This is a genomic window from Acidimicrobiia bacterium (assembly GCA_040902765.1).
GTDB lineage: Bacteria > Actinomycetota > Acidimicrobiia > Spongiisociales > UBA11373 > DATKBG01.
On record JBBDWO010000011.1, the window covers coordinates 57,672 to 115,342 of the forward strand.

General features: G+C 68.4%; 54 protein-coding genes (1 of these 54 only partly in view). 20 read left to right on the top strand and 34 right to left on the bottom strand.

Annotated features, from left to right (window positions below):
- Positions 1–485, top strand: the 3' portion of a protein-coding gene (lexA, locus tag WEA29_03715) for a transcriptional repressor LexA (GenBank protein ID MEX2322858.1). It extends 145 nt beyond the left edge of the window; the window shows 485 of its 630 coding nt (coding positions 146–630); its start codon lies beyond the left edge, outside the window; the stop codon is at positions 483–485.
- 3 nt (positions 486–488) lie between these two features.
- Here the strand turns inward: lexA and dapF are convergent, their stop codons facing one another.
- The 8 genes from dapF to WEA29_03755 form a co-directional block, all read right to left on the bottom strand.
- Entirely contained in the window at positions 489–1,244 is a 756-nt protein-coding gene (dapF, locus tag WEA29_03720; protein MEX2322859.1) for a diaminopimelate epimerase, read from the bottom strand.
- The gene (gene miaA, locus WEA29_03725; GenBank protein ID MEX2322860.1) at positions 1,232–2,152 is read right to left on the bottom strand and encodes a tRNA (adenosine(37)-N6)-dimethylallyltransferase MiaA; all 921 of its coding nucleotides are present in this window, start codon (positions 2,150–2,152) and stop codon (positions 1,232–1,234) included. The genes dapF and miaA overlap by 13 nt, the downstream gene beginning before the upstream one ends.
- Complete coding sequence (miaB, locus tag WEA29_03730; protein ID MEX2322861.1) at positions 2,149–3,537, bottom strand: tRNA (N6-isopentenyl adenosine(37)-C2)-methylthiotransferase MiaB; 1,389 nt, start codon at positions 3,535–3,537, stop codon at positions 2,149–2,151. The genes miaA and miaB overlap by 4 nt, the downstream gene beginning before the upstream one ends.
- Entirely contained in the window at positions 3,534–5,066 is a 1,533-nt protein-coding gene (rny, locus tag WEA29_03735; GenBank protein MEX2322862.1) for a ribonuclease Y, read from the bottom strand. The genes miaB and rny overlap by 4 nt, the downstream gene beginning before the upstream one ends.
- A 100-nt stretch (positions 5,067–5,166) precedes the next feature.
- A complete protein-coding gene (recA, locus tag WEA29_03740; protein ID MEX2322863.1) occupies positions 5,167–6,228 on the bottom strand; it encodes a recombinase RecA in 1,062 nt (353 codons plus the stop codon).
- Positions 6,229–6,445: 217 nt separating this feature from the next.
- Positions 6,446–6,991 carry an RNA 2',3'-cyclic phosphodiesterase gene (gene thpR / locus WEA29_03745; GenBank protein MEX2322864.1) on the bottom strand — a complete coding sequence of 182 codons (546 nt, stop codon included), beginning with the start codon at positions 6,989–6,991 and terminating at the stop codon, positions 6,446–6,448.
- Positions 6,988–8,232, bottom strand: coding sequence for a competence/damage-inducible protein A (locus WEA29_03750; protein MEX2322865.1), 1,245 nt, complete (start codon positions 8,230–8,232; stop codon positions 6,988–6,990). The genes thpR and WEA29_03750 overlap by 4 nt, the downstream gene beginning before the upstream one ends.
- Positions 8,229–8,744, bottom strand: coding sequence for a flavin reductase family protein (locus WEA29_03755; protein MEX2322866.1), 516 nt, complete (start codon positions 8,742–8,744; stop codon positions 8,229–8,231). Before WEA29_03755 ends, WEA29_03750 begins: the two co-directional genes overlap by 4 nt.
- A gap of 176 nt (positions 8,745–8,920) precedes the next feature.
- Between WEA29_03755 and WEA29_03760 the strand changes: the two genes are divergently transcribed.
- A complete protein-coding gene (locus WEA29_03760; protein MEX2322867.1) occupies positions 8,921–9,685 on the top strand; it encodes an inositol monophosphatase family protein in 765 nt (254 codons plus the stop codon).
- Here WEA29_03760 and WEA29_03765 read toward each other — a convergent pair.
- From WEA29_03765 to dapA, 6 genes are all read right to left on the bottom strand, one after another.
- Positions 9,682–10,845: a dihydrolipoamide acetyltransferase family protein gene (locus tag WEA29_03765; GenBank protein MEX2322868.1), complete on the bottom strand. Its 1,164-nt coding sequence runs from the start codon at positions 10,843–10,845 to the stop codon at positions 9,682–9,684. The genes WEA29_03760 and WEA29_03765 overlap by 4 nt on opposite strands.
- Entirely contained in the window at positions 10,845–11,819 is a 975-nt protein-coding gene (locus WEA29_03770; protein ID MEX2322869.1) for an alpha-ketoacid dehydrogenase subunit beta, read from the bottom strand. Before WEA29_03770 ends, WEA29_03765 begins: the two co-directional genes overlap by 1 nt.
- Entirely contained in the window at positions 11,812–12,849 is a 1,038-nt protein-coding gene (gene pdhA / locus WEA29_03775) for a pyruvate dehydrogenase (acetyl-transferring) E1 component subunit alpha (protein MEX2322870.1), read from the bottom strand. Before pdhA ends, WEA29_03770 begins: the two co-directional genes overlap by 8 nt.
- A 101-nt stretch (positions 12,850–12,950) precedes the next feature.
- On the bottom strand, positions 12,951–15,215 hold the full coding sequence (locus tag WEA29_03780) for a DNA translocase FtsK (protein ID MEX2322871.1): 2,265 nt from the start codon (positions 15,213–15,215) through the stop codon (positions 12,951–12,953).
- Positions 15,216–15,396: 181 nt separating this feature from the next.
- A complete protein-coding gene (locus WEA29_03785) occupies positions 15,397–17,025 on the bottom strand; it encodes a ribonuclease J (GenBank protein ID MEX2322872.1) in 1,629 nt (542 codons plus the stop codon).
- Positions 17,022–17,912 carry a 4-hydroxy-tetrahydrodipicolinate synthase gene (dapA, locus tag WEA29_03790; protein ID MEX2322873.1) on the bottom strand — a complete coding sequence of 297 codons (891 nt, stop codon included), beginning with the start codon at positions 17,910–17,912 and terminating at the stop codon, positions 17,022–17,024. Before dapA ends, WEA29_03785 begins: the two co-directional genes overlap by 4 nt.
- Before the next feature lie 189 nt (positions 17,913–18,101).
- Here dapA and trxA point away from each other — a divergent pair, with 189 nt between their 5' ends.
- Positions 18,102–18,935, top strand: a complete 834-nt coding sequence (trxA, locus tag WEA29_03795) for a thioredoxin (GenBank protein MEX2322874.1) — start codon at positions 18,102–18,104, stop codon at positions 18,933–18,935.
- Between the two features lie 68 nt (positions 18,936–19,003).
- Here the strand turns inward: trxA and dapB are convergent, their stop codons facing one another.
- The 7 genes from dapB to WEA29_03830 form a co-directional block, all read right to left on the bottom strand.
- On the bottom strand, positions 19,004–19,705 hold the full coding sequence (gene dapB, locus WEA29_03800; protein ID MEX2322875.1) for a 4-hydroxy-tetrahydrodipicolinate reductase: 702 nt from the start codon (positions 19,703–19,705) through the stop codon (positions 19,004–19,006).
- Positions 19,702–20,952 carry a pitrilysin family protein gene (locus WEA29_03805; GenBank protein ID MEX2322876.1) on the bottom strand — a complete coding sequence of 417 codons (1,251 nt, stop codon included), beginning with the start codon at positions 20,950–20,952 and terminating at the stop codon, positions 19,702–19,704. The genes dapB and WEA29_03805 overlap by 4 nt, the downstream gene beginning before the upstream one ends.
- Before the next feature lie 146 nt (positions 20,953–21,098).
- Positions 21,099–21,827 (bottom strand): ABC transporter ATP-binding protein, encoded by a 729-nt coding sequence (locus tag WEA29_03810; GenBank protein ID MEX2322877.1) that lies wholly within the window; start codon positions 21,825–21,827, stop codon positions 21,099–21,101.
- Positions 21,824–22,624, bottom strand: a complete 801-nt coding sequence (locus WEA29_03815) for an ABC transporter ATP-binding protein (GenBank protein MEX2322878.1) — start codon at positions 22,622–22,624, stop codon at positions 21,824–21,826. Before WEA29_03815 ends, WEA29_03810 begins: the two co-directional genes overlap by 4 nt.
- Positions 22,621–24,624 (bottom strand): hypothetical protein, encoded by a 2,004-nt coding sequence (locus WEA29_03820; protein MEX2322879.1) that lies wholly within the window; start codon positions 24,622–24,624, stop codon positions 22,621–22,623. Before WEA29_03820 ends, WEA29_03815 begins: the two co-directional genes overlap by 4 nt.
- Positions 24,621–25,946 (bottom strand): branched-chain amino acid ABC transporter permease, encoded by a 1,326-nt coding sequence (locus tag WEA29_03825; GenBank protein ID MEX2322880.1) that lies wholly within the window; start codon positions 25,944–25,946, stop codon positions 24,621–24,623. The genes WEA29_03820 and WEA29_03825 overlap by 4 nt, the downstream gene beginning before the upstream one ends.
- A 107-nt stretch (positions 25,947–26,053) precedes the next feature.
- Positions 26,054–27,361: a branched-chain amino acid ABC transporter substrate-binding protein gene (locus WEA29_03830; protein ID MEX2322881.1), complete on the bottom strand. Its 1,308-nt coding sequence runs from the start codon at positions 27,359–27,361 to the stop codon at positions 26,054–26,056.
- A gap of 146 nt (positions 27,362–27,507) precedes the next feature.
- Between WEA29_03830 and WEA29_03835 the strand changes: the two genes are divergently transcribed.
- The 6 genes from WEA29_03835 (at position 27,508) to WEA29_03860 (ending at position 33,853) form a co-directional block, all read left to right on the top strand.
- Positions 27,508–29,601, top strand: coding sequence for a hypothetical protein (locus tag WEA29_03835; protein ID MEX2322882.1), 2,094 nt, complete (start codon positions 27,508–27,510; stop codon positions 29,599–29,601).
- 100 nt (positions 29,602–29,701) lie between these two features.
- Positions 29,702–30,691, top strand: a complete 990-nt coding sequence (locus WEA29_03840) for an AAA family ATPase (protein MEX2322883.1) — start codon at positions 29,702–29,704, stop codon at positions 30,689–30,691.
- A gap of 9 nt (positions 30,692–30,700) precedes the next feature.
- A complete protein-coding gene (locus tag WEA29_03845; protein MEX2322884.1) occupies positions 30,701–31,771 on the top strand; it encodes a TIGR00730 family Rossman fold protein in 1,071 nt (356 codons plus the stop codon).
- 125 nt (positions 31,772–31,896) lie between these two features.
- Positions 31,897–32,631 carry a maleylpyruvate isomerase family mycothiol-dependent enzyme gene (locus WEA29_03850; protein MEX2322885.1) on the top strand — a complete coding sequence of 245 codons (735 nt, stop codon included), beginning with the start codon at positions 31,897–31,899 and terminating at the stop codon, positions 32,629–32,631.
- Positions 32,628–33,395 (top strand): BtpA/SgcQ family protein, encoded by a 768-nt coding sequence (locus WEA29_03855; protein MEX2322886.1) that lies wholly within the window; start codon positions 32,628–32,630, stop codon positions 33,393–33,395. The genes WEA29_03850 and WEA29_03855 overlap by 4 nt, the downstream gene beginning before the upstream one ends.
- A 35-nt stretch (positions 33,396–33,430) precedes the next feature.
- Entirely contained in the window at positions 33,431–33,853 is a 423-nt protein-coding gene (locus WEA29_03860; protein ID MEX2322887.1) for a PPC domain-containing DNA-binding protein, read from the top strand.
- A gap of 76 nt (positions 33,854–33,929) precedes the next feature.
- Here WEA29_03860 and WEA29_03865 read toward each other — a convergent pair whose 3' ends face one another.
- The 4 genes from WEA29_03865 to WEA29_03880 are packed head-to-tail and all read right to left on the bottom strand — an operon-like array spanning position 33,930 to position 36,864.
- Positions 33,930–34,409, bottom strand: coding sequence for a hypothetical protein (locus tag WEA29_03865; protein MEX2322888.1), 480 nt, complete (start codon positions 34,407–34,409; stop codon positions 33,930–33,932).
- Positions 34,406–34,690: a DUF971 domain-containing protein gene (locus WEA29_03870; protein ID MEX2322889.1), complete on the bottom strand. Its 285-nt coding sequence runs from the start codon at positions 34,688–34,690 to the stop codon at positions 34,406–34,408. Before WEA29_03870 ends, WEA29_03865 begins: the two co-directional genes overlap by 4 nt.
- A 3-nt stretch (positions 34,691–34,693) precedes the next feature.
- A complete protein-coding gene (locus WEA29_03875) occupies positions 34,694–36,409 on the bottom strand; it encodes a DUF5671 domain-containing protein (protein MEX2322890.1) in 1,716 nt (571 codons plus the stop codon).
- Positions 36,409–36,864: a hypothetical protein gene (locus tag WEA29_03880; GenBank protein MEX2322891.1), complete on the bottom strand. Its 456-nt coding sequence runs from the start codon at positions 36,862–36,864 to the stop codon at positions 36,409–36,411. The genes WEA29_03875 and WEA29_03880 overlap by 1 nt, the downstream gene beginning before the upstream one ends.
- Positions 36,865–36,941: 77 nt before the next feature.
- Between WEA29_03880 and WEA29_03885 the strand changes: the two genes are divergently transcribed.
- A complete protein-coding gene (locus WEA29_03885) occupies positions 36,942–37,436 on the top strand; it encodes a universal stress protein (protein MEX2322892.1) in 495 nt (164 codons plus the stop codon).
- 22 nt (positions 37,437–37,458) lie between these two features.
- On the opposite strand, the gene WEA29_03890 is transcribed toward WEA29_03885, so the two are convergent.
- Genes WEA29_03890 through WEA29_03905 form a run of 4 tightly spaced genes read right to left on the bottom strand, consistent with a single transcriptional unit; the run spans position 37,459 to position 42,047 of the window.
- Entirely contained in the window at positions 37,459–38,175 is a 717-nt protein-coding gene (locus WEA29_03890) for a glutamine amidotransferase (GenBank protein MEX2322893.1), read from the bottom strand.
- Positions 38,172–39,452, bottom strand: coding sequence for a MurT ligase domain-containing protein (locus tag WEA29_03895; GenBank protein ID MEX2322894.1), 1,281 nt, complete (start codon positions 39,450–39,452; stop codon positions 38,172–38,174). The genes WEA29_03890 and WEA29_03895 overlap by 4 nt, the downstream gene beginning before the upstream one ends.
- Positions 39,453–39,462: 10 nt before the next feature.
- Positions 39,463–41,355 carry an ABC transporter ATP-binding protein gene (locus tag WEA29_03900; GenBank protein ID MEX2322895.1) on the bottom strand — a complete coding sequence of 631 codons (1,893 nt, stop codon included), beginning with the start codon at positions 41,353–41,355 and terminating at the stop codon, positions 39,463–39,465.
- A gap of 14 nt (positions 41,356–41,369) precedes the next feature.
- Positions 41,370–42,047, bottom strand: coding sequence for a hypothetical protein (locus tag WEA29_03905; GenBank protein MEX2322896.1), 678 nt, complete (start codon positions 42,045–42,047; stop codon positions 41,370–41,372).
- A gap of 52 nt (positions 42,048–42,099) precedes the next feature.
- On the opposite strand from WEA29_03905, the gene WEA29_03910 reads away from it, so the two are divergent.
- A complete protein-coding gene (locus WEA29_03910; protein MEX2322897.1) occupies positions 42,100–42,843 on the top strand; it encodes a lipoate--protein ligase family protein in 744 nt (247 codons plus the stop codon).
- On the top strand, positions 42,843–43,271 hold the full coding sequence (aroQ, locus tag WEA29_03915; GenBank protein ID MEX2322898.1) for a type II 3-dehydroquinate dehydratase: 429 nt from the start codon (positions 42,843–42,845) through the stop codon (positions 43,269–43,271). Before WEA29_03910 ends, aroQ begins: the two co-directional genes overlap by 1 nt.
- Positions 43,272–43,383: 112 nt before the next feature.
- Here aroQ and WEA29_03920 read toward each other — a convergent pair whose 3' ends face one another.
- A complete protein-coding gene (locus WEA29_03920; GenBank protein ID MEX2322899.1) occupies positions 43,384–45,183 on the bottom strand; it encodes an SLC13 family permease in 1,800 nt (599 codons plus the stop codon).
- Between the two features lie 71 nt (positions 45,184–45,254).
- Here WEA29_03920 and WEA29_03925 point away from each other — a divergent pair, with 71 nt between their 5' ends.
- Both WEA29_03925 and WEA29_03930 read left to right on the top strand, forming a co-directional pair.
- Positions 45,255–45,722, top strand: a complete 468-nt coding sequence (locus WEA29_03925) for a histidine phosphatase family protein (GenBank protein ID MEX2322900.1) — start codon at positions 45,255–45,257, stop codon at positions 45,720–45,722.
- Entirely contained in the window at positions 45,719–46,852 is a 1,134-nt protein-coding gene (locus WEA29_03930) for an MFS transporter (protein MEX2322901.1), read from the top strand. The genes WEA29_03925 and WEA29_03930 overlap by 4 nt, the downstream gene beginning before the upstream one ends.
- Before the next feature lie 36 nt (positions 46,853–46,888).
- Here the strand turns inward: WEA29_03930 and WEA29_03935 are convergent, their stop codons facing one another.
- Positions 46,889–47,830, bottom strand: a complete 942-nt coding sequence (locus tag WEA29_03935) for a nucleoside hydrolase (protein ID MEX2322902.1) — start codon at positions 47,828–47,830, stop codon at positions 46,889–46,891.
- 131 nt (positions 47,831–47,961) lie between these two features.
- Here WEA29_03935 and WEA29_03940 point away from each other — a divergent pair, with 131 nt between their 5' ends.
- The 4 genes from WEA29_03940 (at position 47,962) to WEA29_03955 (ending at position 51,975) form a co-directional block, all read left to right on the top strand.
- The gene (locus WEA29_03940; GenBank protein MEX2322903.1) at positions 47,962–48,969 is read left to right on the top strand and encodes a proline racemase family protein; all 1,008 of its coding nucleotides are present in this window, start codon (positions 47,962–47,964) and stop codon (positions 48,967–48,969) included.
- A gap of 59 nt (positions 48,970–49,028) precedes the next feature.
- On the top strand, positions 49,029–49,403 hold the full coding sequence (locus tag WEA29_03945; GenBank protein MEX2322904.1) for a hypothetical protein: 375 nt from the start codon (positions 49,029–49,031) through the stop codon (positions 49,401–49,403).
- Between the two features lie 68 nt (positions 49,404–49,471).
- Positions 49,472–50,524 (top strand): mechanosensitive ion channel family protein, encoded by a 1,053-nt coding sequence (locus tag WEA29_03950; protein ID MEX2322905.1) that lies wholly within the window; start codon positions 49,472–49,474, stop codon positions 50,522–50,524.
- On the top strand, positions 50,521–51,975 hold the full coding sequence (locus WEA29_03955) for an HAD-IG family 5'-nucleotidase (protein ID MEX2322906.1): 1,455 nt from the start codon (positions 50,521–50,523) through the stop codon (positions 51,973–51,975). The genes WEA29_03950 and WEA29_03955 overlap by 4 nt, the downstream gene beginning before the upstream one ends.
- 3 nt (positions 51,976–51,978) lie before the next feature.
- On the opposite strand, the gene WEA29_03960 is transcribed toward WEA29_03955, so the two are convergent.
- Together WEA29_03960 and WEA29_03965 are read right to left on the bottom strand one after the other, a co-directional pair.
- On the bottom strand, positions 51,979–52,164 hold the full coding sequence (locus WEA29_03960) for a hypothetical protein (protein ID MEX2322907.1): 186 nt from the start codon (positions 52,162–52,164) through the stop codon (positions 51,979–51,981).
- Positions 52,165–52,378: 214 nt separating this feature from the next.
- A complete protein-coding gene (locus WEA29_03965) occupies positions 52,379–53,692 on the bottom strand; it encodes an aspartate aminotransferase family protein (protein ID MEX2322908.1) in 1,314 nt (437 codons plus the stop codon).
- Between the two features lie 82 nt (positions 53,693–53,774).
- Between WEA29_03965 and WEA29_03970 the strand changes: the two genes are divergently transcribed.
- Both WEA29_03970 and WEA29_03975 read left to right on the top strand, forming a co-directional pair.
- Complete coding sequence (locus WEA29_03970; protein MEX2322909.1) at positions 53,775–55,205, top strand: aldehyde dehydrogenase family protein; 1,431 nt, start codon at positions 53,775–53,777, stop codon at positions 55,203–55,205.
- Positions 55,206–55,266: 61 nt separating this feature from the next.
- Positions 55,267–56,484: an aminotransferase class III-fold pyridoxal phosphate-dependent enzyme gene (locus tag WEA29_03975; protein ID MEX2322910.1), complete on the top strand. Its 1,218-nt coding sequence runs from the start codon at positions 55,267–55,269 to the stop codon at positions 56,482–56,484.
- A gap of 91 nt (positions 56,485–56,575) precedes the next feature.
- On the opposite strand, the gene WEA29_03980 is transcribed toward WEA29_03975, so the two are convergent.
- Positions 56,576–57,661: a spermidine/putrescine ABC transporter substrate-binding protein gene (locus WEA29_03980; protein MEX2322911.1), complete on the bottom strand. Its 1,086-nt coding sequence runs from the start codon at positions 57,659–57,661 to the stop codon at positions 56,576–56,578.
- Positions 57,662–57,671 lie beyond the last annotated feature (10 nt).

Consider the following 57,671-nt stretch of genomic DNA (forward strand, 5'->3'; position numbering starts at 1 on the left):
TGTCCTCACTCGTCGAAGGCGGGTATATCCGCCGCGACCCCTCGAAGCCCCGTGCCATCGAAGTGGTCGATTCCGGGGCCACCGGAACCGAACTGCGCAGGGCACCCGTTCGCGACGTCCCCCTGGTAGGTCGAATCGCCGCCGGTTCTCCGATCCTCGCCGAAGAGGACATCGAGGAGATCTTCCCGCTCCCGACCGAACTGGTGGGCAACGACCCGGTATTCATGCTGCGGGTGCGTGGCGACTCGATGATCGGCGCCGGCATCTTCGACGGCGACTTCGTCGTCGTTCGCCGACAGCCCGAGGCTCGCAACGGCGAGATCGTCGCCGCGCTGATCGACGGTGAGGAGGCGACGGTGAAGCGCTTCCGCCGCGAGGCGGACCGCGTGGTGCTCCTTTCGGAGAATCCGGCCTACGAGCCGATCGTGCTCCACGGCGGTGTCGAGATCATCGGCAAGGTCGTCGCCGTCCTGCGGTCCATCTGAGACTCAGGCGGGCAGGGTCCCGCGGAACACCGCCACGGCGGGACCGTCGATCCAGGCGACCCCGTCGATGATTTCCACACCGAGCGTGCCACCGGGTAGGTGGATGAGCACTCGAGACCCCGTCAACCCGAGCGCATGGGCGGCTGCCGTCGCCGCCGCGGCGCCGGTGCCGCAGGCGAGCGTCTCGCCGACACCGCGCTCCCACACCCGCAGGTGGATCTCCTCCGCCGAGGCGATCGTGGCGAACTCGACGTTGGTTCGCTGAGGAAACGCCGGATCCGTTTCCACGAGGGGACCCGAGACCTCGATCGGCACCGAGTAGGTGTCGTCGACGAACGCCACCGCGTGGGGGTTGCCCACGGACACCACCGCAAAGTCGTACCCGGCGATCGTCGGGCCGCCCTCACCAACCAAGGCCGGGCCCAACTCGGCCCGAACCCCTTCCTCTCCGACACTCACCGAACGGGGACCGATCGGCGTGTGCACGGTGAACTCGGACCCATCCACCATCCCCGAATCCACGGCATGTTTCGCCACACAGCGCAGGCCGTTCCCGCACATCTCGGCCGCAGAGCCATCGGCGTTCCAGTAGCCCATCTCCACGGCAGTCCGGTCCATGGGGGTCACCACGAGAACTCCGTCGGCGCCGATCCCGCGGCGCCGATCACACCAGCTGGCCACCTGGTCCGGCGAGGGCGTGAACGGGCCGTCCACCACCACGAAGTCGTTACCGAGGCCCTCCATCTTCACGAATTCCATCCGGCCTCCTCGAGGTGGCGTCCCGCCGCATCGGCCAGAGCGCGTGGATCATCATCCCACTTGGCCCACCAGATCCGAGGGTCGCGACGCAGGAAGGTTCGCTGACGGCGGGCGAGTGAGGTCGTCGCGCCGAGAATCCGCTCCCGAGCGGTGTCCATGGGCCACTCGCCTTCGACCACCCGCAGCAGTTCCCGGTAGCCCACCGCCTGACGGGCCGTCGGACCGATCCGGTCGCTGAGGCCGACCACCTCCTCGAACCAGCCGGCCGTCAACATCCGGCCGAGCCGCCGCTCCACCCTTCCGGGCAGCGCATCTCCCGGATCCACCCCCACGGCGACGAAAGGCACCCTCGGTCGGTACTCGCGCAGCGCGACTGCTTCGGAGCCCGAAGCGCGCTCCGACGGGGTCTCTCCCGTCACCTCGAAGATCTCGACGGCTCTCGCCACGCGGCGGGGGTTGTCCAGGTCGACGACCTCGCCGGCCCTGGGGTCTGCCGCCAGCAGCCGATCCTGTGCCTCCTGAGCCGACAGAGCCTCGACGGCCGCACGAACCGTGTCGTCGTGGCCGGGGAACGTCATCGGGTCGACCAGCGCTCGGAAGTGGAGCCCACTCCCGCCGCAGATGATCGCCGGGCGCCCTCGTGATTCCAGGTCGTCGAGCACGGCGACACCGGCCGTCTGGAACTCGGCGACGGTGAAGCGCTCCTCCGGCTCAACCAGATCGATCAGATGATGCGTGACCCGGCTCTGCTCCGCCACCGATGGCTTGGCGGTACCGATGTCCAGGCCGCGATAGACCTGCATGCTGTCGACCGAGATGATGTCCGCACCGGTCCGCTCGGCAAGGTCGAGGGCGATCTCCGACTTCGCCGATGCAGTCGGGCCGACGATCGCCGCGAGGAGGGTCAGACGGCCAGCCTCCCGACGAGGTGACTGGGGGCAGCCTCGTCGACCGCCACGTCGACGAAAGACCCGGGATCGAAGACACCGGGGGCATGGACCACCTTGTTGGTTCGCGTCCGCGCCGTCACGACTGTCGGGTCCTTGCGCGACGGGCCTTCGACCAGTCCCTCCACCACGGTCCCGACCAGCGTCTCGTTTTTCTCCAGCGATATCCGCTGCTGGAGCGTCGCCAGGCGTGAGAACCGCTCCGACGCCACAGCCGGGTCGACCTGGTCGGGCATCTCCGCCGCCCGGGTTCCCGGCCGCGGCGAGTAGATGAACATGTAGGCGCCGTCGAACCGGGCCGCAGCAACCAGGTCGAGGGTGGCCTGGAAGTCGTCCTCCGTCTCTCCGGGGAACCCCACGATGATGTCGGTGGAGGTTGCCAGCCCGGGGATGATCTCCTCCGCCATGCGAAGCTTGGCCAGGAACCGCTCGGGGGTGTATCCCCGCTGCATCGCTCGCAGGATCGAGGTGCTTCCGCTCTGCAGCGGCAGGTGGAGCTGTTCGCACACAGCGGGCGTGTCGGCGATCGCCTCGACGACGTCGGCTTTGATGTCCTTGGGATGCGGGCTGGTGAACCGGACCCGGCGGATGCCGTCCACGGCGCCGACCCGACGCAACAGGTCGGCGAAGATGGGCCGGCGCTTACCGTCGACCAGCAGGCTGCGCCCGTATGAGTTGACGTTCTGGCCGAGCAGGGTGACCTCCACCACCCCGGACCGAGCGAGGTCAGTGACCTCGCGCACGATGTCAGCGGGACGACGTGAGATCTCCCGACCCCGGACCGACGGGACGATGCAGAAGGTACAGGCGTTGTCGCAGCCGATCGTGATCGTGACCCATGCCGAGTGGGTGGTCTCGCGCCGCGTCGGCAGCGTGGAGGGCACATCGTCGATGGACGCGGTCTCGTCCCAGATCTCGGTGACCGGCCCCCACTCCTCGGCGCGGTCCAGGAGGTCGACCACCCGATGGAGGTTGTGGGTACCGAACACGACGTCGACCCACGGCGCCTTCGTCTGGACGATGTCTCGGTCCTTCTGGGCAAGGCATCCGCCCACCAGGATCCGCATGTCGGGCCGCTCGTCCTTGATCGCCTTCAGTTGTCCCAGGTTCCCGTAGAGACGGTTGTCGGCGTTCTCACGGATGCAGCAGGTGTTGATCATCACCACATCGGCATCACCGACGTCGTCCGCCCGAACCATGCCGTCGGCCTCGAACAGACCCGAGATCCGTTCCGAGTCGTGCTCATTCATCTGGCAGCCGAAGGTCCGAACCAGATACCGTCGCCCCGATCTCGTGGGCACCCGACGCTCTCTCACCGTCGGCGTGCCCAGCTCGACGAGGGTCATCGAGCCACGTCGGTCGCCCGCAGCTCCCGGATCACCGTCACCTGGATCTGACCGGGATAGTTGAGATCCTCCTGGACCCGACGCGAGATGCGGCGGGCGAGATCGTGGGCACCGAGGTCGTCGACCACGCCAGGATCGACCACCACCCGCACCTCGCGGCCCGCCTGCATGGCGAATGCCTTCTCCACGCCCGCAAAGCTGGTTGCTATCGCCTCCAGCTTTTCCAGGCGGCGAACGTACGACTCGACGGCCTCGCGCCGTGCCCCGGGACGCGCTGCCGATACCGCGTCGGCGGCCTGAACGATGATGGCGGTGAGGGTGCGCGGCTCCACCTCGTTGTGATGGGCTTCGATGCCGTGGACCACCCCGGCCTCCTCACCGAAGCGTCGGGCGATCTCGGCGCCGACCATGGCGTGGGATCCGCTTAGCTCGTGGCTCACCGCCTTGCCGATGTCGTGCAGGAAGGCGGCTCGGCGGGCCTCCTCCGGGTCGACGCCGAGCTCCGAGGCCAGCATGTGCGCCACCTTGGCGCTCTCGACGAGGTGATGCAGGACCGGCTGCCCGTAGGAGAGGCGGTACTTCAGCCGACCCAGCAGGGTCACCAGTTCTGGGTGGACCCGTGACACGCCCACCTCGAGCGTCGCCCACTCACCGGCGTCCTTGACGCTCTGCTCCACTTCGGAGGCGGCCTTCTCATACGCGTCCTCGATGGAGGCGGGGTGAATTCGACCGTCGGCGATCAGCCGTTCCAGTGCGATACGGGCGATCTCGCGACGCACCGGGTCGAACGCCGACAGGGAAACCGCCTCGGGGGTGTCATCGACGATGATGTTGACCCCGGTAACCGCCTCGAAGGCGCGGATGTTACGGCCGTCGCGCCCGATGATGCGACCCTTCATGTCGTCACTCGGGAGCGCAACAGTGGCCACGGTCGCCTCGACCACTACTTCGGAGGCAAGGCGCTGGATGGTGGTGGTGAGGATGCGGCGGGCCCGCCGCTCGGCCTCCTCCCGGGCCTTGATCTCCAAGTCGCGAACCAGGACCATCGCCTCGCGATTGGCCTCGTCCTCCACCCGGCGCAGCAGCTCCTCCTTGGCGGTGCGGGCGTCGAAGCCGGCCACCGCCTCGAGCGCCTCGCGGGCCTGGTCGCGCATCGCATCCACGGCCTCTTCGGAGCCCAGGAGCGTGCGCTCCCGGTCGACCAGCGAGCCCTCGCGCTGGGCGAGGTTCGAGGCTCGCTGCTCCAGCGTCGCCTCCCGCTGCATCATCCGCGCCTCTTGCGACTCGACCTCCAGGCGCCGATTGGCGAGACCCGCCTCCTCGTGCTCCCGGTAGGCCTCAGCCCGGGCACGCGCCTCACCCTCCGACCGGTCGAGCACTCGCTGCGCTTCGACGCGTGCCTCGGCCACGAGCACTTCGGCGTGCCGGCCCGCCTTGGCGATGCCCCGACGCAGGATCCGTCTGCCCAGGACGAAGCCGACCGCGATGGCTGGCAGCGCAGTGAGCGCAACCACCAGAGCCGTCTTCATGATCTGGCTCCTTCCCGGGGGCAGGTGTTGGGGAGTGTGATGAGGTCCGATCGGAACACCGACCGGACCTCATCGTACCGCTAGAGCCTGGATGTGAGTGTCAGTCCTCGTCGGTGGTCCCGTCGACCCGCTCGATCGACCCGGCCATCTCGGCCTCCGGCTCCTCGTCGTCTGCTGACTCTTCCACTGCTTTGGGCCGATCTCCGTTGAGGCCAACGGCAGCGAGTACCCGCGCCTGCAGCTGCATGGCGACCTCCGGATTCTCCCGCAGGAATCGCTTGGCGTTCTCCCGACCCTGGCCGAGCTGGTCGTCGTCGTAGGTGTACCAGGCGCCGCTCTTGCGCACCACGTCCTGCTCGACCGCCACGTCGAGGAGGCTGCCCTCCCGGGAGATCCCTTCCCCGAACATGATGTCGAACTCGGCGTTGCGGAAGGGCGCCGCCACCTTGTTCTTGACCACCTTGGCCACGACCCGGGTCCCGATCGACTCCTGACCCTCCTTGATGGTCTGGATGCGCCGAACCTCGATCCGCACCGACGAGTAGAACTTGAGGGCGCGACCACCCGGGGTCGTCTCGGGCGAGCCGAATATGACACCGATCTTCTCCCGGATCTGATTGATGAAGATCGCCGTCGTGTGGGAGCGATTGATGGCCCCGGCGAGCTTGCGGAGCGCCTGGGACATCAGGCGTGCCTGCAGACCCATGTGGCTGTCTCCCATCTCGCCCTCGATCTCCGCGCGAGGCACCAGGGCGGCGACCGAGTCGATGACGACCACATCGAGCGCTCCGGAGCGGATCAGCATCTCGGTGATCTCGAGAGCCTGTTCGCCGGTATCCGGCTGCGAGATGAGGAGCTCGTCCACGTCGACACCGAGCGCCTGGGCGTATGCCGGGTCGAGGGCGTGCTCGGCGTCGATGAAGGCGGCGATCCCGCCATTGCGCTGCGCCTCGGCGATGATGTGCAGGGCGAGGGTCGTCTTGCCGCCGCTCTCCACGCCGTAGATCTCCACGATGCGCCCGCGCGGGACACCGCCGATGCCGAGCGCCAGGTCGAGGGCCAGGGCACCCGTCGGGATCGCCTCGATGTGCTGGGCGTGATCCGAGCCGAGCTTCATGATGGCGCCCTTGCCGAACTGCTTCTCGATCTGCGACATCGCCATGTCGAGCGACTTGTCCCGTTCCACTGTGGGCTCCTTTGCCGGGTTTGGTGTCTGTGCGGAGAACCTACGACCCGGGTACGACAGGATTCCGGAGAATTACATGCATGATATCTGGGTCGAAGACCACATGCTAGGCGAACAGGTGTTCGATACGCAAGAACCAACGCTCAACGCTCAACGCCCAACGCCAGACCGATCCGGTATTGCGTGTTGGGCATCATCCCAGCGGGAACTCCTCCACCTCGCGGTACCTGGCCCCGCCCCGTCGCAGCCGGGTCTCGTACAGCACCACCCGGTCGACCTCCCATCGGACGTCGATCGCCGCGGCACCACCGATGACCCAACTCACCGACTCGCTGGGACGAAGCCGGGCCACGGTCAGATGCGGTCGATACGGGCGGTCCTGCGGTTCGAGCCCCGCAGCGACGAGCGCCTCGTCGGCCCTCTCCGCCAGGAGGGTGGCCCGTTCCGCGCCCTCCAGCATGCCCACCCAGAGCACCTGGGCGGCGCTCGCCTTCGGGAAGGCGCCGAGACCGCCCAACCTGATCGTGAACCGCGGCCCCAGGTCGGTGCCGTCCATCGCGGCCATGACCCTGTCGACCGTCGGATCATCGACCTCGCCGAGGAACCGCAACGTGAGGTGCCACTCCTGCGGCCGCACGGGCCGCCCCGGGATGCCGTCGGGGAGGGCCCGGCGGATCGCCGACGCCAGCGCGTGGCGCGCCTCATCGGCCAGAGGGACCCCCAGGAACACCCGCCTCACGCATCCCCCTGCGTCAGGGCGAGCCGCACCTGATGCAGGGCGGCGGTGGTGGCATAAGTCCGGACCCGCTCGCGGTCGCCGGGGAGCACCAGCTCGCGGGTTCGCGATGCCTCCGGGGTGCGCACCGCGATGACCACTGAGCCCGGTTCGCGGCCGAGCGGGTCCGGACCGGCGACGCCGGTCACCGCCACCGCCACCTCGACACCGAGCCTTTCCACGGCTCCGTCGGCCATCGCCAGGGCCACTTCGGCACTCACCTGACCGTGCTCGGTAATCAGGCGAGCCGGCACTCCCAGAGCCGACTCCTTGACCGATGGGGTGTAGGCGACGATCGCCCCGGCGAACACCTCGGACGACCCCGGCACCGCCGTCAGGGCGGCGGCGATCAGCCCCCCGGTCATGGATTCGGCGCTGGCCATGAGCCACCCGCGACGGCGACACTCATCGAGCACGATTCTCTCGATGGTCTCCTCGTCCGCGCCGAAGACGAGAGCGCCGAGCCGACCTCTGACCTCCGCCTCCATCGGTTCGATTGCGGCGCAGGCGGCCGCGGCGTCGGCGGCGCGCGCCGTGAGGCGGAGCTTGATCTCACCGCCACTCGCCAGGAAGGCCAGGGTCGGGTTGGTCGAGCCCGAGTAGATGTCGGCGAGCAGCTCGGCGACCCGGGACTCGGACTCACCCCAGGTGCGCAGGAGTCGGCTGACGATCACCCCCCGCTCGCCCGGGTCCTCGTCGACCAGGGTCGGGAGCACGAACTCGTCGAGCATGGGCTCCATCTCCTGCGGAACCCCCGGCAATGCGAAGACCAGGCACGAGCCGATCCGCATCCGCAGCCCCGGTGCGGTGCCCTTCCGGTTCGGCAGCATCTCGGCGCCGTCGGGGTACTGAGCTTGGCGCAGGTTGCTCGCCGGCATCTGTCTCCCCCGCCGCGCCCACAGGTCACGTAGCGCGTCCTCCTGCTCCTCCGAGCGACGCATCTCGACCCCGGCGGCGGCACAAAGCGCCTCCCGGGTGAGGTCGTCCTGAGTGGGACCGAGGCCGCCGGTGACGATGAGGGCGTCGGCTCGTGCGGCCGCCTCGCCGATCGCCTCGATGAGCCGTTCCAGATTGTCGCCGACCACGGCCTGGCGGTAGTGGTCCAAGCCGAAATCGGCGAGCCGTGCCCCGATGTGGGCACCGTTGGAGTTGATGATCTGCCCGAGGAGCAACTCGGTCCCGACGGCGAGGACTTCGACGTTCACCCGCGGTCTCCGCCGATATAGCGCCCCCGGAAGTACTGGAGCGGATCGGTCAGATCGTGGATCGTGACCTCGTCGATGGCGCCTTCCACCAGGACGAGGGGCGGGGCGGTTCGGCTGCCGACGAAGCGACACGCCGCACGGGTCGCGATGCCCTCGATCACCGGGCCGTGGTCACCGTCGACCACGGGGACTCCCTTGAACAGGCCGCCAGGACTGGGGCGATATCCGGTGAACCGGTCGGACAACTCGCGGTGGCTTTGCTCGAGCACGTGCACCACGAAGGTCCCAGTGTCGACCATGCGATCCCACAGGTCGGTCAGCTCGCCGAGCAGGAAGAACAGGAGCGGTTCGTCGCCTTCGACGACGACGAGCGACGAGATGGTCAGCCCGGTCCTGGCCTCGGCGGGCCCCGAGGTGACGATGGTCACCGGCGCGGCGAGCCTCCCGCGGAAACGCCGGATCGGATCGCGCTCCTCCTCGGCGTCGACGAACGGGTTGTCGTCGTGAATCACGGCGGTGAAGGTACACCACCCGGGAGGACGGCTCACAGCTCACAGCTCACAGCCAGAACGTCTTGAGCCTGTGGTCAGGGGTTTCCCATCGCCAAGCAACCGACGGCCGATGCTCATGCTGGAGACCGGCAGCCGGAAGCGGGAAGCTCACGTAACAGCTCATAACATGGCTCATCATGGCCACGAGCCCCGATCTGACCACTGCGCTGCGCGCCGCCGATGCCGCCGATGCCGTCACCCTCCCCCGGTTCCGCACCCCCAACCTCGCCGTCGGCACCAAGGCCGACGCGACCGTGGTCACCGAGGCCGACCGTCGCGCCGAACAGGTCATCCGTGAGGTGATCAGTCGTGAGGCCCCTAACGACGCCATCCTGGGCGAGGAGTACGGCTCGGCCGGTGGAGGTTGGCGGCGCTGGATCGTCGATCCGATCGACGCCACCGTCAACTTCGTGCGCGGGGTGCCCGTGTGGGGCTCGCTGATCGCCCTCGAGGTCGACGGGGTGGTGACCTGTGGGGTGGTGTCGGCGCCGGCACTGGGCATGCGGTGGTGGGCGCACCGCGGCGACGGCGCCTGGTGCAACGGCCGGCGGATCTCGGTGTCGGAGGTCACCGACCTCGGCGAAGCACAGCTGTCGCTGAACTCCCTGGACGGACTCCCTCCCGCTCGCCTCGACGCGGCCCTGGCGCTGTCGAGACAGTGCTCCCGCACCCGAGGGTTCGGCGACTTCTGGGCGTTCATGCTGCTCGCCGAGGGCGGAGTGGACATCGTCGTCGAACCGGTCGCCGCGGTATGGGACCTGGCGCCGCTGACGGTGATAGTCGAAGAGGCAGGGGGCCGGTTCACCAGCCTCGACGGCAGACCCGGGATCGACCACGGCCATGCCCTGGCGACCAACGGGCACCTGCATCCCGCCGCACTGGCAGCCCTCGCATCCTCCTAGCCGCGGGACTCGATCGCCTCGACGATGGACCCGAGGAACCGACGGCCCAGCGCCCCGTCGATGAGCCGGTGATCGTATGACAGCGACAGCGGCAGCTGCCGGCGCAGGGTGATCGCCCCGTCGCTCTCCACCGGGACGGGTTCGGCGCGCCCCACCGACAGGATGGCCGTGGTCCCATACGGAATGATCGGCGTGCCATAACCGCCGCCGACGGCCCCGATGTTCGAAACGGTGAACGTGGCGCCGCGGAGTTCGGCGGGAGTGGCCCGGCGCTGGCGTGCCGCCTCGGCGAGACGCAGTACCTCGTCGGCGATCTCGCCGACCGTTCGGTCATCGGCCTCACGGACCACGGCCACCATCAGCCCATCCGGGGTGTCCACGGCAAAGCCGATGTCGTAGTGGCGCCGGTACAGCACGTACTCGCCGTCGAGTGAGGCGTTGAACTCCGGAAACTCGCGCAACAGCGGCACCAGCGAGGAAATCAAGAGGGCCTCGAGGGGCAACACCCGACCAGCGGCGAGTCGTGAGCGTTCGGCGAGCAATCCGGTGGCGTTCGCCGCCGCATAGGTGGTGACGTGCGGGATCTCCTGCCACGACCGGGTCAGGTTGCGGGCGATCGCCAGCCGGGTCGCCGACAGGCGCACCCGATCGACGAGACCTCCTCCGGCCATCGCCTGCTCGACGTCTTCGCGGGTGATACGGCCGCCCGGTCCGGTCCCCTCCACGGTGTCGAGGTCGACGCCCAACTCGAAGGCCAGGCGGCGCACCAGCGGCAGGGCGAGGATGCCCTCGGTCCTAGCCTCCCCCACCGTCTCCGACGCCTCCTCGAGCGTCCCGACGATCGGCGCTGCGGGACGGGGGGTCGCCGATGCTGGCTCGGGTTGGGCCGGAGATGCCTCCTCCGCAGGCGACCACGACTCACCCGGCTCGCCGATGACCACCAGCAGCGCCTCGACGGCGAGGGTGACCCCCTCGGGTGCCCCGTGGTGGAGGACGACGCCGGCGCGCGGGGATGGGATCTCCACCACCGCCTTGTCGGTCTCCACCTCGACGAGTGGCTCGTCGAGGCCGACGGTGCCCCCCACCGGGACCCGCCACGACACGATGGTCGCCTCGGCCAGACCTTCGCCGATGTCGGGGAGGTGAAACTCGAACGCCATCAGGCCTCCAGGGTCTGTCGAGCGGCGGCGGCAATCCGATCCGGGCTCGGGATGTAGTGATGTTCGGTGCGCTTGAGCGGCACCACGGTATCGAAGCCGGTGACACGCTCCACCGGCGCCAGCAACGAGTACAGGGCCCGTTCCTGCACCAGGGCGGCCACCTCGGAGGCCACCGACAGCGTGCGGTGTCCCTCGACGGCGACCACGACCCGGCCGGTCTTGCGGGCGGAGTCGAGCACGGTGTCGGCGTCCAGGGGCGACAGCGTGCGCAGGTCGATCACCTCGGCAGACACCCCCTCGGCCCCAAGCAACTCAGCGGCGCGTCGGGCGTCGCGCAGCACCGCACCGTACGACACGATGGTCACGTCAGTACCCTCCCGGACGACGGCGGCAACCCCGATCGGCACCGTGTAGCGACCCTCGGGAACGTCCTGCTTCAGCGCCCGGTACACCCGGATCGGTTCGAGGAACACCACCGGGTCTGGATCATCGATCGCGGCCAGGAGCAGACCCTTGGCATCCCGCGGCGTCGCCGGCACCACCACCTTGACCCCCGGGGTGTGCACGAAGATCGCCTCGTTCGACTCGCTGTGGTGCTCGGCGGCCCCGATACCGCCGCCGTAGGGGATGCGAATCACCATCGGGGCGCTGAACCGGTGGTTCGACCGGTTGCGGATCCTCCCGACGTGGCTGACGATCTGGTCGAAGGCGGGATAGGCAAAGCCGAGGAACTGAATCTCGGCGACCGGCCTGAGCCCGGCTACCGCCATCCCGAAGGCGGCACCGACGATTCCCGACTCGGCCACCGGTGTGTCGATCACCCGATCGGATCCGTGCCTGGCGGCGAGTCCGTCGGTGACCCGAAAGACACCGCCGGTGGTCCCGACGTCCTCGCCGATCACCACCACCCGTTCATCGGCGAGGGCGAGGTCGAGGGCGTCGTTGAGCGCCTGGGCCATGGTCATCTCAGGCATGGTCGTCCCCGGGGACGAAGCGCCGCTGATCGGCGAGGGGCCGGGTCGGTTCGGCGAAGGCCCGGCCGAGATGGCCATCGGGCTCGAAGGCGGCGAGATCCTCGGCAGCGGCCACGGCGGCTTCGATCTCGGCGGAGGCGTCGACCTCGAGATCGCTCTCCCAGGCCTCCGACCACTCGCCGGTCTGCTGGAGGTAGGCCCGCAAGCGGTCGATCGGATCGCGGGTTCGCCATGCGTCCACCTCGTCATCGGCGCGATACCGGCCGGCATCGTCGGCGGTGGTGTGGGGACCGACTCGGTAGGTCAGTGCCTCGATGAGGGTCGGGCCGCCACCTGATCGCGCCCGCTCCACCGCCTCGGTGGTGACCGCAAGCATGGCCAGGGCGTCGTTGCCGTCCACCAGCACGCCAGGCATCCCGTAGGCGACCGCCTTGACCGCGATCGTCTCCGACCGAGTCTGGTCGGCTCGGCTCATCGAGATCGCCCACCCGTTGTTCTGACACAGGAACACCGTCGGTGTGGAGAACACGGCGGCGAAGTTCATCGCCTCGTGGAAGTCACCTTCGGAGGTGGCACCATCTCCGAAGTAGGTGAGGGCGATGCGGTCGCTCCCCATCAGGCGCTCCGCCCACGACAGGCCGACGGCGTGGATCATGTGGGCGCCGACGGTGATCGACGGCGGCAGCACGTTCACCCCCTCGGGCGGCGATCCACCGCGCTCGTCGCCCATGCGGCCGAGGAACAGCTGCTCCCACCCGTAGCCCTGATGCCACATGGCGGCGGCGTCGCGGTAGGTGCCCACCATCCAGTCGTCGGCCCGCAAAGCCGCCGCACTACCGATCTGGGCGGCCTCCTGGCCCTCGAATTGGGCGTAGGTGGCGAGCCGACCCTGACGCTGCAGCGCCGATGCCTTCCGGTCGTAGGTGCGAGCCACGATCATGGCAGCGAACAAGTCGCGAGCCCGGTCGGTTCCGACAGGAGGGTCGGCGAGCAGCGACCCGTCCTCGGCGAGATATCGGATGACATCCATGAGCGCCCGGAAGCGTACCGGGAAGGTTGCCCGTTACCTGTTACCCGTTACCCCGCGCGTGACCGAAGCCCTGATCCGGTAACGGGAAACCGGCAACCCGCTTACGCGCCGACCCAGTTGCCGGCGAGGATCTCGTCGAGCTCCTCCGGTGTCACCAGCACGACGCGGGCCTTGGAGCCCTCGCTCGGGCCGACGACGCCCATCCGTTCCAGGGTGTCCATGACGCGCCCGGCGCGGGCAAACCCGATCCGCAGCTTGCGCTGCAGCATCGACGTCGACCCCAGCTGGGAGAGCACGACCAGCTCGATCGCCTGGCGCATCAGGTCGCCGTCCTCGCCCTCGAAGTCACCGCGATCCCCCTGGACACCGCCGGCGGGCGACTCGAACACCTCGGACTCGTATTCCGCCTCACGCTGACTTCGCACCCACTCGACGATGGCGTGCACCTCTTCCTCCGACACCCAGGCTCCCTGGATACGCCGAGGATGCGGGTCGCGTGAGGTGACCACGATCATGTCGCCGAGGCCGATGAGCTTCTCGGCGCCGGAGTGGTCGAGGATCACCCGGCTGTCGGCCTGCGACGCCACCGAGAAGGCAAACCGCGACGGCACATTGGCCTTGATGACTCCGGTGATCACGTCCACCGACGGCCGCTGGGTGGCAATGACCAGGTGGATGCCGACGGCGCGGGCCATCTGGGCGATGCGGACCACCGCGTCCTCCACGGCGTGGCCCGCCACCATCATGAGATCGTTGAGCTCGTCGACCACGACCACGATGTACGGGAAGCGGTCGAAGTCCTCCGGATCGAGGCCGTCGGCGTCCCAGCGATCGTGGTAGCCGAGGATGTCACGCACGCCGGCTGCGGCTAGGAGGTCATAGCGCCGGTCCATCTCGCGCACCGCCCATTGCAGGGCGTCGACGGCCTTCTTGGGGTTGGTGATCACCTGGGTCATCAGGTGCGGCACCTCGTTGTACTGGCCGAGCTCGACCCGCTTCGGGTCCACCAGGATCAGCCGCACCTCTTCGGGGGTGGTCCTCGCCAGGATCGAGGTGACGATGGCGTTGATGCACGAGGACTTTCCGGCACCGGTGGACCCGGCGATGAGCACATGGGGCAGCTCCGACAGGTTGATCAGCTGGGGAGCGCCGGAGATGTCCATGCCGAGGGCGACTTCGAGCGGGTGCGACGCCACCGCCGCCTCTGGGCTCCGCAAGATGTCGCCGAGAGTCACCAGCTGGCGGCGCACGTTCGGGACCTCGACGCCGATGGCGCTCCTGCCGGGAATCGGAGCGATGATGCGAACGTCCGGGGTGGCGAGGGCGTAGGCGATGTCGTGGGACAGGCTGGTGACCCGCGACACCTTCACGCCGGGGGAGAGTTCGATCTCGTAGCGGGTGACGGTGGGGCCGGGCACGATCCGGGTGAGCTGGGCGTCGACGCCGTGCTGGATGAGCGTCTCCTCGAGTTCGGCGGCGGTCTCGTCGAGGGCCCTCTTGCTCTGGCCGGCACCACCCCCGAGGGACAGCAGATCGAGCGGCGGGAGCTGATAGGCGCCGCCCGATGCCCGACGCGGCGCCGGTGCCGGCCGCTGCTGGGGACCGGGGCGGCTGGGCTCGGGTCGGGCCGCCGAGGCCGGCGCGTCGGCCGCCGGTGCCGCCGGAGCACCGCGGGGCCGGGGCGGGGCAGTGTGCCGCACCTGGACCACGGGCGCCGGGCGACGACGACGGACCCGCCGCCACAGGACCCTGACCCGTACGGCGGCCTCGCGAGCGGCGTCGCGCATGGTCGCCCCGACGACCAGGGTGACCCCAAAAGCGAGGAACGACAACAGCACCACGAGCGCCCCCCAGAATCCGATGAAGCGCCACAGGGGGAAGGCGATTAGTGAACCGACCGCCCCGCCGCGGGCGACCACTGCGTCGATCGGCCCGGACAGGGGCAGAGCGCCGGTCATCAGATGGAACATCCCGAGGGTGGTGACGAAGGCGACGATGAGGCCAGTGGCCTGGCGCTTGAAACGAGGACGCTCGGCCACCATGACGAGCATGCCGCCGAGGGTGATCAGCGACGGGCCGACGGCATGGGTCCATTGGCCGAACAGGAACCGGGTTCCCGATGCCGCGCTGGAGCCGAACGGCCCGGCGAGCCCGATGTGGGCGAGGATGAGCAGAAGCCCACTGATCCCGAGGATGATGCCCCAGAGATCGTCGGTGAGCCGACTGAACAGGGTGCGGACCCACCTCCACGTGGCCGCCAGGCGCGAGGGCCGTCGTGGGGTGCGTGCCGCAGTTTTCTTGTTGGTGGTCTGCCCGGTTGCCCGATTCCGCCCGGTGCCCCGGCGGGCAGGCTTCCGATTGGCCATGTCCTATCGAGCATAGAAGCTACACGCGTGTAGGTAAACGACCCTTCGGGCCTCCGGCTCGAAGAGCTACCCGCTACCAGCTACCAGCTACCGGCTGCCAACCAGAACCGTCTGGCTGTGAGCTGTTGGCTGTCAGCTGGTCGCCGGTAGCCGGTAGCCGGTAGCCGGATCTGACCGAAGGTCAGATCCCCAGCACCACCGGGATCACCACGGCGCGTCCCCCTGACTCCGCCTTGGTGATCCGATTGACGGTCGAAATCACCTTGCGTTGCACCTGCTCGAGGTCGACGGGATGCTCGATCGAAGCGACGCTGTCGCGAATGGATCGAGCGCAGCGTTCGAACACCTCGGTCGGATCGTCCATGAAGCCGTGGCTCTCCAGGTCGGGGCCGCGGACGATCTCACCGGAGCGAGGATCGACGATGAGGGTGACCACGATCACCCCGTCCTCCGAGAGGTGACGCCGGTCCCGGATGATGCCCTGGGACCCCGCCACTTCGAGGCCGTCCACATAGACGTAGCCGCTGGGGAATGCCCCGCGGTCCACGCGGGTACGGTCGCCGTCGAGCACGACCACGTCGCCGTCCTCGCACAGGGTGACGGTCGGGACACCCATGTCCTCGGCGAGGCTGGCATGCGCCCGAAGGTGGCGGTACTCACCATGCACCGGGACCAGCGCCTGCGGGCGGACCACGTTGATGAAGGTCTTCAACTCGTCGGCAGCGGCGTGTCCGGAGACATGGACCCGGGCGTTGTTGCCGTGGTAAACCCGGGCGCCCCGCTTGAGTAGCCCGTTGATCACCCGGGACACCTTGGTCTCGTTGCCCGGGATCGGCTTGGCCGAGATCAGGACGGTGTCGCCCTCCCCGATCGTCACCGAACGGTGCTCCCCGACCGCCATGAGCGACAGGGCAGCGAACGGCTCGCCCTGGCTGCCGGTGCAGATGATCGCCGTCTGCTCGGCGGGCTTGTTGAACAGCTCGTCGAGAGGCAGCACCGCACCCTTCGGGAGTCGGATGAGTCCCAGTTCCTCGGCCGTGGGAACGTTGCGCAGCATGGACCGACCCATGAACCCGACGAACCGTCCGGCATCGACGGCGGCGTCGACGATCTGCTGAACCCGGTGGATGTGCGAGGCGAAGCACGCCGCCACCAGCCGGCCCTTAGTCTCGATGACGATCTCGTACAACGGCTGGGCGAGCGTCGACTCCGACGGGACGAATCCGGGGACCTCGGCGTTGGTGCTGTCGGAGAGGAGCAGGCGCACCCCGCGGCGGCCCAACGCGGCGAACTCCGGCAGATCCGTGGGGATACCGTCGATCGGCGACGGGTCGAGTTTGAAGTCGCCGCTGTGGACGACGATGCCCTCGGGGGTGTCGAAGGCGATCCCCGCCCCTTGCGGGATCGAGTGCGACACCGCCACCAGCTCGAACTTGAACGGGCCATGCTCCACCCACTCCCCCGTCGGAACGGGCCGTAGGTCCGCTTCGATGCCGGCCTCCTCGATACGGGACCGGGCGAAGGCGATGGCGAGCGGCGTCCCGTAGACGGGGACGTTGACCTGCGGGAGCAGGTAGGACAGAGCCCCGACGTGGTCCTCATGCCCGTGGGTCAATATCACGCACTGGAGGTCGTCGGCCCGGGCGACCACCGACGAGAAGTCAGGGAGGACCAGGTCGACCCCCAGCATGTGCTCCTCCGGGAACATGAGGCCACAGTCGATGAGCGCCAGCTTGCCGTCGATCTCGATCGAGGCGCAGTTGCGCCCCACGTCTCCGAGGCCGCCCAGGAATCCGACCTTGACGGTCATCGAGTTGCTTCGGCGGCGGCGGCGAGCGCCTGCTCGACCGCCTTCACGGTCTCGGCGGCCGCCGGAACCAGCGGCAGGCGCGGCATGCCGACGGGCCGCCAGACGACATCGAGCGCACCCTTCACCGGCTGCGGGTTCGGCTCGAGGAAGATCGCCTCGAACAGCGGCGCCAGCGCGGCGTGCAGCCTACGAGCGTGTTCCCAATCCCCATCCACGGCGGCGCCCACCATGGCGGCGATCTGGGGACCCGCCAGGTGCGATGCCACCGAGACGACACCGACGGCACCGACCGCCATCATCGGCAGGGTCAGAATGTCGTCACCCGAGTAGACGGCGAATCCGGCCGGGCAGGCGCCGATGGTCTTCGTGGTGAAGGCGAGGTCGCCGACGGCGTCCTTGACCGCCGGGATGTTCCCGTGGGCTGCCAGGCGGACCAGGGTCGCCACCTCGATGAGGCGACCGGTGCGGGACGGGATGTTGTACAGCAGCACGGGCACGGTCGACGCATCGGCGATGGCGCTGAAGTGCGCCACCAGACCCTCCTGGGAGGGCCGCGAGTAGTACGGGGTCACCGCCATCACCGCAGCGGCACCGGCGTCGATGGCCCGCCCGGTGAGGTGGACCGACTCGGCGGTGTCGTAGGTCCCGGTGCCGGCCACCACCACCGCCTTGCCGCCGACGGCCTCGACCACCGTTCGGACCAGAGCGATCTTTTCGTCAGAGGTGAGCGTCGGGGACTCCCCGGTGGTGCCGGCGACGACGACCCCGTCGGAACCGTTGGCGACCAGGAACTCGGCCAGGTCCCACGACGTCGAGTGGTCGACCGACCCGTCGCTGCCGAACGGCGTGACCATGGCCGTGAGGATCCGACCGAGAGGGGGCTGCATCCCGTCAGGTTACCGCTAACAGCCAACCGTCAACCGTCAACCGTCAACCGTCAACAGCTAACAGACAGCCAACAGCCAGACCGTTCTGGCTGTGAGCTGTCAGCTGTTAGCTCCTCTGGCCATGAGCCATGAGCCATGAGCCACTGGGAAGGGAATGTCGACCGCTGCTGGCTCGTTACCCTGAGTACCGTGAGCAATGTCAAGGACATCGATCAAACCCAGTTCGGCCAGGCCGTGCTGCAGCGCAGTCATGAGGTCGCGGTGGTCGTGGACTTCTGGGCCGAGTGGTGCCAGCCGTGCAAGGCACTCGGACCGATTCTCGAGCGCGTCGCCGCCGATCACGCCGACCGCGTCGACCTGGTCAAGGTTGACATCGATGCCAACCCGGAGCTCGCCTCCCAGTTTGGGGTCCAGTCGATCCCGTTCGTTCTCGCTTTCAAGGACGGCCAGCCGGTGGCGAACTTCACCGGTGCCCTCCCGGAGTCGTCGGTCCGTTCCTGGGTCGATCAGCTACTCCCGACCGAGATGGACCTGCTCGCCGATCAGGCTCGCGACCTCGCATTCGACGGCGACGGGCCCGCTGCCGAGGCCCTGTACCGCGAGGTGCTGGATCAGGTGCCGGACCATCAGGAGGCGGCGACGTCGCTGGCTTCGATCCTCATCGCCCGCGGCGAGACCGACGAGGCACTGATCGTGCTGGGTCGGCTCCCCCGCACCGCCGAAGTGGAACGGCTCGAGGCGGCCGCCCGCGTCACCGCAGCCCAGGGGACCGACGTCGGTGACCTCGAGCGACGCCTCGCCGCCACGCCGGACGATCACGCGCTCCGCATCGAACTCGGCCAGGCACTCGCGGCGCGGGGCGAGTACGAACCCGCCCTCGACCACCTCCTCGCCGTCGTTCGCGACGCCCCCGATCACCGCGACGAGGCCCGACAGGGAATGATCGACGTGTTCGGCCTCCTCGGCCCCGAGCACCCGCTCACCAGCACCTATCGCCGGGCTCTGGCGAACGCGCTCTACTGAGGCGCGGTTCGCAATTCGCAATTCGCAATTCTTCTGGCGAATTGCGAATTGCGAACCGCGAATAGCGCTTAAAGCACTGCCTCCAGGCCCACGGTGACCGGCTCGGGCAGTCCGGCGACGCGGCGTACCGCAAGCAGCACGCCGGGCATGAACGACCGCCTGTCCGTGGTCTCGTGGCTGATGGTGAGGGTCTCGCCCACCCCACCGAAGATCACGTCCTGGCGGGCCACGATGCCCGGTAGCCGCACCGAGTGGATCTCGGGTGGATCGGCCCCCGCCGACCGCCCCATCCGCCCGGCGGTGGCGATCGCCGTCCCCGAGGGGGCATCCACCTTGTCCTGGTGATGCATCTCGACGATCTCGGCGTCGGGAAGATGGGCCGACGCTTCCTCGGCGAACCGCATCATCAGCACCGCCCCGATGGAGAAGTTGGGGACCACGAGGCAGTTCGGCGGCCCGCTCCCCCACCGGCCGCCCAGTTCGGTGAGTCGCGCCTCGTCGAATCCGGAGGTACCCACGACGGCGTGAACGCCGAGAACCCGCCACCGGGCGAGATTGTCCAGCACGATCGTCGGGACGGTGAATTCGACGACCACATCGGCCTCGCCCACCGCGTCGGTGTCGTCGGTGACCGTGATCCCGGCGATGGTCTCGTCGGCGTGCGACGGGTCGAAGGCGACGACCAGGTCGAGGTCGTCCGCTTCGGCGACCGCCTGGCAAACGAGCACACCCATGCGCCCTGCGGCTCCGGAGACGGCGACGCGGATCATGCCACGAAGCGTTCCAGGTCGGTGGCGTCGAACGGTCCGACGCCACCGAGGACGAACGGGCCGGAAAAGACGTCCTTGGCGACGGCATGCACCTCGTCGAGGCTCACCGCCTCGATCCTGGCCACCGCCTCGTCGAGCGACAGATGGTCGACGCCGGTGAGTTCGTGCCGGCCGAGGCGCACCATCCGGCTGTTGGTGTCTTCCATCGAGAGCGCTAGGGACCCCTTGGTGTGGCCCTTGGCCCGCTCGAGCTCCTCAGCGGTGAGACCTTCATCGACCGCCTTGGTCAGCTCATCGCGAGTGATCTCGAGGACCAACGGCGCCTGGTGGGGCGTGGTGCCCACATACACCCCGAAAGCTCCCGAATCGGCGTAGGGCATCCGGAACGAGTACACCGCATAGGCGAGTCCTCGCTCCTCCCGGATCTCGCGGAACAGCCGGCTCGACATGCCTCCACCGAGAACGTGGTTGAGCAGGCCGAAGGCGAACCGGCGATCGTCCCCCCGATCGAGTGCCTCACCGCCGAGGACCAGGTGTGCCTGTTCCGTGTCTCGCCGCACCACACCGACACGCGGCTCGATGACGGGCGGGGCGAGATCGTGATCGGCGGCGTCACCCACCCAGGCACCGAAGCGATCCTCCACCATGCGTACGACGTCGTCGTGCTCGGCATGCCCGGCGACCGCCACCACCAGGGTCGACGGGTGATACCGACGTGCCCAGTAGCCGGCGATGATGTCGCGCCCCATCGCGGTGATCGACTCGCGGGTACCGAGGACCGGACGGGCGAGCACGTGTTCCCCCCAGAGAGCCCTGGCGAATTGGTCGTGGGCCACGTCGGCCGGATCGTCCTCGTTCATGTTGATCTCTTCGAGCACCACGTGGGCCTCGGAGGCGATCTCCTCGGGACGGAAGGCAGGGCGCTGCATCATCTCGCCCAGCAGGTGCATGCCCATGTCGAGGTCCTCGTCACGTAGCTGCGCCCAGTAACACGTGTATTCCTTGGAGGTGAAGGCGTTGGACCGCGCCCCTACCTGGTCGAAGGCCTCCGAGATGGCCCGGGCGCTCAGTCCCTCCGTGCCCTTGAACAGCAAATGCTCGAGAAAATGCGAGCAACCTGCCTCCGGCTCGGTCTCGTCCCGGCTGCCGGTGTCCACCCAGCACCCGACCGACACCGACCGCACCGAGGGCATGGTCTCGGTGATGACGCGGATGCCGTTGGGCAGGGTGGTGAGTTGATGATCCAAGAGCAGGCTCCAGTCTCCAGGCCCCAGCCAGTGAGCATCGGGGCAGGCGATGGTACCGGCACTCCGGGGCTCCTCCGACGCCACACCGTCGACCGGTCTTGCTGGAAGCCGGTAGCTGGAAGCTGGGCGCACGCCAAAGGCGTGCCCTAGTCCACTTCTCCCAGGTACGCCTGACGCATCTGGGGGTTGGCGAGCAGACCTTCGGCGGTGTCGGCGAGGACGATCTGGCCGGTTTGGAGGACGTAGCCACGGTCGGCGATCGACAGCGCCATGTTGGCGTTCTGCTCGACGACGAAAACCGTGGTCCCGGCCTCGTTGATCTGCTGGATGATCTCGAAGTTCTGGGCCACCAGGATCGGCGCCAGCCCCATCGACGGCTCGTCCATGAGCAGCACCTTGGGACGGGCCATCAGCGCACGACCCACGGCCACCATCTGCTGCTCACCGCCGGACAGGGTGCCGGCCTTCTGGCCGAGGCGCTCCTTGACCCGGGGGAACAGCTCGAAGATGCGTTCCATGTCGCCATCGAGATTCTCCTTGTCCTTGCGAAGGAAGCCGCCGATCTCCAGGTTCTCCTTGACGGTCATCCGCTTGAACAGGCGCCGGTTCTCGGGGACCATCGACACCCCGCGTTCCACCCGCTTCGACGTCGACCAGTCGGACACGATCTCGCCGTCGAGCAGCACGTCGCCCGTCGTCGGGAGCACCATCCCCAGGATGGTCTTGAGGGTCGTCGTCTTGCCCGAGGCGTTGCCCCCGAGCAGACACACGATCTCGCCGGCATAGACCTCGATGTCGATGTCCTTGAGGATGTGGGCGGGCCCGTAGTGCGTGTTGACCTGACGGAACTCGAGAACCGGGGTTCGCTCGGTCACGACGCCGCCTCCCCGGTGGCCGCCGGACGACCGAGATAGGCCTCGATGACCCCGTCGTCGCTCGACACCTCGTCGTATGACCCCTCGGCGATCTTGACGCCGTGGTCGAGTACCGCCACCCGGTCGGACACGTCGCGCACCACCTTCATGTCGTGTTCGATCACGACGATGGTGAACCCTCGCTCGTCACGCAGCTTGCCGATGAGCTCGGTGAGCTCTCGCGTCTCGCGGGGGTTCATACCGGCCGTCGGTTCGTCGAGGAGGAGCAGCTCGGGCTGGGTCGCCATGGCGCGAGCGATCTCCAGCCGTCGGCGATTGGCGTAGGAGAGGACGAAGGCGGGTTGGTCGTGGCGGTACCCCGCCAGTCGGGTACCGAAGAAGGACAAGACCTCACGCGCCCGTGCCTCGATCTCAGCCTCCTCCCGGAGGAACCCGGGGCTCCTGAGCAGTGCGCTCAGCACGCCCTGTCTGGTCCGGCAGTGCTGGGCGACCATGATGTTCTCGAGGACCGTCATGTTGGGGAACAGGCGCACGTTCTGGAAGGTGCGGGCGATGCCCAGCTTGGTCACCTGATCCGGGGTAAGGCCCGCGATGTCCTCGCCGCGAAAGAAGATCTCACCCTGGTCGGGGTGGAACATGCCGCTGATGATGTTGAAGAAGGTGGTCTTGCCGGCACCATTGGGTCCGATCACGGACAAGATCTCGCCGGAGTTCACGATCAGGTCGACGCCGGAGAGCGCGTTGAGGCCACCGAATCGCTTGGTCAGCGCACGCACGTCGAGGAGCGCGGAGGTCATGGCTTCGCCTCCTCCGCCTCACCGTCGGCGTCCTTGAGCCAGACATCCTGCATCATCTCCTCGGCGTGCAGCTCCCGGGCCCGCCGGGCGCTCGGCCACAAGCCCTCGGGTCGCTGCAGCATCATCCAGATGAGGATCACGCCGTAGAGCAGCAGTTTGAACTCGGCGAACTCACGGAGAAGGCCGGGCTGCGTCGGTCCGCCGAGGACGCCGATGAGCACGACGGCGCCGATGGCGACGCCACGCAGGCTTCCCATGCCCCCGACGATCACGATCACCAGGATGATGATCGATTGGACGATCTGGAACGAGTGCGGGAAGATCGTCCCCAGCTTGACGGCGAACAACGCGCCGCCTAACGAGGCGAGCATCGCCCCGATGACGAAGGCCAGGAGCTTGGTGGTGACGATGTTGATCCCCATCGTCTGGGCGACCTGCTCGTCCTCCCGCACCGCCACCCAGGCACGGCCGAGCCGCGACTCCTGGAGGCGCCAGGTGACGAATCCGGCGAGGACGGCGAACACGAGCACGATCCGGAACATGGCGGGCGGGTTGATGCCATTGATCGTCCAGGTGAGGAACGTCGGGAAGAGCATCCCCAACACGGCGGCGAGCGCACCCGCGACCATGAGCAGCACGCTGCTGCGCGAGGTATACGACGGGACTCCGTCGAGGGGGGCGACGTCTCGCTGGGCGTCACGCCACCGTAGGAACCCGATCACCAGCAGAACGATGCCGACGGCGGCGAGGACGTAGCCGTAGGAGACCCGGATCCCGGCCCCCTGCCCGGGTCCGAGCGGCGAGATGCGAATGATCCCCTGGGCGGCCCCGAACAGGTTGGCCAGCCAGTCGGACTGGAGGGCGATCCGGGCGATCTCACCGAACCCGAGGGTGACGATGGCGAGATAGTCGCCGCGCATGCGGATCACCGGTGTGCCGATGACGAGGCCGGCGACCGCCGCCATCCCCAGCACCCACGGGAGGGCCTCGAAGAACGCCATTTCGGGGGTGAAGGACGGTGACAACGGCGAGGTCACCACCGCGGTGGTGTAGGCGCCCACGGCGAAGAAGGCCACATAGCCGAGGTCGAGGAGGCCGGCGTAGCCGACCACCACGTTGAGACCGAGACCGAGGAGGATGAATAGGCCCACGTTCGAGAGGAGCTCGTTGAGGTAGGTGCCGAACAGTGACGGCATGAAGGCACCGATCGCCACCAACAGGACACCGCCGATGAGCGCCGTCCTCCGCTTGGCCGACTGCGACTGGCCGACCACCTTCTCTCGTACCGCCCGAACTCGCCCTGCCAGGACGATCTTTGCCAGGACGGCCCCGACGGCCACGATCACGGCGGCCGGAATGCTCAGGCCGCGCGACGGGCGGTAGATGAACCGGTCGACCCCAACGGCGCCGAGCTCCCGCAGGATGTTGCCGATCACCAGCTCGGCGAAGTTGAACAGCACCAGGGCGATGAGAGCCGTCCGAAGCGGACCCCGCAACCGGTCCGGCAACAGATGGAGAGCGCCGCCGAGCGCCGCCAGCGCCGCCCCGGCGAGCACGAGGAGCATCGCCCCCATGAGCGGCTCCTGGCCGAAGCCGAGGGTTTCGCGCATGTTCGGCGAGATGTTGAGGAAGATGTCGCGCAGATGGACCGCGTCGGCGACGAGCAGGAAGAGACCGACGACGAAGCCGACGATGGCCCCGACGGCGCCGCCGGACACGATGTTGTAGGCACCCGGAGGGGGCACCTCGACACCTTCGAGCTCCTGGCGCTTCGAAACCAGGTAGCCGAACAGGATCGGTACCCAGACGATGGCCGCATACCCGAGGCTGAGAATGGGATCGATCACCTTGCGGGAGTCGAACGTCTCGAACATGCCGATGGCGGCGATGAACACCACGATGAGGCCACCGATCGCTCCGCGGCGCAGCACGCTGCGGGCCGTCACATCGCCGAGAAAGCCGCGGCGTGCGCTGCCGACCTGCGTGGTGACGGCGGTCACCCTCGCTCCTCCAGCGCCAGGCGTTCACCGAGAAGACCGGCCGGCCGGGCCATCAGCACCCCGATGAGCACGAGAAAGGCGATCATGTCTTTGAGCTGAGAGGTGCCGGGTATGACGACCTGGAAGCCCGGGAGTTGGGTGAAGGCGAGGAGGGCAAAGAGGCTTCCGACCAGCATCCATCCGACGGCGGACCCCGTGTCCCGAACGTGTCCCTGGCGGAACCTTAAGAAACCACGCACCGCCCCGGCGAGTGCGGCGGCACCGATCGTGTGGGCGACCCAGGTAGGAATCGCCCAACGCAGGCTCGCCATCATGGTCGGCCCGGCGGCCTCGAACATGCCCAGGGTGAGACCACCGAGCATGGCACCGGGCAGATTCCCGATGCCGCCGAGTACGGCTGCGGTGAACGCCTTGATCCCGGGGAGGAACCCGGTGTGGAAGAAGATGTTGCGGAAGAGCAGCGCCCACATGATGCCGGCGACACCTGCCATGGCTCCGCCGACGGCGAAGGTCTTGACGATCGTCCGGTTGACGTCGATGCCCATGAGTCCGGCGATCTCCCTGTCCTCGGCGACCGCCCGGATGGCCCGGCCGCTCTTGGACTTGCTGACGAACCACCAGAGAGCGACCACGGAGACGGCGGCGACGAAGATCACCACCAGCTTCGACCCCTCGACCTGGAATCCGAGCACGTTGACCCGTTCCCGCAGGCCGACCGGGAGTTGTGGGTAGCTCTTGATGTTCCCGCCGAACAGCCCCAGGACGGCGTACTGCAGGAAGAAGGACACGCCGATCGACGTGATGAGCGGGATCAGCCGCGGTGCGCCCCGGAGCCGTCGGTAGGCGACCTTCTCGATGGTGATGGCCACGATCATCGAGGTGAGCGCGGCCCCGATGAGAACGATGACGAAGGCGAGCGGGAAGTTCGCCTCCCACATGCCCGAAGCGAACAGCGCGCCGGCCATGAGGTACCCACTGAAGGCGCCCGTCATGAACACCTCGCCGTGGGCGAAGTTGATGAACCCGAGGATGCCGTAGACCATCGAGTAGCCGAGGGCGATGAGCCCGTATATGGATCCGGTGGCGAGACCGCCGACCACCACGTCACGCCAGGAGTCGGCGCCCAGACCCTCCCCCTGGACCTGCAGGACGATGGTCCCCACGACGGCCCAGAGGGCGAAGAAGGCGAGGAAAACCTTCATGGCGAACACGAAGACATCCACGGCGACCGTCGCCGGGTCGGCGCGCAAAGCGCGACGCTGGGCTCGAACCCCCGTCACCATGCGGTTGTCCGACCCATCACCGGTCTCCCCTTCGTCCAATGGTCGGGGGAGCATAGCGAGGCAGGGCGCGAGACGGACCGGGGGGACACAACGCGAAGGGACCCGGCCTTTCGGCCGGGTCCCTTCATCGCATCGATCTGGGGCGGTCAGCCGCCGGTGATGATGCCGATCAGGTCAGCACGGGTGTACGACGCCGACACCGGGGTGAGCGAAATGTCAGTGACGCTCGAGTCGGTGTGGTAGGCGATCTGCACGCGCTGGCTACCGCAGTCACCGAACTCGTCACAGGTGATCTTGCCGATCAGCCCGTCGAAGTCCGCAACGGTCTCCAGATAGTCGCGCAGTGCCTGGCGGCCGATCCGCAACACGCCGTCGTCACCGACCACTCCGACCTCACGGATGGCCGTGAGGACGAGCACGGTGGCGTCGTAGGTGTGCGCGTGGAACGGTGCCGGGGGAACAACGCCGTTCGCAGCCTCGTAGGCGGCGCGCATCTCGGCATAGTTCTTGCCGGTTGCGCTCACGTTGCCGCCGAAGTCGAGGTCCGGACCGGAGAAGTACATACCCTCGGTCTCGGGGATCGAGATGTAGTCACCGACGAACAGGCCGTCAGCACCAAACCACACCACGTCCTCGAGGCCGGCTATGCCGTCCTTCTGCTGGATGATCTCAGGACCACCCGTCCCCGGGAAGATCGGGAAGAACACGACTTCCACGTCTGCCCCGGCGATCTCGGTCAACAGCGCCGTCTGATCGGCACCAGCGGTGCCGGACGTCGCCGTGAACACGGGAACCTCGCCACCGAGCGTCTCGAAGGCGCTCCGGAACGCATTGGCCAGCCCCTGGGTGTACGGGTCACCGTCATGGACGGCGGCCGCACGCGTCAGTCCGAGCTCGTCGAAGACGAACTTGGCGACTGCGGCACCCTGGAACAGGTCGTTGTGTGCGGTCCGGTAGTAGCCCGGCTGGAAGCTCTCACCGGCAGTGCCCTGCAGGTCCGAGGTCAGGTCGGGGGCCGTGTTGGAACCCGAGAACAGCACCATGCCCGCGGCGGAGTACACCGGCATTGCAGCGCGCTGCGCTCCCGAGCAGGTGGTGCCGATCACGGCGACCACATTGCCCTGGGCGACGATCGCCTGAGCACCGGCCTGTCCACCCTCTGCGCTGCAGAGGTCGTCCTCAGCAACGCCCATGTCCACGGGGAATCCGTGAATGTCGCCAAAGTCGGCGATGGCGAGCTCGACGCCACGCACCTGGTCGATACCGAGCGACTCGGCCGGGCCGGAGATCGCCTGGTGGGCGCGGATCTGGATTGCTTCACCGGGCTGAACCTCGACGACACCGAGCGGATCTTCAGAACCGCCAGCAGTCGTCGTGGTGGTATCACCATCGCCACAGGCGGCGGCGACGAGCGCCAGCGCCAGGACCATGACGGCCAGGTGTCGCAATCTCATTGAAATGCGACTCATAACTTGTTTCCCTCCATAGTGAATGCGGGACCGAGTGCTCACGCCTCCGGTCCAGCAGGAGGATTGTAGCGGGCCGTATCCCTCTCGGAGACACCCGGGGCACATTCGCGTCGCATACCCGTCGCGCATACATGGGACAATCGTGGGCTGTGCTGAGCCGCGACGGCGCATTCCTGAGCGAGATCCTGCCCCCCGAAGAGCGGGCGGTGGAGGCCGTGGTCGCCCGATATCAGCGGGTAGCGGCGGCGGTGACCCGCTTCGCCCGGTCGCTCGCCGACGATGAGGGCCTGCGGGTTCGGCTGGGGTCACGGACCAGTGCCGAGCCCGGCGAGATCGTCATGGACCCTGGCGTCTTCCAGGCGGCCTACGCCCGCCGGGCACCGGTCACCCCTGCGGAAGTGGCCCTCGCCTCCGCACTCCACGAAGCGATCCATCTGGTCACCACCGATTTCGACGAGGCGCGGCCGGTGCCCCCCGAGTGGCTGCCGGACGACGGGGAGCCACCGCCCGACACCCCGGTGGCGCTACTCGAGGCACTCGACCACGCCGGCGGCCCGGCCGCCGAGGCGATGTTCCTCGCCATCGAGGACGCCCGTCAGGAGATCCAGCACCTCACCGCCTACCCCGGCGCCCGGTCGGTGCTCGCCGACCTGTACCGCGCCTCTATCCCATCAGCGATGGAAGCTGCCCGCCCCATGGGGCAGTTCGCCCTCGCCTGCTTCCTCGCCGTCGGCGGCTATCAGACCGTCAAGGACCTGCAGCGGCGATCCGAGCCGGTGGTCGCCGCCGCCCTCGAGGACGCACGGCGACTCCTCGGCGATGCCGCCGACGTCGATGGCCCGTGGGAGGCGGCCGGCGTCGCCCTCAACCTGTTGGCCGTGGCCCGGGCGCACGGGCTGGTCACCGAGGCATCGCCGTCCGAAACCCCGCAGGCACGCGACAACCGCGAAGAGGCGGAGAAACGCCAGATCGAGGAGGCGGTGGACGCGGTACGGCTGGTCACCCCGATCCTGCGCGACGCCGAGTCGTACGACTCGGCCCGGCAGGCCGCCCAGATGTCGGGCGACCAGGCCAAGCGCGGTGACACGACCGAGGCCGGCGACCCGGCCACCGACCAGATCCTGCGCGTCGCCGAAGGGGCCGACGTCTATCTGCCCACCGGCCAGGGCGGCAAGCTGATCGTCTCGCCGGTGCCCGACCGCTTCGGGTCACTCGCCGATCGCGGGCGCGAGGCGCTCGAGGAAGCGGCGCTGCGGTGGGGGGTGGCGCAGCGGCACATCTCCGGCGAGCTGTACCCCCTGTTCATCGCCAACCAGCGGCGAGGCCTGCGCTCCGGCTACGACGCCGGCGACCTGTCCCCCCATGCCGCACTGCTCCTGGGAGGCGGCTTGTACCAACGCATGTTCGAGCGACGCTCCCTGCCGAGTCGGCGTGCCTATGCGGTGAGCCTCCTCGTCGACGGATCGGCGAGCATGCTCCAACCGCGCCCGCTACCCACCGGCTCCAAGGCGCCGTGGGCGATGGCGGCGGCGACACTCGGTGCCTGGAGCCTGGCCAGGCTGTGCGACGAGCTCCAGGTGGAGTTCGAGGTGGCCCTGTTCAACCGCGCCTTCGCCGCCCGGGTCGAGGACACCGAGCGCAGCTACACCGAGCGTCTCAACGGAACTCGCGGAGCGCTACGGCGGAGCCAGGGAGGAGCCGCCGACCGGCTCACCAGGACCGTCAATCACTACCTGGTCAAGTCGTTCGACGATCGGTGGGTGGCAACCGAACCGACGCTCGCCGGGCTGTTCTGGACGGCGGCGAAGCCGGCCGAGGCCGGGATGGCGGCGCGCCGGTCGCCCACCGACTTCCCCCCGGTGTCGATGTTCGAAAAGGCGGCCAACGTCGACGAGTTGAACGTGAGCCACGCCGCCGAACGGCTCGCCGCCCGGCACGCTCAGGTGCGGATCCTCATCGTCCTCGCCGACGGGATGACGCGAGGGTCGGTCGAGACGCTGGCCGCCTCGGTGGCGGCGGTGGAGCAGACGGGCACCATGGTGCTGGGCGTCGGGATCGGCGACGCCACCGTAGAAGCCGCCTACGGACGAAGCGAGGTGGTCAGCCGCCCCGAGTCGCTCACCCGGGCCATGGTCGAAGGGGTTCGTGGCGCCCTGCGCCGCAGCATCGCCGAGCAGGGCGGAGACACCTGGTGGGGCCACGGAGCCGGCGAGAGGTACAAGTGATCGTGTACCGCTTGCGAATCGCGAATCGCGAATCGCGAATCGCGAATCGCGGTCTCCCAATTGCGAACCGCGCCTCTCGCCCTGCGAACATGGAGCGTTCATGACCACCACCGTCACCTTCGAGGACCCCACCGGCGCCGGCGCGCCGATCGGGCTCGCCTTGCACGAGCTCGGCGACGACATCACCGACGGCACCCAGCGACTGGCCAAGATCCCCGAGCCCGACCCGCACTACGTCGATCTCGGCATGCTCTACCGGCTCGCCGCCTTCGAGCGGGTGCGCCGGGAGTCGATGGCCGACACCCCGCTACACCTCGCCCTGCGCGGTCACATGGGGACGGGTAAGGACCACGATCTCGAGCAGTTCGCCGCCATCCTTCGCATGCCCTACTACCGGATCCCGCTCACCGGCGAGGTCCGCGACATCACGCTCATCGGATCGGTAAAGCTCTATGGCGATGGCAAGGGCGGAACCGAATCGCGCTGGGAGGACGGCGACATCACGCGTGCGCTGCGGGGCCCGGCCCTCATCAACCTCTCCGAGCTCAATGCCGCAGGAGCCGAGACGCTGTTCGCCCTCCACGGTCTGCTCGATCGGTACCAGGCCCTCGACCTCCCGACCGGAGAAACGGTGCGGTTGCGCCGGGACACCCGCATCTTCGGCACCCTCAACCCCACCGACCTCCGCGACTACGCCGGCACCCAGACCCTCAACAAGGCCTTCGCCGACCGCTGGGTGATCTGGGAGAAAAGCTTTCCCGACGGGGACCAGCTGGAGATGATGCTCACCCGGCGCTACCCCGGCATGGCGGCCCCCTACGTCACCGTCATCACCCGACTCGCCGTCGAGGTGAACGAGTCGTTCCTGTCCGCCGACGCCCGGACCCGTGTCGGCACCCCGATGAGCCTGCGCACCGTGCTCGACCGACTCCCCGCCGGGCTCTACATGCACGCCGCCGACGACGATCCCCTCCGGCGCGCCTGGGAGGGCTTCGTGCTCAGCCACATAGACCCGTTCGACCGCGACCACTACGAGACGGTGTGGGCTGCGGTCGCCCGCCGGGGACCCGACGTCAAGCCCTTCCGGTAGGGGACTCTCATGGAACCGACCCCGGGCACCAGACATCCCCGGCTCGACGAGGCGATACAAGCTCTGATCGCAGAGGCCATTGACCTCAACGGCAGCCGACGCGACACGGATCTCCTGGAGGAGATGCTCACGACGGTGGTGCAGCTCAACGCCGATGCCGCCGACCGCGGCGACCTCAAACTGATCAACACCTCACTGCGAGAGATGCGCAACGCCTTCCTGCTGTTCGGCAAGTACCGGGCCGAACGCAAGGTCTCGGTGTTCGGATCGGCCCGCCTCCCCGAGGACGATCCGAACTACCGAATGGCGGTCTCCTTCGCCGAGGAGATGGCCCAGCGCCGCGACTGGATGGTGGTGACCGGCGCCGGACCGGGCATCATGGAAGCCGCCAACCGGGGCGCCGGTCCCGGCCGATCGTTCGGCGTCAACATCCGACTCCCCTTCGAGGACGCCGCCAACCCGTTCGTGGAACCCGACCGCCTCATCGACTTCCACTACTTCTTCACCCGCAAGCTCATATTCGTCAAGGAGTCGGATGCCTTTGCGCTGTTTCCGGGCGGCTTCGGGACCCTCGACGAGACCTTCGAACTGCTCACCCTGACCCAGACCGGCAAGACGAGCGTTCACCCCATCGTCCTGCTGGAAGCGCCGGGCACCGGATACTGGCAGCCGTGGCTCGACTTCGTGGAGACCAGCCTGGTTCGGAAGGGCACCATCTCGGCACACGACCTCAACCTGTTCACCTACACCACCGACCCAATGGCCGCCGCCGACGAAATCACCCGCTTCTACACCAACTACCACTCGCAGCGGTTCGTCGGGGATCGCCTGGTGCTGCGCCTGGTGCGGCCCCTCGGTGACGAAGACCTGGCCTGGTTGAACGACGAGTTCGGCGACATGCTCGCCTCGGGTCGCATCGAGGCGATCGAGGCGACCGAAACGGAGATCGCCGACGACGACCACGTCGAGCTCCCCCGGCTCAGACTCCACTTCGACCGGCGCAGCCTGGGACGCCTCCGCTACATGGTGGACGCCATCAACGACCTGTCGCCCGGAGAGCCAGCGCCCGCGGGCGATTAGCCTTACGGCATCCAGAGCGGATGCTCGAAGGAGTGTGAGACGGATGGCGGTATCACCGACCCATCACCGGCGTGGCGCGGCTCCGGCCTGGCGCGCCGTCCTCGACCAGTGGGGATCCGACGATCATGCGTGAGATCCTGGCCGACCTGGTCGCCGAACAGCAGGGACTCGACCAGTCGCTGCAACGGGCACCCGACCGCGACTGGAAGAAGCGCATCGCCGCCGGCGGACCCACCGTGGTCCAGACCATCGCCCGGCTCTCCTGGGGTGAGCAGCATGCGGCACGCCTGCTCCAGGGAGACAAGAAGGTCATCAAGGAGGTCGAGGGATACGACGACTGCGACGCCTTCCATCAGGCGGGCATGGACCTGGCCAAGGGAAAGCGTCCGCAAGAGGTGATCGAGGCCTGGCGCTTCGCCCGCGCCGACGTGGTCGATGCGCTGAGTCGGCTGAAGTCCGAGGACATGGTCCCGTGGTTCGGCGGGAAGATCAAGGCCCGCACCTTCGCCACCATTCGCCTGGCGGAGACCTGGGCCCAGGGGCTCGGCATCCTCACCACCCTCGACAAGGAGATCGTCGAGCATCCTCGACTGGTGCACGTCGCCTGGCTCGGGTGGGCCACCCTCCCCCACGCCTTCGCCGACAAGGGCTTGGCCTACCCCAAGCCGGTGCGCGTCGAACTCGTCGGACCGGGTTACGCCCGCTGGGTGTTCGGCCCGGACGGAGCCCCCGATGTAATCCGCGGGCAGGGCGTCGACTGGTGTCGCCTCGCCGCTGGTCATACCACCAAGCCCGGATCCCTCATCGCCACCGGTGACGTCGCCCAGCAGGCGCTCAAGAGCGTTCAGATCTTCTCGTGACTCCCCGGCTCATCGGGATGGTGCACCTGGGAGCCCTCCCCGGGTCTCCGGCGTTCGACGGCGATCTGACCGGCGTCATCGACAGAGGGCGACGCGACGCCGCGACCCTCGCAGACGCCGGCTTCGACGCCGTCATGGTGGAGAACTTCGGTGATGCTCCCTTCTTCGCCGACACCGTGCCTCCGGCCACCATCGCCGCCATGACCGTGGCCGCCGCCGCCATCGCCGATGCCGTCGACGTCCCCATCGGCATCAACGTGCTGCGCAACGATGCCCTGGCCGCGCTCGCCATCGCCTCGGCCGTGGGCGCTGGCTTCATCCGGGTCAACGTCCTGTCGGGGACCATGTTCACCGACCAGGGTCCGATCGTGGGACGCGCCGCCGAGGTGGCCAGGGCGCGACGCACCCTGGCCCCGAATACCCGGGTGTTCGCCGACGTGTTCGTCAAACACGCCACGCCGCCGCCGGGTTCGTCGCTGCGTCTCGCCGCCGCCGACCTGTGGGAGCGCGGTGGAGCGGACGCCCTGATCGTCAGCGGTGACGGCACCGGCGACCCGGTCGACCCCGGAACACTCTCCGAAGTCACTGCCGCCGTGCCGGGTGCCCCCGTCCTCGTGGGATCGGGAGCCACCGCGCAGACCGTCGGCTCGCTGCTGGCAAAGGCGAGCGGCGTGATCGTCGGCACCGCGGTCAAGGTCGGCGGGGTGACGACCGCTCCGGTCGACGCCACCCTGGCGCGGCAGTTCGTGGCCGCGGCCGGCTGAGCGATCCGCTACCTGCCCCGGTAGCCTCGGCGCCGATGCACTACACCTTCACCCCGGGACCCACCCACCTGTTCCGGCTCGCCGCCGGTGCCGACATCGCCAAGGGACTCCTCGACTTCGCCACCGCCAACGGGATCGAGGCGGCCTGGGTCTCCTACCTCGGAGCGGTGCGTCGCGCCGCGTTTCGGTACTACGACCAGGAGGCGCTCGAGTACCGGGACCTGGTCATGGATCAGCACCTCGAGGTGCTGATCGGCACCGGGAACATCTCGATGCTCGACGGGGCTCCCTTCCTCCACAGCCACGCCGTGTTCGGCGACGACCGGGGGGCGGCCTTCGGCGGCCACATCGCCCCGGGATGCGAGGTGTTCTCCCTCGAAGTGCGCATGGAGGTACTCGAGGGCGACCCACCGGTGCGCCGGTTCGACGGGGCCACGGGGCTGGGGTTGTGGGGCTGAGGGGCCAGGAGGCCAAACGCTCAACGCTCAACGCTTAACGCAAGAGCTTCTGGCGTTGAGCGTTAAGCGTTAAGCGTTATCTCGGGATCCACTTCCCGACGCGATCGCGGTACTCCCTGAAGTCGTCACCAAACGCCTCGAGCAATCGTCTGTCCTCGTAGAAGCCGGCTCCGACCACTCCGTTGACCACGGCAGCCACCGGGATGATCCAGACCCGAGGTAGGTCGAGGGCGACTGCCGCCCCGAGACCCAGCAACACGACCCCGGCGTCGATCGGGTTCCTCAGCCGTCCGTACCAGCGATCGGTGACCAGAACGGGCCCCGGGGCGACGCTGAACACCCCGACCCCGCTGCTGGCCAACTGGGTGGCAGCCCGGTTCACCACGCATGCGCCTCCGACGACGAGGGCCACGCCGAACCCGACCAGCACCGGCCCCCGCCACGCTACGACGAACCCCCCGGATGGCTGGCGAGCGAGGATGGCGGGGAGTCCGACCGCCCACAACCCCACGGCGAACACCGTGTAACCGCCGGCACGGATCGATGCCGGGATCACGCCGACTCACCCAGATCGCGCAGCAAGGTAAACGGATAGATGCCGGTGGCGTGACCGTCGGGACCGAAGGTCAGGTTGAGGGCGTACCCGCCTACGAGCCGGGCACCGGTGACCGACACCGACCCGACGGCGGCCACTTTGCCCGTCGAGCCCGGTTCGCGGCATCCGGCGCACGGACATGCCAGGCGCAGCGCGGTCGCGTCGAAGGCATCGACCCGGCCGTCGTCCCACTCGATGGTCACTATGGGACCGTCGACTTCGATGCGGACCGGATCAGCCACCGGTCAACCGAGACGGCGAGCCGACATGCCGGTGACCACCCCGTCGGGGCCGACCACCACGACGCCCTCGGTGCCGTCGATACCGTCCAGGCTGGCGACGAGGGCCTCGATGGACGCCTCGCCGTCGCCGGTGCGCCACACCTCGACGCGGGCTCCGGTGCGCGCGGCGAGCGCTCGGCCCAGAGCCGCCGCCTCTCCGGGGGCGACCAGCAGCAGCCGTTCGAGCGAGGTGGTCCCAGCAGGCTGCGCCTGCCGGTCGGCGCGGAAGACCCTCCAGTGATAGGCGGCCATCGCCCCGACGGCGAGGACGAGAGAGACCGACCACCTCACGTCGTAGATGGTCGCTGAGGAGAAGCTCCCCTCGAACAGGTCCTCGAAGAACCGGGAGGCGACGGTGATGAGGGCCACGAGTGCGAGGAGTCCACCGATGCCGAACGAGGCCGACAGGTACAGGCGGCGAGCGAGCGAAGTCCGTTCGTCGACACCGTCCAACCCCTCGCCCTGCACCGACGACCACGCACGCCACCACAGCGGTGTGCCCACGATGACGAGCGTGAGACCCCATAGCGCGAGGTGACCGCCATCGAAGATGGACAGGACGGCGCCGCCGATGGCGGCCCCGATCGTGGCTGCGATCAGGAAGGTGAGCCCGAGCACCAAGGCGGAGAGGCCGACCGCCGACAACAGGTAGGTGTACGTCCGTCGCACCTCGCCGGCACGCGCCGAAGGTGCGCTGTCGAGCACGCGACGGTGGTAGGCCCACGACAGCCAGCCCACGGCGGCAAGCGCCAGCGCGCTCGGCACCGGGGCGAACGCATCAAGAGCAGTGTCGCGGGAATCGAGGAGGAACCAGCCGAGCACAGAAAACAGGATGACCCCGCCAGCGACGATGACCGAGAGCAGGCCGACGAGCACGCCGCCGAGCAGCACATGTGCCTGCCAACCGGTCGAGTCGCTCTCAGTGCGCGTGTGGCGGTGCCAGTACCACCACCAGACGGCTCCGGAGACGACGAGCGGGCCGACAAATCTGCGGAGGTCGTCGAGGGGCGACGACAGCAGGCCTCTTCCGAACAGCTCGTAGTAGGCCGTGTCGAGAAAGATCACGCCGATCGCGATGACCGACACCAGGGTCCCCCAGAGCCCGAACAGCGAACCGAGGAGTCGGTGGCTCCGTCCGGCATCCGGAGGCGGGTAACGGCGGGCTGCCCACCAATGGGCCCACCAGACGGCACCCCACACCGCTGCCTTGATCCACAGAGTGGCCGACCACGCTGCATCCCCGAGCACACTCGAGATGAAGCCGGTGAGGGCGAACATCGCCGTCACCAGAGCGCTGAGGATGGCGGCAGTCAGGTAGAGAAGCCACCCGATCGACAGTCGCTCACCTTCGTCGTCGGCCAGTCGCCGACGGGTCCACGACGCCAGGACGAGGAACACCGGCGCCGCCACCACGACGAGCGACAGCGCCCCGGCCACCTGGCTGCGTCCACGGAGAAGGTCTCCCCCTTCGACCGCCGCCTCGATGAGACCGGTAAGGCCCCAACCCGACAACACCAGGGCCAGGTACATGAGGCCGTATTGGAAGAAGCGTCTAAGCGGTGCACCAGGCACCTGCGCGCCTGTCGCCCCCCGCTTGCCCGCCCTCACGATCAGTACCACGACGAGGACGGGTAGGCCGAGCGCGGCCAACCCGATCAGTACACCGAACACTGCCCACATCAGCCGTCGCCCTGCCTTTCACACGAGTAGAGCGGCCACGGGACTTCCGTGAGCAGCCATCGGTCTCCGTGTCGCGCCATCACGAGATACTCCCTCATGCCGACACCGGGGGCGGCGGGAGGCGGCATCTGGTAGTCCTGGATGGTGATCTCGACCACGGTCCTGGAGGTATCGCCCGACATCGACTCGATGCGCACCGCTGCGGAGGGGCTCCACCAGACGTATCGGAAGTCGCGCAGCGTGCACCCCAGCGCCGGGTCGAGATAGGTGAGAGCAGCCTCATGGTCGCCGGCGGTGACCGCTCGCACCCAGCCCTGTGCGGCGCCCTCGGGCGTCGACGGGTCGTAGTCCCGCCCGCTGAGGGCGACCACGGTGAGCGCGACCACGGCGGCGACACCGACGAGTGCCGCGGGCACCCACCTCGTGCCTCGCCGCCGTTCGGGGGTGTCGCTCACGAGATCAGTCTATGACCTCGGACACTCGGCTGACCCGCAGACAAGCACCCAACTGTCGAGCGGTATAGCCTGACCGCGTGCGTATCGTCATCGCCACCACCGGCGCCCTCAGCGCCGACCCTGTGGCGAAGTTCGCCGAGCGCCTCACCGGGCCCGACGGGGTGGTCTACGTCACCACCGTCATCGAGGTGCCGCGCACCTTCCTCGACGAGATCCGGTCTGAGGAGTCGATGCCGGAACCCGACGGGAATGCACCGTGGGCGAGTCAGGAGGACGCCGTGATAGCCCGGTACGTGGAGGAACGCGGCGCCCGACTCACCGACCCGCTCGTCGCCGCCCTCCGCGAGCGCGGCGTGGATGCCAAGGTGATGTTCCTCGAGGGTGAGGACCCGACCGCCACCATCCTCGAAGCCGTCGACGAGATCGGCGCCGAGCTCATCGTCATGGGGGCGACCCGAGCTCTGTTCGACGAGTCTCAGTGGCAGAGCATCTCCGCCAGGGTCGCCCGCGAGGCCCGCTGCCCGGTTCTGGTCATCCCGGCCGGACCGGTCGAGGGGGACGAGGAGTCCTAGTGGGCTGTCGGGCGACAGCCCTCTAGGCGCGACCGGCGGCGACCTCGGCGGCGGTCAGCTCCAGATGGTCGTCGAGCGGATCCAGGGTCACGTCGTCGCCGTGGCGCCTGAACAGGGCCCTCCGGATGAGCTCGTCGGCGAAGTGGGGGTTCTTCGGTAGGACAGAGCCGTGGAGGTACGTCCCGAAGCAGTTGACCGTCACCGCCCCTTCTTCTCCGCTGTCCCCGTCGTTGCCGTGACCCCTGACTACCGACCCCAGGCTCTCCTGGCCAGTATCGAGCACGGTGCGACCACTGTGGTTCTCGAAGCCGACGAGCCGACCCCACGGTGCCTCCACCACGACGTTGCCGATCATGCGACGCGTACCCCCGAGCGTCTCGGCGGCGAACACCCCGATCCCGGGGAGCTCCTGACCCCCGACCGTGACGAATCGGCGACCGAACAACTGATAGGTGCCACAGACGGTCAGGAACACGACGCCGTCGCCCACTGCCTCGTGGATCGCCGCAGAGCGCCTGACCAGGTCGGCGGCGACTTCCACCTGGGCTCGGTCCTCGCCACCACCGGCCACCACGATGTCGACGCTGGCGAAGTCGAGCGGTTCGCCAACCTCGACGCGCCACACCTCGACCCCGATGCCGCGCCATTCCAGACGCCGTCGCAGGCAGATCACGTTGCCGGCGTCGCCGTAGATGTTCATGTGAGCGGCGTACAGATGGACGATGCGCAGGTCGCTCATGCCCACACCTCGTGACGGGGCACGCCGGGCAGCAGAGTGCCCAGCAGCCTGAGCATGGCGGTGTAGGTGGGCACGACGTAGACGGTGTCTCCCGCCTCGGCGCCCGCCACCGCCCGCTCGACGGCCCGCTCCAGGTCGGCGTCGTGCCAGGCGTCGATGCCGGCGTACTTGAGGCGCAGCGCCATGTCGGCCGCCCGGGTCCCCGAAGCGCCAAACCGGTGCCCGGTTCCCGCTAGTTCTTCGACGCGGGCGTCCCACAGCCACGAGACGTCGCGCCCGTCGGCGTGCTCGTCGTTGATGGCGATGAGCACCTGACTCGGTCCGTCGACCGCCCCCAACAGTCGGACCGCCTGGTTGAGACCCGACGGGTTCTTGACCAGGAGAACGACGACCCTTCGCCCCTGGTACTCGATCACCTGACCCCTGCCGAACGGCGGGGTCATCTGCTCGAACGCCGCCGCCGCCGCCTCGGCGCCAACCCCGAGCGCCATGGCCGCACCGAGAGCCGCTGCCGCGTTGTAGGCGTTGTAGACGCCGGGTACGGCGAGGCGGACGGTGACCGAACCCGTTCGGGTCGCCAGACCAACCACCTGCCCTCCGTCGCCGAGGGGCTCGACGGTGGTTACCTCTACGACCGGCGAGATCGACGGGTCGCGGATGGCGGCGTTTGAGTACAGGGCGTCGTCGGGTGGCATCAGGTGCCGGATCTCGGCCACGGCGCCGAAGAACGACGACGACCCGTCGGCGAGCGCCGCCACCTTGGGATCGTCCGCGTTGAGGAGCGACGACCCGGCGTACACCAGCGCCGAGGAGATGTGCCCGGCCGTCGTGTCGAGTTCCCCGTAGCGATCGAGTTGGTCCCGGGCCAGGTTGGTGACCACCACCAGACGCAGCCGGACCCGCGGAGCCAGGGTCCTCAGGGCAGCCTCGTCGACCTCGAACACGGCCAGGTCGCCGCGCGGCCGCCCCCGCATCGTGGCCCGTTCGATCAGCACGGTGGCGACGCCGCGCTCCAGGTTGGAACCGGTCGGATTGGTGATGACGCGCGTGCCGGCGGCCTCCAGGGCGGTGACGAGCAGCTTCGTGGTGGTCGTCTTGCCGTTGGTCCCGGTTACCACGACGACCCCGCCGGGCAGGTTGGCGACCAGTCGGTCGATGACGGTCGGGCAGATCTTTGCCGCCACCAGCCCGGGGATCGCAGAGCCGCCACGGCCGAGAAGGCGACTGAGACGCCCGGCCAACCTCCCGATGGCGATGGCGAGGATGAGGCGTATCACCTGAAGGACGTTACCGGCGGCTGCCGGCGAACTGGGTGTGGAACAGCTCGGCGTACAGGCCGCCGATGGCGAGCAGCTCGTCGTGCGTGCCCTGCTCGACCAACCGGCCCTCGTCGAGGACCAGGATCAGGTCGGCGGCGAGCACCGTCGACAGTCGGTGCGCCACCACGAAAGCGGTCCGGTCGTGCAGCACCCGGTCCAACGCTGCCTGGATGAGTGCCTCGGACCGTGCGTCGAGGTGGGACGTCGCCTCGTCGAGGATCAGGATCCGCGGGTCCTTGAGAATGACCCGGGCAATGGCGATCCGCTGCTTCTCTCCCCCCGAGAGCCGGTAGCCCCGCTCCCCCACCACCGTGTCGTAGCCCTCCGGGAGCCCGGCGATGAAGTCGTGGATGTGAGCGGCGAGCGCCGCCGCCACCAGCTCGTCGTCGGTGGCATCCGGCTTGGCATACCGCAGGTTGGTGCCGATCGAGTCGTGGAACAGGTGTGTCTCCTGGGTGACGACACCGACGGCTCCGGCGAGCGTGGCCAGCGACATACCCCGCACATCTCGCCCGTCGATGAGCACCCGGCCCCCCGTGGCCTCGTAGAGCCGCGGGATGAGATAGGTGACCGTCGTCTTCCCCGCTCCACTGGGTCCGACCAGCGCCACCAGACTCCCCGCAGAGACGTCGATCGAGAGTCCGTCGATCGCCTTCGCCCGGCTGGGCAGCAGCGGTGCAACCTCCCCTTCATCCGCCTCGGAGCCTCGCCCCGGAAGCCGGTCGACGTTCTCGAGACCCTCGGGCAGTGCCTGGCGGTAGTCGAACGACACCTCGTCGAAGGTGACCCGACCCTCGATGGGTTCCGGCTGCGAGGCGGCGCCGGCGTCGTCGATGTCGTGATCCAGATCGAGGACCTCGAACACCCGCTCGAACGACACCAGGGAGGTGGCGAGTTCAACCCGGGCATTCGACAGCGCCGACAGGGGCCCGTAGAGCTGGCCCAGGTACGCCGACAGGGCCACCACGGTGCCGATGGTGAGGCTCCCCCTGATCACGAGCACGGCACCGAACCAGAACACGATGGCGGTGCCGATGGCGCCGACGACCCCTAGCGCCATCTGGAACCACCGTCCGACGAGCGCCCTGCGGACGCCCAGGTCTCGAACTCTGCTGGCATGCCCGGCGAAGCGCCGGTCCTCGTCGTCGGTTCGCCCGAACAGCTTGACCAGCAGCGCCCCGCTCACGTTGAGGGTCTCACTCATCGCCGTGTTGAGGCGCGCATTCGCCTCCATCTGCTCTCGGGTGATGGTCCGCAGCACCCTCCCCACCCGTCGGCCGGGGACGATGAACAGCGGCAGGACGAGCACGGCGGCGATGGTGAGCCGCCACTCCAGCTGCAGCATCACCAGGATCGTCGCCACGGCCGACAGCCCGTTCGAGATGACCGAGATCAGGGTCCCGGTGACGGCCGACTGGGCGCCGACCACGTCGTTGTTGAGTCGCGACATGAGCTCGCCCGGCTTGGACATCGTGAAGAAGGCAAGCGACATCCGCTGCAGGTGGCCATACAACCCGGTGCGGAGGTCGAAGATGATGCCCTCGCCGGCCCGCGAGCTCGCCCACCGCTGTACCACCCCCAGCACGCCGGTCAGGACCGGCACCGCGATCATGGCCACACCGAGCACCGTCACCCGATCGATATCCTTGTCGGGAATGGCGCGGTCCAGCAGGTCACGCATCAGCAGAGGCGGCGCCAGCGAGATCACGGTGATCAACGCGATGGTCGCCAGCACGATGACCAGGAGTCCCCGGTAGGGCCGGGCGTAGGACAGGACGCGCCGGAGCAGGGCGCGGTCCACCCTAGGACGATCCCGCTCCTCGTCGTAGCGGATGTAGGACCGCCAGCCTCCGTGGTACATGGGACCGCCCGCGCTCAGGTGCTCAGCATCGACTGCAGGGTGAACAGCGACTCGGCGATGGCGGAGCACGCTGGTTCGCCGACACCCGTCCTGCAGAAGAGCTGATAGACGTAGTCGTGCTCAGTCCAGGTGATCTCGCGCCCCTCACTGACCTGGAACTCAAAGAGTTCACCCGGTTCCGGGTCTCCGGCAGCACGCAGTCCGACCCGCAGCACGGCCAGCTGAGCCTCGGTTCTGGGGCGCTCGTACGGCTCACCGACCCACATACCGAAGGCGGCAGCCGTCGACGGGTCGAGTACCACCGACTGCACGTCGAAGACGAGCTGGCTGGAGATGTGGGTGACCCGCCCGGGGACCAGCTGCGGGAACTCGATGCCGGGAAGGGCGGCGGCGATCTCGCGACGCGACGCCTGGATGAACGGTGTGATGCCATCACCTCGGGTCCATACCGCGGAGAGCAGTTCGACGCCGTCCAGCCCACCGGTGTCGGCACCGAGGCCGTCGTTGGCCCACGCGACCTCGGTGACGGCGGTCAGGCGCAGCGCAGGACCCTCCGTAGCCGCCGTGGTCGTGGTGGCGATGCGGGGCTCGTCGCCGTACACCACGCCGCGCGAGAAGTCGCCGACGCCGCCGAGGAGGTCGGAACAGCCCGTGAGCAGCACGAGGGCGATGGTGGTGGCGGCTCTGCGCATCGGGTGATTATCCCCGCTCGGAACGCCTATCTGGGGGAGGTAGCCTCGAACCGTGGCGCTCCTCTCACACGAAACCTGGACCCCGCCCGCCCTCGACACCGCCATCTCGGCGACGCTGCTCACCAGGGCGGACCGCGAGGGGCTGGCGACGGTCCGCCTGTTCGTCCCGGAACGAGCGGTCGTCTTCGGACGGCAGGACTCGGTGCGGCCCGGTTTCTCCCGCGCCGTCGTCGCCACCCGGGCGGCCGGATTCGCACCGGTGCTGCGCCTGGCCGGCGGCCGTGCCGCGGTGTTCCACGAGGGCACGGTGGCGGTCTCCATCGCCGAACCGACCGCCTACCCCCGTGAAGAGATCCGTGGGCGCTTCGTCGCCGTGGCGGGCGTGATCGCCGCCGCGCTGCGATCACTCGGTGCGGATGCCCGCGTCGGCGAGGTCCCGGGTGAATACTGCCCCGGGGAGTATTCGGTGAATCTGGGAGGTACCCGAAAGGTCGCCGGCCTCGGCCAACGCCTCCGTCGGGGAGGCGCCCACGTCGGGGGCGTCGTGGTCGTCGACGATGCCGAGACCATCAACGCGGTACTGGTGCCCGTGTACGACGCCCTGGGGTACGACTGGGATCCCGGGGCGACGGGCGCCCTCGGCTCCGGCGTGACCCCCGCGGTGGTGATCGAGGCGGTGGTCACCGCTCTCGGTGAGGCGGGCTGGCGTCTCACCCCGGGGCCGATCGCCGACGAGGTCATCGAGGACGCCCGGACCCGCCTCGGTGACCACGAGCTCACCGATAGGGTGGCGTGATGCGCGTCGTCGTCATCAACGGCCCGAATCTCAATCTGCTCGGAACCCGACGCCCCGACGTGTACGGGACCACCACCCTCGCCGAGCTCGAGCACCTGTGTCGCACCTGGGGTGAGGAACTGGGGATGCGCATTCACACCTTCCAGTCGAACCACGAGGGGGCGATCCTGGACCGACTCCACGAGTGCCCGGGGAACGCCGACGGGGTGGTGATCAACCCGGGTGCCCTCACCCACTACTCCTACAGCCTGCACGACGCGATCGAGGCGATCGCCCTTCCCGTGGTGGAGGTCCACATCTCGGACATCACGGCGCGGGAGGAGTGGCGACGGGTGAGCGTCGTCACCACGGCGTGCGTGGCCACGATCAACGGCCTCGGGATCGACGGCTATCGCGAGGCGCTGCGCCTCCTCGCAGACCGCCGCTAACCCTATCTGGCGAGACGCCGACACCGAGCGGCCGAGTCGGGCAGGTCACGCAGACGCCGTGCGAGACGATCGTTCATCGGCGGTGAGGTAGGGGGACGTTTCGACTGCCCGATCAGGGGATCGGAGTGAACGGCCACACCGCTGGCACCACCAGCATGGCGACGCCGAACAGGAGCACGTTGAGCGGGCCACCGACCCGCGGAAAGTCGGTGAACCGATAGTTGCCGACACCGTAGATGAGCAGGTTGGACTGGTGTCCGATGGGCGTGAGGAACGTGGTCGACGCGCCGATGGCGATACCCATGAGGAACGGGTAGGGCTCGAACCCCATGCCGACGGCGATGGCGATGCCGATCGGCGCCAGCAGCACGGCGGCGGCGGCGTTCGACATCACCTCGGTGAGCAGCGTGGTGAAGATGATCAGCCCGGCCAGGACTACGTAGGGACCGAAGTCGCCGACCAGGTCGACCAGGTTGTCGGCGAGCCACCGCGCCGTACCCGAGTGATCGTCGTCCATGGCTATCCCCAGCGGCATCATGAAGGCGATCAGGAAGATGACCCACCACTCGATGTCTTGATACATCTCCTCGGGGCGGATGCAGCCGGTGAGGAGCATCAACAGGACGCCGACCATCCCGGCCACCGAAATGTGCAACAAGCCGGTGGCGGCAGTGATGATGGTCAGGGCCATGCTGGCCAGTGCCAGGGGAGCCTTCTTCGGGAGGCGACGCTTCGACTCGATGCGATTGACCATGAGGAAGTCACGGCTCGCCGCCATGTCGCTCAATGCATTCTCGGGTCCCTGCACCAGCAACACGTCGCCGACCTCCAGAGGCACCGTGATGAACCGGTCTCGCAGCGTCTCGCCGCGGCGTCGCAGGGCGAGGACGAGCACTCCGTACCGCCGGCGGAGCCAGCCGCGGGCGATGGTGGTGCCCACGAGGCGAGACCCGGGGGCGATCGCCGCCTCGCCCAGGCGAGTGTCCTCGCTGGTGAGGGCCTCGGCGGTCAGTTTGGTTTCGGCATAGATGTCGAGCGGCCGCGACGACTCCCCCACCAGGTCGGTGATGCTGCCCTCCACGACCAGCCGATCCCCGACCCGCAGGACCATGTCGGGGCTCGGCGTCAGGACGGTCAGGGCGTCGTCGACGGACCGCTGCACGCGCAGCACGGTGAGTCCCAACGACGAGTGGATGTCGCTCTCGGCCAGCGTCTTGTCGGCGAAGGGGGACCCCTCCGGGACGATGAGTTCGGTCAGGTAGTCCTGGAGGGCGTAGGTCTCGGTCAGGTCGCCACCGGACCCTTCACGCTCGGGGATGAGGAACCGGCCCACCAGCGCCATGTAGGCGGCGCCGACGGCGAGGACTGCCAATCCGGTGGGGAGAAAGTCGAACATCTCGAAGGCGTCCCACCGGCTCTCCTCCAGGGCGATCGACACCAGCAGGTTGGGGGGCGTGCCGATGACGGTGGTGAGGCCGCCGAGGAGCGATCCAAAGGACAGGGGCATGAGGAGCTTGGCGACGGGATAGCCGGTCTGACGGGAGATGACGAACATCGCCGGCATGAGCACCGCCACCGCGGCGATGTTGTTCATGAACGCCGACATGACGCCGGAGGTCAGCATGACGATCAGGGTGAGCCGTACCGGACTACTCCCGCCCGCCCTGGCCACGAAACCGGCGATCCAGTCGGCCACCCCGGTGCGCACCAGCCCTGCGCTGAGGATGAACATGGCCACCACGGTGATCACCGCGGGATTGGAGAAGCCGGAGAAGCCGTCGGCGACGTCGACGGTGCCGCTGAGCAACAGGGCCAGGGTCACACCGAGGGCCACCACATCGGGCCGGGTGACCTCGAGCGCAAACAGCACGAGGGCGACGAGGATGAGACCGAGGACGAATGCATGCTCCATGGGGTGGGGCGAGTGTAGGGAGCGGGTCAGAGGCAGCCGGGGCCAGACGCCGCGCGCCTAGCCTCCTGGCGATGCGCCTCCTCCTGGTACGCCACGCCAAGTCGGACCGCCCGGACGGCGTGGACGACCACGATCGGCCGCTCGCCCGACGAGGCGTCACCGATGCCGAGGCGATCGGCGCCCATCTAGCCCGGCTCGACCTGGTGCCCTCCCGGATCGTCTCGTCGACCGCGGCGCGCGCCGCCTCCACCGCCGGGATCATCGCCGCCGCCGCCGGATGGGATTACGTCACGGATCCCCACATCTACGGAGGCGGGGTCGCCGCGCTCCTCTCGGCCGCATCCGGGCGGGGGGACGTGATGCTGGTGGGCCACGAGCCGACCCTCTCCATGGCCGTCGAGGCCCTGAGTGGTGCCCTCGTCACAATGGTGACCTCAGCCGTCGTCTGCATCGACACCACCAGCGACGCCGCCGGGACCTGGAGGGGCACGGTCCGATGGATGCTCACCCCGGAAGCAGTACGCGGACTCCGGCGGTGAGACGGCTCGGGGCGTCGATCGCCTACCTGGCGGGCGTTCGGTTCGTCTTCAACACGATCCTCCGAATGATGTCCGTGTTCCTCCCGGCGATCGCGCGGGGGCTGGGCGTCTCACTGGAGAGCGCCGGGCTCCTGGTATCGGCGCGGTCGCTCGCCGGCGCGGCCATCCCCGCCGTGGTCGCCACCGCGGGACGCGGCGAGCGGCGTCTCCGCCTCGCCACCTGGGGCATGGTGCTGTTCACCGCCGGGGCGCTGCTCACCGCTGCCACCAGCGTCTATGCGGGGGCGCTCGCCGGATTCGTACTGCTCGGTCTCGCCAAGCCGGCGTTCGACACCGCCGCCATCGCCTACGTGGCCGACCGGACGCCGTACGACCGCCGGGCGCGTTACCTGTCCATCATCGAGCTGACCTGGGCCGGTGGACTCCTCATCGGTGCCCCGGCGTGTGGATGGCTCATCTCCCGCTTCGACTGGACCGCCCCCTTCTGGGTAGCAGCGGCCCTCGGAGCCGGTGCGATCGCATCGGCTCCGTTCTTTCTCGATGCCGATGTCGGGGACGGCGAGCTGCGGCGAGCACCACTGGCTCTCAACCGATCCGCCATCGCCCTGCTCGGCGTCCTGGTGGCGATCTCGGTGGGTTCCGAGATCGCCTTCGTGGTGTTCGGCGCCTGGATGGAGGACGTGTTCGACCTCTCGCTCGTCGCGCTCGGGGCGGCAGGGCTGGCCATCGGCGCGGCCGAACTCATTGGCGAGGGAGGCGTGTTCGCTTTCGCCGACCGGGTGGGTAAGCGCCGCATGGTCATGTTCGGCAGTGGGGCCTCGGCGATCGGCTACGCCGCGCTCGCCGGCGTGGCGGACGACCTCACCCTCAGCCTCGTGGTCCTCGGCACCGTCTTCATCGCCTTCGAGATCACCGTGGTGTCGGCCCTGCCCCTGGCCACCGAAGTGGTCCCCCACGCCCGGGCGAGGTTCCTGGCCCTGATCATCGTCGCCGTCAGCATCGGCCGGGCGATCGGAGCCGCCATCGGCCCGCTCGTCTACCGATCGGGAGGCATGCCGGCGAACGCCCTCGTCGCGGCCGGGACGATGGCCGTCGCCTTCGTCCTCATCATCCGCTGGGTCAGGGAGTAGCCCGTAGCACCGCTCTCGCTACTCGCTACTCGCTACTCAGAGCCTCGCGATGCGCTCCACAAGGAGGTCGAAGAAGCCGTCGGCGTCGACCCGGCGCATCCAGGTGGCATTGGGCTCGGCGGTGGTCATGCCCCACCAGTCGACCACGGTCATCCCCATGGTGAGTTCCGACGACGTCTCGACGGCGACGGCAACATGGCGGCCGGTGAAGAGGTCGGGGCGGATGAGGTGGGCGATGACGCACGGATCGTGGAGCGGGCCCCCGACCATCCCGTACTTCTCCACGTCGTAGCGCTCGTAGAACTCGAGCATGCCGTGGACCGCCCGGCCGGCCGGAGTGTCGATGGCGGCGAACCGCTCCATGTGGCGGGGCTCCATGAGCGCGCGGTGGGTCACGTCCAACGACATGACCGTGATCGGGACCCCGCTGCGGAACACGATGTCGGCGGCGTGGGGATCCACGTAGATGTTGAACTCGGCGGTGGCGGTGGTGTTGCCGCCCTCGAAGAAGCCCCCGCCCATGAGCACGATCTCTGCGAGCCGCCCGGCGATCTGCGGCTCGCGGGCCAGTGCCATGCCGACGTTGGTCAGCGGTCCGAGGGGACACAGCGTGATCGTGCCGGGGTCGGCAGCCATCACGATGTCGATGATGGCGTCTACGGCGTGTCCCTCGGCGAGGGGTGTGGTCGGGTCGGGCAGATCCGCCCCGTCGATGCCGGTCTCGCCGTGCACGTATTCGGCCGTGATCAGGTCGCGCACCATCGGCTTGACCGATCCCGAGTAGACCGGCACGTCGGGTCGACCAGCCAGCTCGACCATCTTGAGCGAGTTGACCGTGGTGAGCGTGAGCGGGACGTTGCCGGCGACCGCCGTGATGGCGACCACGTCGAGTTCCTCGGGGGAAGCGAGGGCGAGCAGGATGGCGACGGCATCGTCCTGCCCCGGATCAGTGTCGATGATGATCTTGCGAGGAGCCATGGCAGAGCAGGCTAGAGCCTCGCGAGCGCGCACGATTGCGACCACGAACGCTCAACGCTCAACGCTCAACGCCAGACGCTCTTGCGTTGAGCGTGAAGCGTTGAGCGTCTTCGCCGCGATAGCCTCCCCCCATGTCCGTGGCCATTCGCACCGTGGAGATGCACACCGGGGGCGAACCGGTTCGGATCGTCGTCGACGGGTTCCCGCCGATCCCCGGCGACACCATCCTCGACAAGCGGCGGTACGCCCGGGATCACCTCGACCATCTGCGTCGACTGCTCATGTTCGAGCCGAGGGGCCATGCCGACATGTACGGAGTGATCCCCGTCGAGCCGGACCACCCCGACGCCGACCTGGCGGTCCTGTTCATCCACAACGAGGGGTACTCGACCATGTGCGGGCACGCCACCATCGCCCTCGGCCGATGGGCGGTCGACTCCGGGCTCGTGCCTGCCGCCGGGGCCGAGACCCCGGTGGCGATCCAGGTGCCGTCGGGCCTCGTGAAGGCGGTCGTCGACACCGGAGGGCCTGAGCCGGGCCGCGTTCGATTCGAGAGCGTCCCCTCCTTTGTGGCTCACGCCGACCTCCCGGTCGTCGTCCCCGGCCACGGCGAGGTGACCGTCGACATCGCCTTCGGTGGCGCGTTCTATGCCTTCGCCGATGCTGGCGCCTACGGGCTCGACCTGGAGACGAGCAGGCTGCGCAACCTGGTCGACGCCGCCTGGGCCACCACCCTGGCCGTTCAGGAGGCCGGGGTCCCGCTCCCCCACCCCGACCACCCGGACCTCCAGTTCCTCTACGGCACGATCCTCACCGACGGCAACGACGCCTGGTCCGACGAGCCCACCCGCAATCTGTGCGTCTTCGCCGAGCGCCAGGTGGATCGCTCTCCGACCGGCTCGGGAGTGTCGGCGCGCATCGCCATCCAGCGGTCCCGGGATCAGATCGCACCCGGCCAGACCCGCCTTTTCGAGAGCATCGTCGGCTCCCGGTTCACCGGCCGCCCCGTCGCCGACACCGAGGTGGGCGGGATCCCTGCGGTCGTCGTGGTAGTGGGCGGCCGCTCCCACTACACGGGCGAGTCGACGTTCACCCTCGAGGACGACGACGACCTCCCCGCATTCCTGGTGCGGGAGTAGCGAGGAGCGAGGAGCCTGGGGCCTGACACCGGCGTAGGCTTTGGTGAGGAGGTCCACCGATGGTCGGTCACTCTGGGAGGCTGCTTGGCGTCGGACTTGCGGTCGTCCTGGCTTCGTGTGCGGGAACTCCCTCCGCCGACCTACCTGCCGACGTCTCGACGATCACGGCCATCGCCACCGCGATGCCGACAACCGTCAGCAACCACTTCGACAACCCCGCCGACGCGGCCACAGCGGCGGCTCGGGCCGAGAACCCCGATCTCGTCGATCCGCGCCTCACCCGGATGGTCGGTGTTTACGCCGACGCCACAACCGTCGACCTGCGGGTACAGATACAGGCTGAGGGTTTCTGCCACTGGTACGGGGTCAGCGGTCACGTCCAGGGCGGGGCGCTGCAGTGGAGCGCACAACCGGCCAGCCCCTGCACCGAGTAGCACCCACTCGCTACTCGCTACTCGCTACTCGCTAGCGTCTCGGGTGTTCGCTGAGGAGAGGTTCGAGCATGGGTCCGATGATCATCGCTGGCACGAACGGTGGCCTCGAGGGGGCGTGCGGCGCCGATCCAGGTCTGGTCTGCGATTGGGTGTTCCAACTCACGTCGAACCCTGCGGCGGCCCGATTCGCCGACTGGTTCGTCGCCAAGCCGCTCAAGATCGTCCTCATCCTCCTCGTTGCCTATGTGGTCAGCCGGCTGCTCAACCGGTCGATCAGGCGCCTGGTGACCCGCGTCGCCGAGCGACCGGATCCGCCGGCTCTCGACGCCGAAGCCGGCCCGGCCGACCGCGGGGGGCGGCTCGCCGCTCTCAGATCCCGGGCCCTGGCCACCACCGATGCCTTCACCCTCAGCGAACGCCGCCGCCAACGCGCCCAGGCCCTCGGGATGGTCCTCAGGAGCATCGCCTCGCTCGTGATCTTCGCCCTGGCGATCATGATCATCCTCGCCGAGTTCGGGATCAGCCTGGGCCCGCTCGTCGCCGGCGCGGGTGTGATCGGCATCGCCCTCGGTTTCGGCGCCCAGTCGCTGGTCCGGGACTTCCTGAGCGGCATCTTCATGCTCATCGAAGACCAGTACGGGGTGGGTGACGTCGTCGATCTCGGAGACGCCACCGGTGTCGTCGAGGAGGTCAGCCTCCGGACCACCCGACTGCGCGACGTCGAAGGCACCGTGTGGTTCGTGCCCAACGGCGAGATCCGCCGGGTCGGCAACAAGTCGCAGGGCTGGGCCCGGGCCGTCCTCGACGTCGAAGTCGCTTACGACACCAACCTGGACCACGCCTCGGAGGTCATCAAACGGGTGGCCGACGAGCTGTGGCAGGGTGACTTCGAGCGCTTCACCGTCCTCGAGGAACCCGAGGTGGTGGGCGTTCAGGCCCTGGGCGACTCGGCGATCGCCATCCGGGTCATGCTCAAGGTCGGGCCGAGTCAGCAGTTCGCCACCGCCCGCGAGATGCGGCGGCGGATCAAAGACGCCTTCGAAGCGGAGCACATCGACATCCCGTTCCCCCAGCAGGTCATCTGGAACCGGACCGACGGCGCCGGCGGCGAGAACGCGTGACCGACCGACCCGCTCCCACCGACCGCGAGCCGATGACGACGCGCCGGCCCCCTGCCCCGCGACGCATTCACGGCAATCGCACGCTCAACCTGCGCTCGATCCGGGCCATCGGCTACGACATGGACTACACCCTTATCCACTACCGGGTCGAAGAGTGGGAACGCAGCGCCTTCGAGCACACGAAGGAGCGCCTCAAGGCGACAGGCTGGCCGGTCGAGGACATCGTGTTCGACCCGGAGTCGGTGATCCGTGGACTCACCATCGACCTTGAGCTGGGCAACCTGGTCAAGCCCACTCGCTTCGGCTACGTGATCAGGGCGGCGCACGGCACCCAGTTTTTCGAGTTCGATCGTCTCCGCTCCGAGTACGAGGGGGTGACCGTCGACCTCGCCGAGGACCGCTGGGTATTCCTCAACACGCTGTTCTCGCTGTCGGAGGCGTCCTTGTACGCCCAGCTGGTCGACCGGTACGACGCCGGCGTCCTGCCGAAGATCAACGGATACGCCGACCTGTACAAACGGATTCGCTCGGCCCTCGACGCCGCCCACATGGAAGGGCAGCTCAAAGAGGAGATCCTCGCCGACCCCAACCGCTTCGTGGTCCCGGACCCGGACATCGTGCTCACCCTCCTCGACCAGAAGCACGCCGGAAAACGGCTGCTCCTCATCACCAACTCGGACTGGAACTACACCAGGCCGATCATGACCTACGCCTTCGACCCGCACCTTCCGAAGGGCACCACCTGGCGGGACCTGTTCGACGCGGTCGTCGTGTCGGCCGAGAAACCCAACTACTTCATGGAGCGTCGACCGATGTACCGCGTCGTCGATGAAGAGCGAGGACTTCTCGAGCCACACCGTGGCACGGTCGACCCGGGAACCGTCCTGGTGGGTGGTGACGCCATCCAGATGGAGACGTATCTCGGACTGCACGGTGCCGAGATCCTCTACGTCGGCGATCACCTGTACGCAGACGTGTCGGTGACCAAGGCGACCCTGCGGTGGCGCACCGCCCTGATCCTGCGCGAGCTGGAGAGCGAGATCGAAGCCGCCCAGGCGTTCCGTGCCCGCGAGGCCCGGCTGCAGGCACTGATGGGGACCAAGGGACGGCTGGAACGCGAGCTCGCCCACGCCCGACTCGACCTGCTGCGGGCCCGCGCCGGTCACGCCACGCCGGACGGCGATGCGGGCACCGCCGACGCCCGGGCCGAGGAGATCCGGGGACGGCTCTCCGCACTCGACGACGAGATCGCCCCGCTCGCCATCGCCGCCGGGGAGCTGCGCAACCCAGCCTGGGGGCCGCTGATGAGGTCGGGCAACGACAAGAGCTTGTTCGCCCGACAGGTGGAGCGCTACGCCGACGTCTACACCTCGCGGGTCTCCAACTTCCTCAGAGCCACGCCGTACGGGTTCCTGCGGGCGGCGCGGGTCAACCTCCCGCACGACGGCTGACGATCAGCCGCCGGAGGGCCGGGCCAGCACCACTGTCACCGCCACTTCGGGCAGGGTGTCTCCGGGTTCGACGTGCACTTCGACCCGGAAGTCCTCGAGGCCGACCTCGATGCCGGCCCGGCGCAGCGCCCCGGCACCTTCACCGGCGGCGAAAGCGACGCCTGCGATGAGTTCTCGAATGTCGTCCACGATCCCTCCCCTTGGCCGCGACGGCGTCGGCGGCTCAGACCACAGGGTGCTCGAATGGTGTCTCCGCGGCGTCCCAGCCCGGCGTGACCGGAATCCCCCGCTTGCGCTCATGATGGTGCCTGCGCCGGGCAAACCCCGGCCACAATCTGGTGAACCGGCAGCTCTCCAGCGATCCGTGACCGCCGGAGGTCCTCCGGCGGCGGCGGCGGGCGGTTCAGCCCTTCGCTTCGGTGAGGGCTTCCTCGAAGGCCTGGAGGGAGTCGGCGACGTCCTCGTCGCTGTGGGCGCTGCTGACGAACCACGGTTCCTTGGCGTCGTCGACGGGGAGCACCCCCCTGCGGATGAGGCCCATCACGACCTCGCCGTACAGCTCGTCGTCGTGACCCTCGAGGTCGCGAAACTCGCTGGGCGGCTCGTCACCGAAGAACAGCCCGAACATGGAGGGGTGGCCGATCGGCTGAACGGGGACACCGGCGTCGGCGGCGATCGATCCGATGCCGTCCATGAGATCGCGGCCTGCGGCCTCGACCCGCTTGAGCGGCTCGCCGGTCAGGATCTCGTCGAGCGTCGCCAGGGTCGCCGCCGCAGCGATGCCATTGCCGCTGTATGTGCCGGCCTGCATGATGCCGCCCTTCTCCCAGGCGCCGATGAAGTCGTCGGTGCCGGCGACGGCGGCCACCGGGAACCCGTTCCCCATGCACTTGGCGAAGGTCGCCAGGTCCGGTGTGACCCCGAACGCCTCGACGGCACCGCCGATGGCGATACGGAACCCGGTCTTGACCTCGTCGAAAATGAGCACCACGCCGTACTCGTCGCAGAGCTTTCGGATGCCCTCGAGGTAGCCCTCCTTGGGCAGGATCCCGAAGGCGTTGCCCAGGACCGGCTCGACGATCACCGCGGCGAGGCGATGTCCATCGGACCGGAACAGCCGCTCCAGATACTCCAGATCATTGAACGGGGCAACCCTCACCAGCGAGCGGATCGCCTCGGGGATACCCGACGACGCCTGGACCGGGATCGGACTGAGCCGCGAACCGAGCGCAGAGCGATCGGCGCCGGCGGTCGAGAAGGCGAGATAGTCGTGGGCGCCGTGATACGTCCCCTCGAACTTGAGGATCAGCTCACGCCCGGTGATTGCCCGGGCGAGGCGGATGGCGTGCATCGTCGCCTCGGTGCCGGTGTTGGTGAAGCGAAGCCGATCGACCCACGGCACCGCCTCTTTGAAGCGCTCTGCCGCCTGGATCTCGCGTGCACTGGTCATGGCGAACGTGGTGCCGGCTGCGGCAGCTTCGGCAACGGCGGCGGACACCGCCGGATGACCGTGGCCCAGGATCACCGGGCCGAACCCGAGGTGGTAGTCGATGTAGCGCTTCCCGTCCATGTCGTAGACGTGGGAGCCCTCGCCACGGTCGATCACCAGCGTGTCGTCGTCACCCCAGTAGCGGAACCAGCTGGACACACCGGCCACCAGTGAGCGCTTCCCCCGCTCGAACCAGGCCGCTGTCTCCTGACCCTGGATACCCATCATCGCCCTTTCGCTTCGGTGTGGATCGGCGGTCAGCGTACTCGGTCGGTATCGTGCCGGAAATGCCGTTTCTCGGAGGACCCCCATGCCTCAGGACCTGAAGCTGTACCTCGCCGGCGAGTGGACCGAAGGCACCGGAGACCGTCACCACGAGCTCCGCAGCCCGGTCACCGGCGAGCACATCGCCAACGTTCCGCTCGCCTCACAGGCCGACATCGACCGTGCGGTGGCCGCCGCCCGGACCGCTCAGGACGACTACCGCCACTGGTCGGCCTTCGAACGCGCCGACCTGTGTGCCCGCATCGCGGCCGCCATCGAGCCGATGGTCGAGGAGATCGCCCGCATCCAGACCCTCGAACAGGGCAAGCCGTATCACGCCGAGTCGCTGGAAGACATCAAGGAGGCCAACCAGTACTTCCTCAACGCCTCGGAAGACATCAAACGGCTCAGGGGTGAGGTGATCCCCACCACCGACCGCAACAAGCGCATGTTCACCGTCCGACGCCCCGTTGGCGTCTGGGCGGCCATCACGCCGTGGAACTTCCCGGTCACCATCCCGCTCGAGTACGTCGGGCCGGGCCTCGCCGCCGGCAACGCCGTCATCGTCAAGCCGCCGGAGTTCACCTCGTGGGGACTGCTCGAGCTGGCCAGGGCGTTCGACGAGGCCGGCGTGCCGAAGGGACTGGTCTCGATCATCCCCGGCGGACGGGAGATCGGCGAGTGGCTGGTGGCCCACGACGGCATCGACGCCATCGGCTTCACCGGGTCCTCCGAGACCGGCCGCAAGATCATCTCGCAGATGGGCATCAAGCGCTCGATCATGGAGATGTCGGGCAACGGGCCGATGATCGTGGCCGAAGACGCAGACGTCCAGGCAGCGGCCTCGGCTGCCGTCTACGGCGCCTATTACAACGCCGGCCAGGTGTGCTGCGCCACCGAGCGGGTGATCGTCCTCGACGCCGTCCACGAGGAGTTCGTCGGTCACGCCCTGGCGGCGGCCAAGGACGTGCGGCTCGGCGACCCGTTCGACGAGAGCACGACGATGGGACCGCTCAACAACGAGATGACGGCCTCCAAGATGGACCGACACCTCGCCGATGCCATCGAGCGCGGGGCGACGGTGCTGCTCGGTGGCGGGCGCGCCGCCGGCTTCCCCACCGACCTGTACTACGACTTCACCGTCGTCGACGGCGTCGGCGAAGACACCCTGCTGTCGCGCGAGGAGTCGTTCGGACCCGTTCTACCGATCCTGCGGGCCGCCGACGACGACGAGGCGGTGGCGATGGCCAACCGCACCCGGTTGGGCCTTCAGGCGGCGGTGTTCACCAAGAGCCTGAGCAAGGCGTTCTGGTACGCCGACCGGATCCGCAGCGGCACGGTCGTCATCAACGACTCGACGGACTTCTGGGAGACATTCCAGCCGTTCGGCGGCGCCGCCGGCACCGACACCGGCTGGGGCCGCGGCTCGATCGAAGAGTTCACCGACCTCCAGACCATCGTCCTGGACGTCTCGTGAGCCATGAGCTGGGAGGAGGTAACGCCTCGTGACCTCCTCCCACTGGCACCCCTTCTCATTCATGGCGGCGGTGGACCGGTCCGAGCTGGTCATCGATCGCGGCGAGGGCTCCGTCGTCTGGGACACCGCCGGCAACCGGTACCTCGACGGCACGGCCTCGCTCTGGTACTGCCAGGTGGGCCACGGCCGGACGGCGATCGTCGACGCCATGGCCGAACAGGCCCGACGCCTCGAGGCGTATCACACGTTCGGCGACTTCTCCAACGGGCCCGTCGGTGCCCTGGCGGATCGCCTCGCCGCCATCGCCCCGGTGCCCCGCAGCCGGGTGTTCTTCACCAGCGGCGGGTCCGACGCCGTCGACACGGCAGCGAAGATGGCCCGCCGTTACTTCCACCTGACGGGAGAGCCCGAACGCCGGGTGCTGATCACCCGCTCGTGGGCGTACCACGGCATGCACGGCTTCGGCACCAGCCTCGCCGGGATCCCGGGCAACGCCGACGGCTACGGACCACTCATGCCCGACATCGTCTCTGTCCCGTACGACTCGACGGAGGCGCTGGCCGATGCGGTCGTTGAAGTCGGTGCCAACCGTGTCGCCGGCTTCTATTGCGAGCCGGTGGTGGGCGCTGGCGGCGTCCGCCCGGCTCCGGAGGGGTATCTGAAGGACGCCCGGCGCATCGTCGACGAGGCCGGAGCACTCTTCATCGCCGACGAGGTGATCACCGGCTTCTGCCGAACCGGTGACTGGTTCGCCTCCAATCGGTTCTCGCTGGAACCCGACCTGATCACCTTCGCCAAAGGCGTCACCTCCGGGTACCTGCCGATGGGCGGCGTGATCGCCGCCCCGCGGGTGTGGGAGCCGTTCGCCGCCGAGGGAGCACCGATGTTCAAGCACGGCTACACCTACTCGGGGCATCCGACGGTCGCCGCAGCCGCCCTCGCCAACCTGGACATCCTGGAGGACGAGAACCTGGCGGGACGCGCCCTGACCCTCGAGTCGCGACTGGTGGAGGCCCTGGACACTCTCACCGACCATCCCCTGGTCGCCGGGCACCGCTCCGGCGTGGGGTTCCTCGGCGCCGTCGTCCTCGACCCCGAGCGGATCGCCGCCGATCCGGACTTCCCGGTGAAGGCGTACCTCGCCTGCAGGGAACGCGGCCTCATCTCCCGGGCGATCGGTGGCGACGCCCTTCAGGTGTCCCCGCCGCTGGTGCTCACCGATGCCGAGCTCGACGAACTGGTCACCACGATGCGAGCGGGGCTGGATTCTCTGCACTGATGCGCAGAGAATCCAGCTCCGCAGCCTGCAGCATGCAGTCCGTCTTGGCTGCCTGCTGCCTGCTGCCCGCTGAAGCCGGCGCAGCCGGCTTCTAGTTCCTCGCCTGGCTGAAGTAGTCGGTGAAGTTGATCTCGAAGTCGCCGGTGTCCACGATGAACTCCAGGCGCTCGAACGACTCTTCGCTCGGGTAGATCGACTCGTCCTCGAGGATCTCGGGATCGATGAACTCCTCCGCCGCCTCGTTCGGGCTGGCGTAGTAGTTCCAGTTGGTCAGGGCCGCACCGTTCTCCGCATCCAGGAGGAAGTTGATGAACGTGTGCGCCGTGCACGGATGCTCGGCATTCGTCGGAATGGACATGTTGTCCACCCACACGGTGCCGCCCTCTTCGGGCACGAAGTAGGTGTAACGGTCCCACCCGTCCACCTCGTCGATGGCGAAGAAGAACGTCCCCGAGAACCCGTGAGACACCGCCACTTCACCGGCGAGCAGGTCGTCGGTGTACTGCAGCGAGTCGAACTTGGTGATGTTGGCCGCAGCCACCAGGTCGGCGGCCTCCTGCAACTCATCGAGGCTCGTGCTGTTGAGCGAGTAGCCGAGGTACTTCAGCGCCGCACCCATCGTCTCGCGCGGGTCGTTGAGCATCGAGACGCCTGCCTGACCGGCGAGCTCCGGGTCGAACACCAGACCCCACGACGGCTCGAAGTCCTCACCGACGATGTCCATGTCTACGGCCAGACCGGTCGTGCCCCACTGATACGCCGCCGAGTAGCGGCCGCCCGGGTCGTACGCCGGATCGGCGAACGTGGGATCCAGGTTCGCCAGGTTGGGGATGGCGTCGCGCTGGAGTTCCACGATGAGGTCGTCTTCGATCATGATCGTGACCATGTAGTCGGACGGCACGATCACGTCGTACGCCTGACCCATCTGGATCTGGGCGAGCATCGTCTCGTTGGAGTCGTAGACGGTCTCGGTGACGGTGACGCCGTGCTGGTCGGCGAAGGCCGTCAGCAGGTCCGGATCGATGTATTCGCTCCAGTTGTAGAGGAGCAGGTCTCCGTCGGTCTGGTCGACCCCACAGGTGACATCACCGCCTCCGGCGTCGTCATCGCCACCGCAGGCGGCCGCCACGAGGGCGACGACGCCGATGATGGCGATGAGTCGCAGTTTGCTTGCCATGGGTTTGTAT

What these genes read in the sequence shown, in the direction of transcription:
- dapF (MEX2322859.1), bottom strand. Translation starts at nt 1,244, where the DNA reads ATGGAATTCGTGAAGATGGAGGGCCTCGGTAACGACTTCGTGGTGGTG.
- miaB (MEX2322861.1), bottom strand. Translation starts at nt 3,537, where the DNA reads ATGACCCTCGTCGAGCTGGGCACGCCGACGGTGAGAGAGCGTCGGGTG.
- rny (MEX2322862.1), bottom strand. Translation starts at nt 5,066, where the DNA reads ATGAAGACGGCTCTGGTGGTTGCGCTCACTGCGCTGCCAGCCATCGCG.
- recA (MEX2322863.1), bottom strand. Translation starts at nt 6,228, where the DNA reads ATGGCGATGTCGCAGATCGAGAAGCAGTTCGGCAAGGGCGCCATCATG.
- WEA29_03760 (MEX2322867.1), top strand. Translation starts at nt 8,921, where the DNA reads ATGGCCACGAGCCCCGATCTGACCACTGCGCTGCGCGCCGCCGATGCC.
- WEA29_03765 (MEX2322868.1), bottom strand. Translation starts at nt 10,845, where the DNA reads ATGGCGTTCGAGTTTCACCTCCCCGACATCGGCGAAGGTCTGGCCGAG.
- WEA29_03770 (MEX2322869.1), bottom strand. Translation starts at nt 11,819, where the DNA reads ATGCCTGAGATGACCATGGCCCAGGCGCTCAACGACGCCCTCGACCTC.
- pdhA (MEX2322870.1), bottom strand. Translation starts at nt 12,849, where the DNA reads ATGGATGTCATCCGATATCTCGCCGAGGACGGGTCGCTGCTCGCCGAC.
- WEA29_03780 (MEX2322871.1), bottom strand. Translation starts at nt 15,215, where the DNA reads ATGGCCAATCGGAAGCCTGCCCGCCGGGGCACCGGGCGGAATCGGGCA.
- WEA29_03785 (MEX2322872.1), bottom strand. Translation starts at nt 17,025, where the DNA reads ATGACCGTCAAGGTCGGATTCCTGGGCGGCCTCGGAGACGTGGGGCGC.
- dapA (MEX2322873.1), bottom strand. Translation starts at nt 17,912, where the DNA reads ATGCAGCCCCCTCTCGGTCGGATCCTCACGGCCATGGTCACGCCGTTC.
- dapB (MEX2322875.1), bottom strand. Translation starts at nt 19,705, where the DNA reads ATGATCCGCGTCGCCGTCTCCGGAGCCGCAGGGCGCATGGGTGTGCTC.
- WEA29_03815 (MEX2322878.1), bottom strand. Translation starts at nt 22,624, where the DNA reads ATGACCTCCGCGCTCCTCGACGTGCGTGCGCTGACCAAGCGATTCGGT.
- WEA29_03830 (MEX2322881.1), bottom strand. Translation starts at nt 27,361, where the DNA reads ATGAGATTGCGACACCTGGCCGTCATGGTCCTGGCGCTGGCGCTCGTC.
- WEA29_03835 (MEX2322882.1), top strand. Translation starts at nt 27,508, where the DNA reads ATGGGACAATCGTGGGCTGTGCTGAGCCGCGACGGCGCATTCCTGAGC.
- WEA29_03840 (MEX2322883.1), top strand. Translation starts at nt 29,702, where the DNA reads ATGACCACCACCGTCACCTTCGAGGACCCCACCGGCGCCGGCGCGCCG.
- WEA29_03845 (MEX2322884.1), top strand. Translation starts at nt 30,701, where the DNA reads ATGGAACCGACCCCGGGCACCAGACATCCCCGGCTCGACGAGGCGATA.
- WEA29_03850 (MEX2322885.1), top strand. Translation starts at nt 31,897, where the DNA reads ATGCGTGAGATCCTGGCCGACCTGGTCGCCGAACAGCAGGGACTCGAC.
- WEA29_03860 (MEX2322887.1), top strand. Translation starts at nt 33,431, where the DNA reads ATGCACTACACCTTCACCCCGGGACCCACCCACCTGTTCCGGCTCGCC.
- WEA29_03875 (MEX2322890.1), bottom strand. Translation starts at nt 36,409, where the DNA reads ATGTGGGCAGTGTTCGGTGTACTGATCGGGTTGGCCGCGCTCGGCCTA.
- WEA29_03890 (MEX2322893.1), bottom strand. Translation starts at nt 38,175, where the DNA reads ATGAGCGACCTGCGCATCGTCCATCTGTACGCCGCTCACATGAACATC.
- WEA29_03900 (MEX2322895.1), bottom strand. Translation starts at nt 41,355, where the DNA reads ATGTACCACGGAGGCTGGCGGTCCTACATCCGCTACGACGAGGAGCGG.
- WEA29_03905 (MEX2322896.1), bottom strand. Translation starts at nt 42,047, where the DNA reads ATGCGCAGAGCCGCCACCACCATCGCCCTCGTGCTGCTCACGGGCTGT.
- aroQ (MEX2322898.1), top strand. Translation starts at nt 42,843, where the DNA reads ATGCGCGTCGTCGTCATCAACGGCCCGAATCTCAATCTGCTCGGAACC.
- WEA29_03920 (MEX2322899.1), bottom strand. Translation starts at nt 45,183, where the DNA reads ATGGAGCATGCATTCGTCCTCGGTCTCATCCTCGTCGCCCTCGTGCTG.
- WEA29_03925 (MEX2322900.1), top strand. Translation starts at nt 45,255, where the DNA reads ATGCGCCTCCTCCTGGTACGCCACGCCAAGTCGGACCGCCCGGACGGC.
- WEA29_03935 (MEX2322902.1), bottom strand. Translation starts at nt 47,830, where the DNA reads ATGGCTCCTCGCAAGATCATCATCGACACTGATCCGGGGCAGGACGAT.
- WEA29_03940 (MEX2322903.1), top strand. Translation starts at nt 47,962, where the DNA reads ATGTCCGTGGCCATTCGCACCGTGGAGATGCACACCGGGGGCGAACCG.
- WEA29_03945 (MEX2322904.1), top strand. Translation starts at nt 49,029, where the DNA reads ATGGTCGGTCACTCTGGGAGGCTGCTTGGCGTCGGACTTGCGGTCGTC.
- WEA29_03950 (MEX2322905.1), top strand. Translation starts at nt 49,472, where the DNA reads ATGGGTCCGATGATCATCGCTGGCACGAACGGTGGCCTCGAGGGGGCG.
- WEA29_03965 (MEX2322908.1), bottom strand. Translation starts at nt 53,692, where the DNA reads ATGATGGGTATCCAGGGTCAGGAGACAGCGGCCTGGTTCGAGCGGGGG.
- WEA29_03970 (MEX2322909.1), top strand. Translation starts at nt 53,775, where the DNA reads ATGCCTCAGGACCTGAAGCTGTACCTCGCCGGCGAGTGGACCGAAGGC.
- WEA29_03975 (MEX2322910.1), top strand. Translation starts at nt 55,267, where the DNA reads ATGGCGGCGGTGGACCGGTCCGAGCTGGTCATCGATCGCGGCGAGGGC.
- WEA29_03980 (MEX2322911.1), bottom strand. Translation starts at nt 57,661, where the DNA reads ATGGCAAGCAAACTGCGACTCATCGCCATCATCGGCGTCGTCGCCCTC.